Below are 57,671 nucleotides of genomic sequence, written 5' to 3'. Positions count from 1 at the left end.
GGTAATCATAGTTACCTACAAAAATACCGTCGCGCAGCTGGGGTGTGCCGAATATCGATTTCTTTTCGATACCGATGGCCAGCAGCGTACGGCCAACATCATGACTAAAGCCATCGGCCGAATTATAAAAGGGCACGCCTAAAGCAGGCGGGGTTTGGTCGTACTTCCAATGGGTGGTTTGGATAGACTGAAAAATGCCTGCGCCTATATACCAGCCTTTACGTTCCTTTACGGCTTGCAGTGCCTGTTCTTTAGTTTGGGCTATACCCAGCAGCGGGAGTGCAACCAATAGCAGAATAGATTTGATGCGTTTCATATTCGGATAGTTTTGAATGATTAATACCCAAAGCTACCCTGCACCGGGGAGGTGCCAAATAGAACAAAAGTTACATTTTACCGAAACCGGTTTACCAGCTTAACCCTGCTTACCGAATACTTTATTAACAGCTTCGGTGCGGTTTTGTACATGCAGTTTTTCGTAGATATGATGGATGTGCTGCCTTATGGTACCTGTGCTGATAAACAGTTGTGCCGCTATTTCTTTATATAAAAAACCTTTGGCCAACAGGCCCAATACCTCTACCTCACGTGCCGAAAGTTTATTTTGCTCCTCAGATGCCCTGAACGAGTTAACCACCTTACGGGCTATAGACGCGCTCATGGGCGAGCCGCCGTCATAAAGTTCTTTCAATGCTTCGGTTATCTTTTCGGGGGCCGCGTTTTTTAGCAAATAGCCGCTTGCACCTGCCGAAAGTGCTTCAAAAACCTGGTCGCTATCTTCATATATGGTAAATACCATAAACTGGATGGCGCTGCCTGCCGCCCGTAGTTTGCGGATACAATCCAACCCGGTACCGTCGGGCAGTGAAATATCCATAATGGCCAATTGCGGTGGTTCGGCAAGTAAGCCGCGGCAGGCATCGCCGGCATTATCATAAACGCTGAGGCAGCTGAAATTACGGGTTTGGTTAATGATAAACCTTACACCCTCCCGTATTTCGGGAATGTCTTCCACAATACTTACCGTAATTTTTTCCATACTGTAAAGTTCATAAGTTTTGTACAAACTTATTATATAACAAAAGTTATACAGGTAAAGGCACCACAAAACGGATACAGGTACCCTGCTCATGTGAAACCTCTATCCGGCCGCCCAATTGTTCCATTCGCTTGCGCATGTTTTTCATGCCGTTCCCTATACGTGGTTTTACTTCGTTACTTATGCCCTTACCATTATCGCGTACCATAATTTCGAGATCGCCATTGTTTGAAAGCGTTATTTGCACGCCCGACGCTTCCGCGTGTTTGATCACATTATGCAAAGCCTCCTTTACGGCGAGGTAAATATTGCGCCTGAACTCGCGGTTCAATGGTGTTGCGCCTTTTGTTTCATTTATGGTGATGTTGTATTCCAACCCGGCGTTTTCCAACATCTCGGCACTGGTAGATCTGATATAGGCGATCAGGCTGTCGAGCGTGTCCTCCTCGTCGTTCATGGTCCATATTACCTCGTTCATTTTTTTGATGAGGTCTTCGGCGGTTGCACCTATTTTGTCTGCCATATCGTTCTGTGTGCCCATGGCTCTGCTCAAAAAAAGCATACGGGTAAGTCCTGCACCCATGTCATCATGCATTTCCCGGCTTATGCGGCGGCGCTCTTGTTGCTCCCCTTCTATCACGGCTTTTAAGCGCTCACTTTCCTGCTCAGCTTTTAATACCTGTAATGCCTTTTGGTTCAGGTTTTGTTTTTGCCGGTAATACCGGTAGCCCAGCACAACCAGCATCACCAATAATGCGATCCCCGCAGTTGCCGCAATTAGCCATTGGCGCTGACGCTGGGCTTCGCGCTCTTTTTTTGCCAGCAACAGGTTCTTTTCCAGTACCTCCTTTTGCTTTTTTGCCAAGCCGTATTTTGTTTCAAGTTCCTGGATGTTTTTAAGCAGCGGGGCATTCAGCAATATATTACTTACGGAATCGTACTGACTGCGATAAGCCTGCGAATGATCTGCCTTACCCAGGGCGATCTGCACGTCGGACATGAGCAGCAGCATTTGGCTCAATACCTCCTTTTGATCATGCTGCTTTGCAAAGCGAATCCCACTTGTCAATCGCGTTTCAGCTTCGCGGTATTGCTTTTGCCAAAACAGGCCCATACAAATCCCGCTGAGGGAATAAGCCTGTCCCGACACATCGCCAATAGCCTCTGCCAGCGGCAGCGCCTGCCTGAAGAAACCTATATAACGCCCCGGCTGCTTCAGCTGAAGATAGGCATCGGCAATGCCGATGAGCGCTGTTTCCTGGTAGTTATTATCATTGATGCTAAGCGCTAACAGATGCGCCCGTTGCAGGTAATTTATTGATTCGGTGATTTTACCGCCATCTTTCAACGCGTTGCCTATATTAATGCAGGCGGCAGTGGTGGCATAAGGGTCATTGTTCTTTTCGGCATATTTTAAGGCGAGGCGCGCGTAAAAGAGGGCCTTATCCGTTTGCTTGATACTGCGGTACAAGCCGCAAAGGTTACCATAAGCGAACGACAGATTTTGTATACTGCCTCCGGCTTCAATTAACGGCAATGCCTGCAAGTAATAACTAATGGCCCGGGCATAATCCTCTTTATATTGATAAACAGCCCCGGTATTCATCAATGCTTTTACCAGTTCTTGTTTCAGGCCTTCCTTACGGGATATTTCAACCGCGCGCAGGTTTAGCTGTAAAGATTCATCAAACCGCCCCTGCACGTTTAACACCGCCGTGTAGTTACTGATATAGCGAAGGGTGCCGAAGGAGTAATGCAATTGCCTGCTCAACTGATCGCACAGTTTGTAATAATAAACTGCCGAATCGGGCCGGTTACTTTCATATTGCTGCCCAAGGGTAATGAGCATCCGGGCTTTCAGCGTATCATCGGGCATTTTGCTGAGCACACGCTTGAGGCTGTCCTTATTTAAGCCAACCTGCATCTGCGCGTTCGCCGCTAAGCTAACCGTAAGCAAAGCAGCCATAGAGATGGCTCCACGGAGAATCTTAATGATAGTGATAACGTTTCTTAATCCCATTAATTAGTTGGCAATCAATGTCAAAACAAAGCGTAGCTGAAATAATAACTAATATAAGGTTGTTTGCGGATTGTTAGGGTTATTGGGGTTGATTTTTTACGGGTCTTTGTGTTATGCCCCTCCGGGCTTGAGCCGGCACGCATAGTTCCTTCTTTTCAAGAGCCCAAAAGCAGGTATATTTTCATATCCCATGTTTTAAAAAATCTTCACAAAAATTTACACACTTCAACAGGAAACCTCTTTTAAACTATATTATTTTTAATTAATCTAAATAAGATTAGTGAATCTTTATTATTTTCACCAAGATTTTTAGCGCTGCGGATGCCCGTCGATAACTGACCACGAGAACCCTCCGGCACATCAGCAGCATATGTACACCTTATTATTAATTTTTATGAAAAAAGCCTTACTTCATTTACATGTTCTCAGTTGTTTCATCATTATTGTTTTAATAAATAGCGGCACTGCCTATGCCCAATCTGCCACGGGTAATATCAATGGTATTATTACCACTAACGATAATATGCCCGCTGCCGGGGTTACCGTTAAAGTAACCGGTACTTCAAAAAATGCGGTTGCCGACGAAAAGGGAATCTTCCAGATAAAAAATTTAAAAGCCGGTAATTACGAACTCAGTATTTCTTTGGTAGGTTACGAAACACAGGTTGAAAAAGTAACCGTTGAAGACGGTAAAACCATTAATGTTAGCATTGAGCTTAAGGTATCGCAAAAAAGCCTGCAAGAGGTTGAGGTATCTTACAAGCGTAACCGGGTTACCAACAAAAGCAGCGATTATATTGCCCGTATGCCCATCACCAACCTGCAAAATGCGCAGGCATATAACGTGGTTGATAAAGAGATCATCAAACAGCAGGTGATCGTTACCCTTACCGACGCTTTCCGTAACGCGCCGGGTGTAACGCCAGCCCTGTACCCGAGCGGTGGTATCGGTGTGCTATCAAGAGGCTTTGCTACCGGGATTGATGCCCGTAATGGCTTACAGTCAACCACCGGGCGTTCAAGTGCCGATGTGGCCAATATTGAACGTATAGAGTTTATAAAAGGTCCGTCGGGCACCTTGTTTGGTGGTGGCATATCATCATTTGGCGGGGTGGTTAACCTGGTGACCAAAAAGCCTTTCGAAAAATTCCAGGGAAGTGTTGATATGTCAATAGGCAGTTTTGGCCTTGGCCGCGTTACTGCCGATGTGAATACGCCGCTTAATGCCGATAAAACCCTGTTGTTCCGTATTAACACAGCTGTACAAAGGCAGGATAGCTATAACGAGCGTGGGTTTTATAACAGCTCGCTGGTAGCGCCAAGTTTATTGTACAAAGCTAACGACCGCCTTTCGGTATTGTTCGATGCCGAATTGTATTCGGTTAACTCTATCAGGCCTACTTATGTAACCATTGCGCCAGGCTCGGGCATCAAATCATTTGCCGACCTTCCGCTCGATTATAAGAAATCGTTACTGGATAACGATCTGGATGCCAAAACCAACGCTACCAAGTTTTTTGTAGATGTTAAATATAAGCTGAACGACAACTGGACATCGAGCAGCAACATCGCTTACGTAAACGAGCAAACCGAACGCAGTTACCAGGATTACCCTACATGGATCAGCCGTGATAGTGTAACTATTGATGTTTCAAAATACGGCCCGGTGAGTAACACCTATACCAATGTGCAGCAAAACTTTACCGGCAAGTTTAACACAGGCAGCCTAAAACACACCTTTTTAGCAGGTGCCAATTATACCCAATATACCGGCCGTGGCATGAGCGGCGGTACCGATGTGTTCCGTGCTATTGATATCCGCAATTTTACCGGGAAGGTGAACAGGATACAGGTGGATAGCGCGCTTAGCGCTGACAAGGTACTTAACTGGGGCCGTTCAAATACCAGCACTTACGGCGCTTATGCTTCAGATGTGATCAACCTGAGCGATCGTTTGTTTGCCATGCTGAGCTTAAGGTATGAGTATATTGACGATAAATCAACTGGGCCATGGGCCACGCCGTATACCCAAAGTTCGTTGTCGCCTAAGCTGGGTTTGGTATACCAGGTGGTTAAAGAGCAAGTATCGCTGTTTGCCAACTATATGAATGGTTATCAAAACAGCCCGCCAACTACGCAGCCCGATGGCTCGCAGCTTACCATAAAGCCTATTTATGCCAACCAGTATGAGGGCGGTATTAAAGCCGAACTGTTTGATAAAAAGATTAACACCACGTTAAGCTATTACCACATCGCTATTGATAATGCCGTGCGGTACGATCAGCGTTTCTTCGCGTTTCAGGATGGCGAACAGGTGAGCAAGGGTTTGGAGTGGGATTTCTCAGCCAATCCAACCGATGGTTTAACCGTGATTTTAGGCTATGGCTACAATAAAAATACTATTATCGATGCCGAAGGGTTGGCAGGTAACCAAGTATCAAACTCGCCTAAAAACATTGCCAACTACTGGGTTAATTACCAGTTTAAACATGGCGCCTTAAAAAACTTTGGTTTGGGCGCGGGCGGTAACTACATAGGCAAAGCTTATTTTGATGATGCCAATACGCTTTTATTGCCATCGTACCACTTAGTTAATGCCACTGCTTTTTATGAAAATACAAGCTGGCGCCTGGGCTTAAAGCTGAACAATATCGGCAACGAAAAAAGCTGGGGATACTGGGGCGCGCCAAACCCAACCCGTAATGTTGTAGTCAACTTTACTGTTAAATTTTAGTCAACCGCGCTGTGACGGCTAAAAAGATTTTTGGAAAAATACACCTCTGGTTCGGGCTCGGGTCCGGACTGGTGGTGTTTATTTTGGGTATCACCGGTTGTATACTGGCTTTTGAGTACGAGTTAAAAGACCTTATTTATAAAGACCGCTACTATACCGAAGCCGCTGCCCAAAAGCGCTTGCCGCTGCAAACGCTGCTCGATAACGCTCGCCGCGTTTTAGGCAAAGAGCAAATTATGTCGGGCATTACGGTATATGAGGCTGCTGACCGCACGGTGATGGTATCAAGCTACGAGGAAACCAAAGGCGGCTGGAATTATTTCAGCGCGGGCTCATTCTATACTGTATTCCTCGACCCGTATACAGGGCATGTAAAAAAGGTGGAAAACTCCAAAATGGAGTTCTTCAGGGTGGTGCTGATGCTGCATTATGATTTGCTGATGGAAGATATTGGCAAACAGATCATCGGCCTGGCAACGCTTATTTTTATTGTATTGCTGATAACCGGCCTGGTGCTTTGGTGGCCTAAGAATAAGGCGGCCGCCAAACAACGTTTTGCCTTTAAATGGAAGGCTACCACCCAATGGAAACGTAAAAACTACGATCTGCATAACATCCTCGGTTTTTATTCGCTCATTCTTGGGTTAATTATTGCTTTAACCGGTTTAGTTTGGGCCTATAACTGGTTTGATGAGGGTATGCAATGGGTAGTTAACGGAGGGTTCAGCACGCCGGCAGAAAAACAATACCTGTCAGATTCAACCGCTACAAAAAAAGCCGGGTTGTACGATGCTATTTTGAACGATATGCGCCGCAGTGCACCTAATGAGCAGTATTATCTGGGCATGCCCGAAAAAGCGTCGATGGCCATCTATGGCTACAGCCAGTCGGAATCGGGTACTAATGGCTACAAGTGGACCACCTTTAACTATGATCAGCAAACAGGCAAAAAACTGTCAATGGTGTTATACAACGAAAAGCCCTCGGGCGAACAGTTGCGCAACATGAACTATTATATCCACACCGGAGCCATAATAGGTTTAGCGGGCAAAATACTCGCCTTTATAGTAAGCTTTATATGCGCCGGCCTGCCCGTCAGCGGTTTCTACATTTGGTGGGGCCGTAATAAAAAAACGAAGAAGGCGGGTAAGATTTCGTTAAAGAAGGCTTAACTATTAGTATTTATGCGTGCGCCAGATTGGGCCGCTTACTGTTATATCGATGTTTTTCAAACTCACGATTGTTAAATCGAACTTTCTGTTTATATAGCTATATTTAAAAGCAAAAAGCAGATGCAACAACGCTTTACAGACGAAAATAAACTCATGTCTGACTTTTTTGGCGAAGTATGGGTTCATTGCAGCACCTGTAACAAAAAAGCCATAGCTACGGTAAGTTTTGAAACCCAAACGGCAAGCTTGCATTGTACCCAATGCGGCTTATATAAAAGAATATCGACAGAAATTACCTTATTAGGCAGTAAAGGGCACTGGCAATTACCGGCCAACAGGTATTTTGATGCCGAGCTTTGGTTGATGATGCCCTTTAAAGCCGAGGTGTTCTTCGCGTACAACGGGCAGCATCTGGCATACCTGGAAAAATACATTTCGGCCACACTACGCGAGCATAAAGACCGTACGCATTTTACCCTTTTAGAAAAACTGCCCAAGTTTTACCACGAGGCAAAAAACAGAAAGGGGCTTTTAAAAATTATAGAGAAGCTGAGCAAGAAATAATGATAAGCCATAGGCTCGATTTAAGATGATATGCAAGGTGGACAAGACAACCTGCTACCGCAAGAGTCCCGCTTGCGGTAGCGTTGGGGTAGCCTCATCATTATGAAAAGATTTATGGATATTTAAATAGTTAATATGAAAAAAGCTCTTCTGTTATTCTTCTTTTTATTAAATATCAACTTGTCATTTGGGCAAATTAATAGCCAAGAAGATCCGGCTGCGAAAATGCTAAAGGAGTTTTATACTGCCTACAACGTAACATGGTCAACTACTAAAAACGACAATGTTTTAATACAGGATATTGATTCTTTAAGAAAAAAATACTGCACTATTGAATTATATAATAAACTAAAAAAAGACTTTAGCATATATGGACTGGATCGCGATCTTTTAATTAAAGATGAGTATACCAATGTGCAATACATTAAAACCTTAAAAGTTACAAAAAGCACAGCCAATAATGCCATTTATATCGTTTCTTATATTGATTCAACACTCAGTCCGTCATATAAACCAATTAAAAAAAATGTTGTATTAAATGTTATGGTAGTTAAGGAAGGGCTCAAATATAGAATAGCATCAGTTAAGTAGAATCCAAAACATTACCACAAGCGGGACGCTTGCGGGAGCGTTGGGGATATATCTTATTTTGTGCAAATTCGATAACCATAGCTGTTATCATCCCTGCCACAGCCGCAAGCGTCGGGGCTTCATGAGAAGCCAGTATTACAACTTTGTTACAGTATTAATAATGCCAAAAGGAATATGAACAAGTGGAAGATTTAACTTTACATCTAAATGAGTCAGTTGATCATCTAAAAAAAGGTGAGGTTTTAAAACCGACAGAACTCTACTTTTCTCTATTCCACCCATAAGAAACATGTCGTCAACTGTAACATCCCATTTTTTTAATGTATTGATTGCCCTTTCATGAGATGGAGCATTACGGGCCGTAACAATAGATGTCCGTAAAATTTTCTTATATGTATTATCCTTATCAAATTTCTTACTTTCAAGCTTTTGAAAATATCCCAATTTTTTAAAAAAATCAGCCAATGGACCAGAATTATGTGGCTGAAGGATATTTTTTGTTTCGAATTCATGAAATTGTTCAAGATCATTTGTTTTTTGATAAACAGTCTCGGCTTGATCGTCTGCAATCACACCATCAAAGTCAAAGGCAACCCTCAATTCCAAATCTTCTTCATCATCTTCAATTTTCGTTTTAAGGATTATCCCTGCTGGATAACCAGCTTCAATTGATAGATTAGCATCATTTTTATTAGTAGTTAAAAATAACGAGATATTGTAAGCGGGTATATAATTATATGGAGATATACCTGATAAGAATGCTGCTCTACTAATATTAAGATTGTAGTGTTTAATTGAGTTAAAAATCCGAATACCAGTTTCAGGACTATTTTTAGAAAGCAACACCACTTCTACTGGTTGTTCAGAAGTGTAAACATTGTTAATATTAAGAAACCTTTTTATAAATGGGAAGGCAACTCCCTTTTTAAGCATTTTCGCTTTGTTGGCTATTTGGTACTCACGATACTTTTTGACACCCTGCTCTTCGAAGATTTTATCTTCTATTTCAAGGTCAAAAAGCGCATTAGATGAAACACCAACGACAAGTTTTTTTTCAATTGGGTAAGGCATTTTATTATGTTAAATAAGATTTAGTTATAGAATGGTCAATATAATGAATATCAGAATATTATTAGTTATTCTGTATTCAGACTGATACTAATAATTATCAATAATGGTATTATTCAGCCTTCGGTCGGCATTATCACCGCACCGCCTCCAAAAAGGCACAATCACAAAAATTTCCGAAACTACAAAAACGGTCTGCGACCGCCTCTTCACATTCCCTCCATAATTCTGTGTCTTTCACTTATCTTTGCGCAAATTCAATATTTCATACTGTGATTAATGTCAATAACATTTCCGTTTCATTTGGCGGAACCACCTTATTCAGTGACGTAACCTTCTCTATAAACGAGAACGACAAGATAGCCCTGATGGGCAAAAACGGCGCAGGCAAGTCGACCATCCTCAAGATTATTGCCGGTGCGGCCAAACCTACTACCGGTAACGTAACCGGTCCGAAGGAAGCTGTAATTGCCTATTTGCCACAGCATTTGCTCACGCATGATAACGTTACCGTTTTTGAGGAAACGATGAAAGCGTTTGACGAGGCCAACCAGATGAAAAAAGATTTGGATGAGGTTAATGAGCAACTAAATACCCGTACCGATTACGACAGCGATGATTACATGAAACTGATCGAAAGGGTATCTGAACTGAGCGAAAAGTTTTATTCGCAGGAAGAGGTTAATTATGATGCCGAGATAGAAAAGGTATTGAAAGGCTTAGGTTTCGATCGTAAAGACTTTACCCGCCAAACTTCAGAGTTTTCGGGCGGTTGGCGCATGCGGATCGAACTGGCCAAGATCCTTTTAAAAAAACCGGACCTGATCTTACTGGATGAGCCTACCAACCACATGGATATCGACAGTATACAATGGCTGGAAGACTTCCTGATCAACTCGGCAAAGGCGGTTATGGTGATCTCTCACGACCGTACTTTTGTAGACAATATTACCAACCGTACCATCGAGGTTACCATGGGCCGCATATATGATTATAAAGCCAAATACACCCACTATTTGCAATTACGCGCCGACCGCAGGGTACACCAGCTAAAGGCCTACGAGGAACAACAACGTTTTATTGCCGACAACCAGGAATTTATAGACCGGTTCAGAGGCACCTACTCCAAAACCTTGCAGGTGCAATCGCGCGTGAAGATGCTCGAAAAGCTTGAGGTGATTGAGATTGATGAAGTGGACACATCGGCCTTACGGTTGAAGTTCCCACCGTCGCCACGTTCAGGCCAGTACCCGGTAATGGTTGAGGAGCTAACGAAAACCTATGGCGATCATGTAGTGTTTGAGAAAGCGGCGATGGTGATTGAGCGTGGTGAAAAAGTGGCTTTTGTTGGGAAAAATGGTGAAGGCAAATCAACCATGATCAAAGCCATTATGGGGGAGATAGATTTTGAAGGAAGTTTAAAAGTAGGTCACAATGCCAAGATCGGGTACTTTGCCCAAAACCAGGCGGCCTTGTTGGATGAAAATTTAACGGTATTTGAAACCATTGACCAGATCCCCCTAAGTGATAACACCATAAAGATAAAAGACCTGTTGGGCGCATTCATGTTCAGCGGCGATGATACCACCAAAAAGGTTAAGGTGCTTTCCGGCGGTGAGAAAACACGCCTGGCCATGATCAAGCTCCTATTGGAACCCGTAAACGTATTGATACTGGATGAGCCAACAAACCATTTGGATATGAAAACCAAAGATATCATCAAAGATGCCCTGAAAGATTTTGACGGCACGCTGATCCTGGTATCGCACGACCGGGATTTCCTGGACGGACTGGTAAAAAAAGTATTCGAGTTTGGTAACAAACGCGTCCGCGAACATTTTGAGGATATTAAAGGATTTTTAGCCTACAAAAAGATGGACAGCTTAAAGCAGATTGAGCAGAGATAAATGAATAACTGAATAACAATCAAATCCTGCCTACGATCGGTGTTATCACTGCGTCGTTCTTAAATAAAAAGCCTTTAAATGTTCAATTAAAGGCTTTTTATTTTAATGCTAACCTTTACAATATCGAACTCCTTTAGGACTGATTTGTGTTGTTCGCAAGTATGCAGTATAATTGATCCGGTGCTTTGATTATCCAACTATTTTATCGGTACATAATATAATGCAGTGCCTGTTGACATACTGCTGTCATACCGCCTCATTTATATTTGTAATAACAATGTTTTTAACGATAAGATAATGAATTTGACATCACTAAGAATCATCACTGATGATATCAAGCAATTAGTTCAATTTTTTGAAAAAGTCACAGATTTGCCTGCTAATTGGTATACTGAAGACTTTGCGGAAATAGTTACACCGGGCGGAACTTTGGCGTTAGGGAGAACGCGAACAATGAGTTTATTTGGCCAGGATATTACACAAACAGCCAGTAATAAAAGCGTGATCATCGAATTCCGCGTTAAGAATGTTGACGATGATTATGAGCGGATAAAAGATCTGGCGGCCATCATCGTACAAAAACCAACAACAATGCCCTGGGGCAATCGTTCGCTATTATTTCGCGATCCGGACGGTAATTTAATCAACTTCTTCACACCAGTCACTCCTGAAGCCATTAGCAAATTCGATCGGTAATAGCCTGTTCAGAAGGGATAAAAATTCATCAGCCAAAAAAGCCTCCAGATTTTCATCCAAAGGCTTTTTGACTTTTTAATTTTGAATTTCAAGAGTGGTCCCGACGAGAATCGAACTCATATCTAGAGTTTAGGAAACTCCTATTCTATCCGTTGAACTACGGGACCATTTTGCTTTACGCAAATTTTTGATGTGCAAATGTGCAAATTATAGGCTGAATTATAAAATTGAATTTACATCTGCCCGTTCGCACACTTGCATGCTACCATATTAGCGCACTACTGATCCGTTGTGCATGTGATCTACAGGGGATACAAAGCTTAGTTTGCCTTCGCCATTCTCGGCCATCAATATCATGCCTTGCGACAGGATACCCTTTATTTCCCTTGGCTCCAGATTTACCAATATGCTCACCTGCTGGCCAATAATGGCTTCAGGCTCATAATATTCGGCAATTCCCGATACCACGGTACGCTGATCAATCCCGGTATCGATAGTCAGCTTTAGCAGTTTCTTTGTTTTGGCAACTTTTTCGGCGGCCAGTATGGTACCTGTGCGTATATCTAAGCCGGTAAATTGCTCAAAGGTGATGTTCTCCTTTGCCGGGGCAACGGTAGCTTCTTCAACAGCGGCAACGGCTTGCTTTTTGGCTTGCAGCTTTTGCAACTGTTTTTCAATTACATCGTCCTCAATTTTTTCAAACAGCAATGCCGCCGGATTAAGTTGATGTCCGTTTACAAATGCAACCTCTTCATCAAACGCTACAACATCGGCAGGCCAGTTCAGCATAGCTAATATCTTTTTGGCTGTAGTTGGCAAATACGGTTGCAAGCAGGCGGCTAAATGCCCAATCAGCACCAATGAATTATGCAATGCTTCTTTAGCCTCATCCGGATTGGTTTTGATGGTTTTCCACGGCTCTTTTTCGGTAAGGTAACGATTGCCCAAACGGGCAATATCCATTACAGCTGCCAGTCCCTGCCTAAACTTGTAGGTTTCAAGGCTACGCTCCAGCTCATCATAATACCCGCCAATTTCGTTATGCAACTTCTCGTCGGTAAGGGTAAGGTGTGGCTTATCCGTTTCAATAATACCGCCATAAAATTTATGCATCAGTATCATTACCCGGTTCACGTAGTTGCCTAAAATGGCCACCAGTTCATTGTTAACACGTGCCTGGTAATCTTTCCAGGTGAATTCACTGTCGCTGGTTTCGGGCAGTATAGAGGTAAGCACGTAGCGCAGTTCATCCTGCTTACCCGGAAACTCTTCAAGGTATTCGTGCAGCCAAACAGCATGGTTACGTGAGGTTGATAGTTTATCGCCCTCTAAATTTAAAAACTCGTTTGCCGGTACGTTCTGCGGCAGCACATATTCGCCATGGGCATGCAATACCGATGGAAAAATGATGCAATGGAAAACGATATTATCCTTACCGATGAAGTGCAGCAGGCAGGTATCATCTTCGGCATTGGCCTGTTTTTTCCAGTACAGTTGCCAGTCTTTACCCTTATCTATCGCCCATTGCTTAGTGGCAGATATATAACCGATAGGCGCATCGAGCCATACGTACAGCTTCTTGCCCTTAGCTTCGGCTAATGGCACATCTATACCCCAATCAAGGTCGCGTGTCATAGAGCGCGGCTGAAGGCCCGATTTCAGCCACGATTTACACTGGCCGAATACATTCACCTTCCAGCTTCCCTCCTTTTCGTCGATCCACTGCTCCAGCCACGGCTGATACTTATCTAATGGCAGGTACCAGTGTTTCGTTGGCTTCAATATGGGCGTTTTGCCGCTCAGGGTGGATACCGGATTGATCAGATCCGTAGGACTCAACGAAGTTCCACATTTTTCGCACTGATCGCCATAAGCATTTTCATTGTGGCAATTAGGACAGGTACCAATAATGTAGCGGTCGGCCAAAAACTGCTGGTAATCTTCGTCGAAATATTGTTCCGAGTATTTCTCTACAAATTCACCTTTCTCATACAGGTTCAAAAAGAATTCCTGCGAAAGGTCGTGGTGTATGGCTGATGAAGTACGGTGATATATATCGAACGATATGCCGAACTGCTCAAAGCTGTCTTTTATCTGGTTGTGGTATTTATCAATGATGGCCTGCGGGGTAGTGCCTTCCTTTTTCGCCTTTATGGTGATAGCGGCGCCGTGCTCGTCAGATCCGCAGATGTACACCACGTCTTTTTTCTTGAGGCGCAGGTAACGCACAAATATATCGGCCGGGATATATGCGCCCGCCAAATGGCCAATATGAAGCGGCCCGTTAGCATACGGCAAAGCCGATGTAATAGTATATCTTTTAAAATTGTTAAGTTGTGACATTAATTTGCGGCGTTATTAATAATTTGCAAAGATAATTCAATATGAGCATAACTCCTCCATATCTTAAAAAAGGTGACAAGATAGCGATCACCTGCCCTGCAAAAAAGTTACCCATCCCCATGACGGATGCCATCAACCTGCTGCAATCATGGGGCTTAAAGGTAGTTTTGGGCAATACTGTTGAGGCCTCTTTTCACCAGTTTGCCGGCGACGATAAACTGCGCGCGCAAGATTTGCAGCGCTTTGTTGATGACGACAGCGTTAAGGCCATCATAGCTGCCCGCGGAGGGTACGGCACCATCCGTATTATCGACGATATTAATTTTGACAATCTGGCTGATAACCCGAAATGGATAGTGGGCTTTAGCGATATTACCATTTTACACGCCCACCTGTATAGCAATTACCGGCTTAAAAGCATCCACGGGCAAATGCCTATCAATATCCCCGACGCCTCTTCTGCCTCCATTATAACGCTCCATAAGGTTTTATTTGGCGAAGAACTAAGCTATGAATTTACCTCGCATGGCATCAACCGCAGCGGCAATGCCTCCGGCGAACTGATCGGTGGCAATTTGAGTTTGCTGGTAGCCATATTAAATTCCCCTTCCGATTTTGATTATAGCGGTAAGATCCTCTTTATTGAAGATGTAGGCGAATACTTTTATTCGGTCGACCGCCTCATCCGCGCGCTTAAACGTGCCGGTAAGCTTAAAAACCTGGCCGGGCTGATCGTAGGTGGCTTTACCGATATTAAGGATAATGATATCCCCTTCGGTTTTACCGTGGCCGAAATTGTAATGGAGGTTGTATCAGCGTACAATTATCCTGTCTGTTTTGATTTCCCCGCAGGGCACATCGCCAACAATTACAGTATTATATTGGGTGCCGAATTAAGCCTTTCGGTAGCTGGCCAACAAGTTAGCGCCAAATACGTTAATAAGTAATTGCAGTTAACACACTGATTCATCCATCTTAAATAAAACAATTATGGCTTTATTAAGCGGCTTAGGCAATTACAAAAATTTCGGCTTATTGGTACTCCGTGCAGGCCTTGGCGCACTCATGATCTATCATGGCTACCCTAAACTAATTGGCGGCCCCGAAATGTGGGGGCAACTTGGTGCTTCAACCAAATATTTAGGGTTTAGCTTTTTGCCAACAGTATGGGGCTTATTGGCAGCTTTAACCGAAACAGTTGGCGGTTTACTTTTCCTGATCGGTTTCGCGTTCAGGCCCGTATCTATTTTGCTGCTCATTAACATGATATTCGCCTCGGCTATGCACCTTGGCAATGGCGATGGTATGCAAGGTGCGGCACACGCTATTGAGCTGGCATTTGTATTTGCCGGTATGATATTTATTGGCCCGGGTAAGTATAGTGTTGATAAGAGATAAGTTGAATAGTTTTATTGATGCGACATTCGCTATAAAATACGTTGATATAAAAAAAAGCCGTCCAAATTTGGACGGCTTTTTTTTATAGATCATTTTTTAACTTATTATCTCGGACCAGAATACACTAAAGTATCTGTTGCTGCCCTGTTGCCAGGACCGGTACCCCAGTAGAAAGACAAGTAAAACGTCTTAGTAGCCGGATCGTAACGGTTATCGTAGCTTGGAAGGTTAGTTAAAGCAGGGTTAACTGATGACATAGTAACTTTGTTAGTTGCTTTATTCACCGTAATAGTTAAACCGTCAATACCACCAACGTTACTACCGTCTGCCCAGTTTTGCGGGAAAGTAACAGAGTTAACGCCTGTAGTAGATAAGCTTCTCCTGATATCTTTAAAGTTACCGCTCAAAACATTATCACCGGCACGTAAAATGTAACCTTTAGCAAGGTAAATGCCATCATATTCGTTTTTGGCGTTTACACCAAAAATGATAGTGCCGTAGTTGGCACTAATATTACCCAGTGTAGTTGATTTTATTGCCAATGGAATAGCATATCCCTGGCTAAGGTCGAAGTTCTTGTCTACTTTAACAGTCATGTTTACAGTAGCTTTACGATCGCCCTTTTTTATAACTACAGAGCTCGGCATTGTATAAAGGTTTGTTGCCAATGGCGCAAGTTTACTATCGTGATCAACATTGTATGCATCAAGTGCTTTTGCATCAAGGCCTATTTCTACAGTAATATCACTTGGTGCCGGATCTCCACCTGTGTAATTTACATCAAACGACGTAGTGTGTGAAGCATCTTGTATATCGTATGCTCTTGCATATAATGTATAACCACCTCCTGTACCTGCCGGCACATCTAATATAGTTGACCATTGCAGGGTCGCCGGTGATTTATCCGCATCAAGATTTACATTTTTATCTTTTAAACATGATGTCAAACCTAACAGGCCTGCCGACATCACTAATAAATATATTTTCTTTTTCATGATATTTTTAATTTAATATTAATTGGCATCCCAAAAAATACGTGATGTAAACTGGCTCACACCGGTTGGCGCATTACCTGCGTTAACAGCATACTCGCTTTGCGGATACAATACCCTTACAGGTAATTTATCAGCACGCGGTGAGGTTGATTGAAGAGAAACAATTGAACTAACATCATTACCGTCAGCTGTAGGGTTTGATTTAGGGAAACCTGTTCTTCTAAATTCAGCCCAGGCCTCGTTTGATGTAATGAAGTTTAATGCTATCCATTTTTGAGTAATGATGGCTTCCAATCTTTCTTCATCAGAAGTTGCTGATGTAATATCAGCTAAATAACCGTTACCGTCAGTTCTTGATGCATTATCAGCAGCGTATGAATCAACATACCCACCAGCGCCAAAAATATCGCCATCTGTTTCTGTTGGTGTACCAGAAGCATTTTTGTAAAGGTATTTAATTGATTGCCCTATACCGTTATGAAACGCTAAATTAACAGCCGAGGTACCGCCTGAAAGCAAGCCAATAAGGTTCGCTTCTGCTTGTAAAAAATATCCTTCGGCAGCTAACATTAATGGGAAAGGAGCATTAGGGCCTTTTAATATACCTACAATGGTAGACTCATCTGTTTGTGGTATATACCAGTTTGAACCAGTTGGTGAAGTAGCAGCGTCAGACCCGGTGTAACCTAATTGGTTAAAATTTGTACCTGTTCTGTATGTTGCACCATACCTGTAGTTATCCTCTAACACATCGCCTGCATAAAATGCTCGTGCATACCAAGTTGGCACGTTTGAGCTTTGCGTTGCATTACCGGCAGCATCATATGCATAAGTTTGGAAAGCCGGATTTTGTTTACCATCTTGTTTAGCATAGCCTGGTTGTACCAATACATCATCAGTAAGAAAGTCAGCAGCGCCTAAAGAGGCTAAAGATGCTTTACCGGCATTATATGTAGATGCCAATGAACCTACTTTTTGAATGCGAATTAATAAACGCAGTTTTAAAGTATTTGCAAACTTTTTCCATCCGGTTAAAGTATAGCCATCGCCTGATAAACCTGTGATATCAATAGATCCATTAGTTCCTCTTGCTAAAGAAACTGTGGTTTTTTTATCGTTTGGTAAATTGATACTTACAATAGCGTCATCAATTTGTTTAATGAGGTCTTTGTAAATATCTTCAGCTTTGTCATACTTTGGTGTAAGGTTTTCTAACCCTTTAGCTGATTCAGTATACGGCACATCGCCATAAACATCAACTAAACGTTGAAAAGCAAATACACGCATAATTTTAGCTACCGCGTTAAAGTTTTTGTAAATACCTGTTGGTGCAGAGTTGTTAATAACATACTGAAAATCATTAATGTTATTATAGCTCTGTGACCATAAACCAGTATTATCACTTGTAGTGTAGTTATACGTTAATACCGCACCGAAACCACCGAAACCACCGGCATTGGCCTGGAAACCACCAGTCCAGGCACCGTATGAGTTAAAGGTAACCGAAGTAGAAGCCGTAGCGGCTAAAGCTTGCGGCAATACCAGGTCAACACCTACAGCTACCGGATTGTTCGGGTTTGTTTGGTTGACGTCCAAAAACTTATTACATGAGGTTGATGTTATAAGCAACCCGCATAATATACTATATAATATCTTTTTCATTATCTTTTCTTTATAAAGTTACTGATAGAGTTGCTCCGAAATAACGGGTTGGAGGAGTTTGACCCAAAGAAGTAATACCAATAGCATTACCATCTGTAAAGTTAAACTCAGGATCGGTATACAAGTTTGATTTTGGTAACCATAAAGCCAGGTTACGACCTTGCACACTGATAGTTGCACCTTTAATGTATTTTTGAGTACCCAATAATGATTTAGGAAGATCGTAAGCAATTGATACCTCACGCAGTTTCCATGATGCACCATTGTAAACATAGTTACTTGCTACGTTAAGGTTCCTGTTATTATCAGCAAAGAAACCGGCACCACCGTCAGCTACTAACACATTTGTGTTGGCAATGTATTTACCAGGGTTTGCAGGATCTTCGTAAGAAGAGTTTGGCATAACAAAGCGCTCACGGTTGAAAGTAGTAGTTCTTACAGATGCACCTGAGAAATCATATGTACCTGCACCGCTATTGTAAATTACGAAACCGCCACGGTATTCAGCTAAAGCTGCAACCCTAACAGATTTGTATTTAACTTCCATATTTAAACCTAAACGTTGTTTAGGGCTGGTATTACCCAGGTATACTTGAGCTTCAGTTGGGCTTGGGTAACCGGTAATACGGTCAACAATAACACGACCTTGATCATCACGTTTGTAATCTGAACCAAATAATACAGGATATTGCAGACCTTTAACAGCATAAGTTTGAGCATTAGCACCGGTGTTTAACTGTAACCTGTCAACATCGCTGCTTATTGATACAACTTTATTTTCGTTGAAAGTGAAGTTACCACCAAGGGTTACTTGCCAGCCTGTAGCTGTTTTCAACGGAATAACGCTTAATGTAGCTTCAACACCTCTGTTACTAACTTCACCTGTATTTCTTAAGTAAGAAGTATAACCAGATGCGTTAGATACGCCTGTAGGTACAGTTTGGTTAGTAGTGTTTGTTTTGTAGTAAGTTACAGTAGTGCTGATACGGTTGTCAAGCAGGTCGGCATCAAAACCAAACTCAATACCTTTTGTGATCTCCGGTTTCAAGCCTGGTGCTACTAAACGATCACCAACACTGTAACCCGGACCAGAAGAGTATGGATAACCAGCTGCCTGAGAAAAGATTGGTGCCAATGCATAAGCATCAATGTTAGCCAAACCAACTTTGTAAATGTTACCCCTTACCTTTAAGCTGTTTAAAATTTTGTTGTTCTTTAACGCTTCAATAGCTGATGTTGGGATGAACGCAACGTCAACAGATGGATAGAAGAAAGAACGGTTTTCAGGAGATAAAACAGACAACCAGTCGTTACGGCCGGTAGCGTGTAAGGTTAAATAATCTTTATAACCCAATGTTAACGCACCATATAAACCAACCTGACGCTTAGTTGTTGATGATTGGTTACCCCCAACGTTTGGAGTATAACGGGCATCTACGTTAAACAGGTCTCTTTGTATTAAACCGTTCGCAGTAGTAGTTTGACCATTATCAACGTTATTACGGATACTTGCACCGGCGGTGAAGTCAACTTTGTAATCACCAAATTGCTTTACGTAGTTACCCAACAGGTCTGATGTTAACTGAGTAGCAAAAGAGCTGCCATCTTGCACATCACCCGGGATATCATTCCTTTTTTGATCACTTGTACCAATTGATTTTGTATAGTTAGATAATACAAATTTGTTGGTATATGATTTATAAGATGTATTTGCAGCAGTGATACCAATACGGTAAGTAAAGTTTAAGAAATCAAGCGGGCTCCATTTTAATTCAGCTTTACCTATCAAATAATCATTTCTGGTATTTTGACGGTTATTGGCTAAAGTATAATATGGGTTAGCATAGTACTCATTGTAATATCCGTTAGGACTTGCAAACGGATTGTTTTGCCAGTCTTTATAATCAGTTACTCTAACGTTATCAGGGCTGTTCAGCAACTGATCGTACATGGCACCTGTTTCGGTAGTAACGTTATACCTATTTTGAACATAGTTGGTATTATACGTCAAGTTTACTTTGTTACCTAAGTCACGGGTACCGTTAGCACGGATAGACAAACGATCATATCTGTCTTGAGGTGTTGTACCTGCTTGCGTTACGTACTGACCGGCAAAGTAAGTAGTTGATTTATCATCACCAGAGTTAATAGAGAAATCTGTTTGATTGGTTAATCCATTTTCCCAGAAATCGTTTTTACCATTAGTTGAAGCATAAGGCAACATTTGTATTCTGCCATCTTCAATAGGCTTACCAACTTCTCTGATAGAGCCATCGAAAGCCGGACCGTACTGCTGATTTTCATAAGGAATGTAGGCCTGAATATCTGTATTAGAACCTGAACCAAATTGCTTTTGCAGTTTAGGGAAATAACTTACCTGCTCAATGCTGGTAGTATTTGAAATTCTGATAGAGGTTTGACCGCGTTTACCTTTTTTAGTAGTAATGATTAACGCACCGTTTGATGCATCAGAACCGTAAAGAGCCGCAGCACCCGCACCATTCAGTACTTGCACGTCTTCAACATCTTCAGGGTTAAGGTTACCCAAAATAGAGTTTGGCACAATAACGTTATCTAAAACAATTAAGGCCTGGTTGTTACCCAATAATGAGCGGTTACCACGCAATACCAAACGAACCTGTGGGTTAACACCGCTACTCACGGTATTTACCTGCAAACCTGCTACTTTACCGGAAAGCGACGACGCAACGTTTACTGCCTTACCTTGTGTAAGCACTTCCGGCTTAACTGTGGTTGCGGCATAACCTTGCTCACGTCTTTTTACGTTAATACCACCCGCAGATACAACCACTTCGTTCAATTGACGAGTGTCTGAAGACAGGGCTACGGTAACATCACTGCTCGAAGAGATATCACTCTCAACTGTGGCGAAACCGATAAAAGAAATTTGAAGAGTTTTTGCTGAAGCAGGCACGCTCAGCGTAAATTTTCCGTTTGCTCCGGTTTGAGTACCAATCGTAGTACCCTTTACCTTTACTGACACTCCCGGGATAGGCAACCCATCCTCTTTGGCCGTAACCGTACCTGTTACCGTACGGTTTTGTGCGAATGTCTGAGTTACGCATAACATCAGAAAACACAAACTTACTAGTAGAAGTTTTTTCATTTCGTTAATAAATAAGATCAGTTAATAGTTAATTAAACATAAAAGTAATGTTACGCTGGCAAAAAGTCAAATAAAATCTGCAAAAAGGTGCATTTATTTTAAAAAAACGCCCAAATAAAAAAAATATGATAATTCTTAGTACTATGTATTGCATAATACATTCTTAAACATATATCTTTGTATTATGATTGTAGAAAACACCCAAACCCAAATGCGGAAAGGTATACTGGAGTACTGTATACTTTCCATCATAGCTAAGGGCGAAACTTATGCATCTGATATTATTGCTGAGTTGAAAAAAGCCCAACTGCTTGTAGTTGAGGGTACTTTATACCCTTTACTTACCCGGTTAAAGAACAACGGACTGCTTACCTACAACTGGGTAGAGTCAACCTCGGGCCCGCCGCGAAAGTATTATGTGCTGGCTCCCGAAGGCAAAGCAGTGCTTGAACAACTGGATAAAACCTGGAAAGAATTGGAATATGCGGTACATACTGCCGTGGGCGACAGAAACAAATAACCACATCCCTCAAAATTATTATCATGAATAAAACAATTATCATCAACATAAACGGTACCGTCTTTCATATCGAAGAGGATGCCTACGAAATACTTAAAGCATACATGACGGATGTAAAGCGTCATTTTATGCACTCGGCCGATAGCCTGGAGATAACTACCGACATTGAAAACCGCATTGCCGAAATGTTCAGCGAGATACTGGCCCGCGAAAGCAAGCCCGTTATTGTTGAGCAGGACGTAAAACTGGTGGTTGAACAAATGGGCACCGTGCAGGATTTTGAAACCGCCGAAGAGGATGAGCAGGCAGCAACCGGCCAAAACTATGCCCCTAATAACTATACCGCACGCAAGCTCTTCCGCGACCCGGATGATCATTTAATTGCGGGCGTTTGCGCCGGAATCGCTAATTATTTCGATATACAATCAGTTTGGGTGCGCTTATTGTTCGCCATAGCTACTCTTTTTGGCGGCGCAGGCTTTATTATATATGTGATTTTATGGATTGTGGTGCCAAGGGCGATTTCACGTGCCGACAGAATGGCCATGAAAGGCGAAAAACTCAATTTGCAGGGTTTCAAAAAGAATTTCGAGGAAGAAATGGGCTCTGTAAAAGAAAACTTAAAGAATTTTCAGCACGAGGCTCGTCCGTTTGTATATAAAACACGGGATTTTTTCGGTGATTTTTTCCAGCACCTGCGTGCCTTTTTTAGTGGCAGCGGCATGCTTTTGGCCAAAATTTTTGGCATGATCATTATCCTGAGCGCCCTTGCCGGCCTGGTTGGTTTGATTGTTTCGGTGATCGCGTTCCTGGTTTATGGCAATAGCGGCATATACAACCTGTTTCCGTTTAACATCGTAAATCACGAAGCCAATACGGCTTTCCTGGTGTGTGGTTTCCTAATACTGGCAATGCCTTTATTAACCGTTACGCTCCTTACCATATCAGCAGTATTTAAAAGCGACTCGTTTAACCGCACTACAGGCTACAGCTTTTTAATTATATGGATAGTATCGCTTTGTACAGTAATATACTATACAGCTAAAGCAACTGCCGATTTCCGCGCATCTGCAAGCTTCCGCAAAAACATTAATATAGTACCATCAAAATCGGGCACTTATTATTTAAAGCTGAACGACATTAAATACCTGAGCGGCGAAGACAGTATCCGCTACAAAGTGAAAGAGCGCTTTAACGGCATGATCATTATTGACAGCGACGATAACGGCGACGACTTTGATTCACCGGGCAGCAATATCAGGATAGAAATAGAAAAAAGCGATGTTGACAGGCCTATACTGGTAGAATCGTTCAGCGCCCGCGGCCGCGATTATGAAGAGGCTTTGCTAAACGCACGCAATGTAACTTACCAGTTCACCCAGCAAGATTCGGTTTTGAAGTTTTCATCACGACTGGAAAAACCTACAGACAGGCTATGGCGCAACCAACGTGTGCGTTTAACGCTAAGGGTACCGATGAATACCAAACTGGTTATCGATACCGACCTCGGCCGTTACCTTGACGATGTAGGCATTTATGATTGCAATACGGTAAACAAACAGGACGACGCCCCTGCCGCAACCTTTATCATGACGGCCGATGGTATACAATGCAAAGTTGATACGCTGGTACTGCCTAAAAGGGAAGCCGTAGCCGACACTATTATAAAAAGGGATACCATTGTTATTAAACACGACACTGTTATAACTAAAAGACCATGAACGCATTAATAAAATATATAAGCCTGCTGCTATTCAGCGGGCTTATTATACCTTTTTACTATTATCACACACCGGGCAAAAACGCGCCTGTATCAAAAAAGATAAAAGCCGCTGTGCAACGAACTAAAAACACTGAAATAACGCCCGAAAAAAGCTTCTCCATAATAGAATTAGCAGCAGCTACCCTGATCCCCTCATTAAAAATTTCAAAATAAATGTAACCAAAGGCAGTGTTTGTGCATCTTATATACAGATAACAAAACGTTTGCCCTTGCCTATCATTCTACCTTGAATACGGTTTGTAGCCGGCAAGCTTAAATTTCATACACTGATTTAAAAAACATGAAAATGCTTTTACAGGATACCTATTGCCCTAAAAACACCTTGCCCATACGCCTTACTATCAGTAAAGTTTGCTTTGCACTGCTTGTGTTTTTTGCCGGCATCACCAATATATACGCGCAGCCTAACGCGGCAACCCAAGGTAAAATATCAGGAAAGGTGCTCAACGAAACCGGAAAGGTTGTTGATTACGCTACCGTTAGCTTGCTAAAAGCCCAGGATTCGGCCGTGGTTAAAGGCACGTTGAGCAACGAGGCCGGTTTATACACGTTTGATAATGTAAAACCCGGCGACTATATTATTGTAGCAACCGTGGTAGGTTACAGCAAAACAGCCAGCAAGGCGTTTAGCATAAGCGCCGCGTCGCCAAATGTTACTGTACCGGCATTAAACATGCAATCCACCAGTCGCACGCTAAAAGCGGTAAATGTAACGGCCAGCAAGCCTCTTGTGGAGCGCAAGCTCGACCGTACGGTAATGAATGTGGAAAACAGCGTACTTGCAGCAGGCAACAACGCGCTCGAAATTTTGGAACGTGCACCGGGTGTTTCTATAGATAAGGATGATAACATCAGTTTGCGTGGAAAACAGGGCGTAACCGTAATGATCAACGATAAGCTTACCTATCTCTCGGCAAACCAATTGGCGGCGCTACTTAAATCAACCGATGGCTCTACCATACAATCCATCGAGATCATTACCAATCCATCATCAAAATATGACGCGGCCGGAAATTCTGGCATCATCAACATAAAACTTAAAAAGAATAAGCTATCGGGTTCAAACGGCAGTCTTACAGCCGGCGCGGGCATGGGTAAACATTTCAGAGACAATACCAGCCTCTCGCTTAACTATAAAAACGGCGACTGGAACTTTTTTACCAATCTAAGCCGCGGCGATCAAACCCGCGAAAAACTGATGAATATAAAACGGGTGGTTACCAACTCGCAGGAACAAACCTTTTTCGACCAGGAAACCACCTTTTTAGAAAGCGTACACTATAATAACTATCGTTTTGGGGTCGACTATAATACATCGGCCAAAAACGTGTTGAGCTTTTTGGTAAACGGCGACTATACCAATGAGTACGGCGACAATATCAGCGCGGTAAAAATTGGCCATATTTTCGGCGGCAGCGATTCTACCCAAACTACCTTATCTAAGGTTGACCCTACTTACCGCAACATCGCACTAAACCTCAACGACAAATTTCAGATAGACACTTTAGGGCAGGAACTAACTTTTGATGTGGTATATTCAAAATTCAAGAACAATTCGTACGCGCTATATGACACCCGCTTTTTTGTACCCGGCAAACCCGATGGCTCGTTAGTTATCCGCAACCTATCGCCATCAACCATCACCATTAATACCCAAAAGGTTGATTATGTAAAGCCGCTTACCAAAACCCTGAAACTGGAAACCGGCGCCAAATTTAGCGCGGTAAAAACCACCAACGATCTACAGGCAGAGATAAAACAAGGCGATACCTTTATAAATGACACCACACGGTCAAACCTGTTTGTTTACGACGAAAAGATAAAGGCTGGTTATATTAACCTGAGCCAGGAATTTAAAAAGCTATCGATACAAGCCGGCTTACGCGCCGAACACACCTCATCAACCGGCGATTTGGTTACCACCCACAACGTGGTAAAGCGCAGCTACCTTAACTTCTTCCCTACTTTGTTCATCAACCAAAAGCTATCTGAAAAGAACGAACTGGGTTTTAGCTATAGTCGCCGTATAGATAGACCAAGCTATGATAACCTTAATCCTTTTGTTTATTATCTCGACCCATATACTTACTCACAAGGCAACCCTTTTCTGAAACCGCAATACACCAACTCGTTTGAATTAAACTATACCTATAATAAAACCATCAACGTAGGCATTGGCTACAGCCACACTACCGATGCTATCACCGAAATCATACTAACCGATACCATTAAAAAGGCGACGTTTCAAACCACATTGAACTTTAAAACGCAAGATTCATACTCTTTGAACATTAGTTCGCCATTCACTATTAATAAATGGTGGAGCGGTGATGTTAACTTCAATGGCTTTTACAACACCTTTAAAACCGACTCTGTTTTAGGCGGCAATGTAGATAAGGGACAAGCGGCCTTCCAGTTAAGGTTAACGCAAACTTTCCTGTTTCTGAAAGGGTTTAAGGGTGAGATTTTCGCGTTTTACCGCTCTAAGCAGGTATTTGGTATTTATGATATTAAACCGCAGTATGCTATTGATGCCGGGATAAGCCGTTCGTTCCTAGATAAAAAGCTTAACGTAAAAGCGGCGTTAACCGACATTTTCAACATCCGCCGTAACAATATAAACAGCAATTACCGCGCGGTAGACCTTGCCATAAGGCAGAACAATGATACCCGCGTAGGCCGTGTAACAGTAACCTATAACTTTGGCAACAGCAAAATAAAACAAAGAAACCGCAGCACCGGCGCCGACGAAGAAAGCAGCAGGGTGAAGTCGGGGAATTAATATGAGGCTCGAGGTTTCTGGTTTCAGGTTCGAGGGTTTGAAGGCGTAAAGGCTCTTTACTATTCCCCGAACCTGAAACCCCGAACCCGGCCACTGAACCTACTGCACCATAAACACCGCGTTACCGAACAACAGCTTCCCATTTTCCCAAAAACTGCGGAACAGGGGATCGTCGGCTAAGTAAACGATAGTGCCACGACCCGATGATTGCGTGCCGATCAGCATACCATCGACCAGTTTGGCTTTGCTTTTTTGGCCTACAAAGCCCGATACGTAGGCGTTCTTTTTAATAGTGCCTACATTCCAGCCTTCGTTATCGCCAAGGTAATCGTACACTTCATCATTTAACTTAATGGTATAATAATCGCTTGGTAAGCCGAAGCCCAGCGGGTGGGTATTATCCAGCGCCATTTTGTATATGGCACCCGGTACATTCGTTTTTATGGCTTCGCGATCGCGGTCAGCGTAGATACGGGCGCTGCCTTTATCGTCTTTCTTTTCTTCCTTCTTTTTAATGGCGAATGTTTTTTTATCCGCCAGTTGTGATACCGCGTTCTGTAAAGCGATCAGCTTGCCGCCACCCTGTACCCAGCTTTGCAGTCTCTCCGTCGGGAAATCATCATAATCACCATCGGGGAAGATGGCTACATCCACATCGGCCCAGCGTACACGGTTAAGGTTATCATAGTTCACCAATGTTACGGGGTAACCTATTTGCTGTTCAAAAAAGTGCCATATTTCGCCCATCGCTTCTGATGATACATCGCTGCCGCTCACCAATACAATTTTAGGTGCATGGATGTAGCGTATATAATCCGACCCGATATCGGCACCTTTATCTACAAAGCCGGAATTTAGCGCGACCAATGAACGCTGGTTTTTATCGGCAATGGTATGGATCACCTTGTCAAAGTCGGCACGGTCATTCCCGGCACGGGTAATAATGAGCGACCCTGCCGTAAACTTTTTGCCGCCTGCTTCAAAAGGTTTTTCGGAGTAGCGTACTTTTATCTTGTTTTTCAGCAGCTCTGCCAAAAATTTAACATCGTTTACCGATTGCCATTGCGAAACGTACGCATAAGCATGCTCCGCATTGGTGGCATTAACCACAGCTGTCGGCTTATAGGTAGCGTTCACTGGTTTTACACTTTCTTTTAAAGCATAAGCTTTTAGGCCATACGCGTAAGGCAACGACCAGCCCGTAATATCGTACGTATTTGAATCGGCGATGAAGGTTTTAGGCTCCAGCAGTACATTTAATAATACCGATTTTGGCTGATACGCGTTGATCACCAGGTCGCCGTCGCCGGGTTTGTATTGCTCTGTTTTAGCCGATGTATAGCTGTAACCGCTAACCGGCTTACCAACACCATAACCATATTCAATGCCGTTTCTGCTTAGCAATTGGGCAAGGGCGGTTATCTTGTCATTATTATCGTTTTTAATAACAAAGGTTTTGTATTCGCCCGGCGGATTGGTGCGGCTGTTATCATAATACTTTTTAAACTCGGTCAGTCCCTTTTGCGCGTTTGCCGAAGCGGCTTCCACGGTACTTAAACCATTGGAATGGTGATGCGCGATGCGATCTGCAAGGGTAAGCGTATCGCCCACGCGCGTTTGTACTGCCAGGCCAGCCCCTATTCCTCCCTGCTCATACGTCATGCCGATGGAACCGTTATATAGTGGGTAAGTATCGCCGTACGATGGATATAGCAGATCGAAGATCTCTTTAGTAAAATACGTCCAGCCGTTTTGGTCAAAGTACTTGGCATTGTTTTTACCTATGAGGGTTTGAAACTCGCGCTGCCATGGCGTAATGTCTTTATGAAAAGGCTCTGCTGCCGGTGCGAAGTAGTAGGGTGAATTATAGCCCTGTTCATGAAAATCGACGTGCACCTCGGGCAGCCATTTATTGAACAACGCCACACGGCCTTGGGTTTCTTTTTGCAGTTGCCAGGCCCAGTCGCGGTTAAGATCGAAAAAGTAATGGTTGGTTCTGCCGCCCGGCCATGGTTCGCTGTGTTCGCGGGCCGCGGGATCGGCATTTGGTGTTTCGCCCTTAACGGCATTATAGAAGTTTACGTAGCGGTCGCGTCCGTCAGGATTTAAACAAGGGTCGATAACCACCACCGTGTTTTTCAACCAGGCTTGTGTACGGGTATTGCTGCGGTCAACCATATCGTACAGCGTTTGCATAGCCGCTTCGCTTGAGCTTGGCTCGTTGCCGTGCACGTTATAACTTAACCATACTATTATAGGTGTATTTGCGCTAACTGTACCGCTGCCGCCAATACCGGCAAGATGAAGGTTATTGTTGCGGATTTCTTCCAACCGGCCAATATTCTCGTCGGACGCGATGAACATGGCCATCAGCGGCCGCCCTTCGTTGGTGGTACCATAAGGTACCAGCTTTACATTTTTAGCCGTTTTGGCTACATAATTAAAGTATTCGGCAATGCGGGCATGATAGGTAAACTGCGAACCAAGTTTATATCCTAAAAACGCGGAAGGGGATTGTATGCTTTGTGCAAAGGCCGAAACAACACAGCCAAGGCAAACCAGCAGAACGTAAAATTTTTTAGCCATATGATAAAGGCTAAGCTAAAAAATAATTACCTAATTAAATAGCAAGTATTTGCGCGGCAGTGTGGAATAAGTAAGGTGTATAAACAACAAGGGGCCGTAGATGATTTATCTATCGCCCCTTGTTAAGAGTGATCAGTCATTACAACTAATAAAAAACGCGTCTTTGCGAGGTACGAAGCAATCCCAAACTATACAGATCGGGGATTGCTTCGTCGTTCCTCCTCGCAATGACAGCTTTTTTATTTTTTAACAACTTCTTTGGTTATTTAACACCGGTGGTTCGGCGTTGGTGATTGTATTAGGCAACGTTTTCCTGCGGCAGATCATACAAAGCCATTTCATCGGCACTTGGACCATAACTGCCCGGGATAGGGATATCAAGCAGACGAAGGAATACACCCAATTGTGCGCGGTGGTGCACTATCTGGCAAAAGGCGGTACGGATCATTTCTAATTTGGTACACACCAGGTAGATCTGCTCGCCGTTACGCAATGTCCAGTCGGGCAGCAGGTCGTCTTCAGTGGCATTTTCCAGGCTGTTCTTAGCGCCGGCTAATGATTGCTCCAGTTTTTCGAGCAGGAGCGCGTTGTTATCTATCTGTTCTTCTTTAAAGTCGCCTGCGGCAAAATCAAGTTCGGCAGTATTAAGTGCCAGGCCTACCCAGTTAGGCAGATCAACAATGTGCGAAGCCAGGGCACGAATGCTCATGCTTTTTGGATGCGGTTTCCAATCATATTTATCAGCCGGAATTTGTGCCAGCATTTTGCGGGTAGTTACCGCTTCTTCACTCATTTCTTTTAACAGGATCGGGATAATTTTCATGACGTTTGGTTTTTGTTATTGTTTATGATTCAAAGTAACCATGCGCCGGTGACAGCCCTATGTCAGCAGGAAATTGAGGAGTGAAGTTTTTTTGAAAATAATGTTGAAGTATGGTTTTAAAAGATAGGACGACAGACAATAATGGGACTTTCAGACTTACGAAGTTTTCAAAACTTCGTAAGTCTCCCTATCAGCTTACCTAAGCATGTGACATTCAAATTTAATGGTTGATTCTCCCCAATTACTTCAACACCTCATTCAAAAAGTCGATCACCTTTTTTTGCATGGCGGGTGCAGAAAACTCACCGCCGGCATGGCCTACTCCGGGGAGCTTTACCAGTTCTGCTTTTACACCGGCCAGTTTAAGGCGGGCGTAAAACTGGCGGCTTTCCCAAAACGGAACAAGCTGGTCTTTATCGCCATGGAAGATGATGAACGGAGGGTCATCCTTATCAATATAAGTAACCGGACTGGCGTAGGCCGCAATATCGGGCCTGTCCAGCGTCATGGCGCCTAACAGGCGGGTTACTGCCGATTTTTCGTCATCGTAATCAAAAGACAGGGTGGCGGTGCCGTGCACCACGTTAAAATCTGCCGGACCGTAAAAATCGAGCACTCCCCTGATGCGGATCTTGCTGCTTTTATTAATATCGTTATAAAAACCCTTTACCTTATTATTATAGCTTAGCCCAATTAACGATGCCAAATGCCCGCCTGCCGATCCGCCGCCGATGACGAACCTGTTAACATCGAGGTTATATTTGGCGGCGTTCTTCCATATATAATATATAGCCTCGTTGCAGTCAATAGCCTGCGCGGGGAATATGGCATGCTGCGAAAAGCGGTAATCAATACTGGCAATGGCGTAACCCTGTCCCACCAGGTAAGCTACATCTATCCATTTTTTAAAGCCGCCTTCCCAGGCTCCGCCGTGAATCCATAAAATAACGGGCATTGGCTTTTTGGCATTGTTGGGGATATACAGGTCGAAGTTTTGCTGCGGGTGCCCGTTCGCCACATAGGGGATATTGCGGATGAGTTTGGTATTGGGCAAAGCGAGGGTATCTGCCTCCTGCGCGCTGGCACCGGCGCACACCAATAGCAATAGCATAATAAGGTAGCTGAACTTTTTCATTGGGTTTATAGGTTTATATAGTAAAAGTAATATTTAAAAACGCGGTAAATAAATCAAAACAAAAAATCGTTAGCGGCTGTATACCTCTTGTTTTATTTACCATTCATGAAAAATACTTTACCCTGCGTCCCGGTTTTATTCAGCTATAGTGCCTTTGTTCAGTCTATTCAAAGCATTTTGTAAATAACTATAATACACGCTTGTTATCGCATGTTTTATAACTTGCCCTTTCTTTTTTAGTAATATTGCCAAAATTCAGCTCTTGACCATCTACGCGAAAAAGATATTATCATGGTTAATTAAAGCCGCTATACTGGTTTTAACCTTCTATTTTATTTACCACCAGTTTGTTAAAAAGCACGATGCCCTTAACGATTTTACCAATCACCTTAAAACGGTAGGCCAAAACCAGGTGATCATCACCCTTGGCTTCGTAGTGTTGCTGATGCTGGTTAACTGGGTGCTCGAATCGTTTAAATGGTGCTACCTTACCCTCGAACTGGCCAACCTTACTATATGGCAGGCCATAGAAGGGGTTTTCCATGGTTTAACCTGGGCCATTATTACACCCAACCGCCTTGGCGAATACGGTGGCCGCATTATGTTTTTGCCGCCGCGCAAACGTATTCATGGTGTTTTCGCAATGGCCGTGGGGGCGTTCGCTCAAAATGTAATTACCAATGTGCTGGGCGCAAGCTCTGGCATCCTTTTCCTTTACTTATATGTATCGGTAAACTCTTTGCTTTTTGCAGGCCTATGTGTTGGCGCGTTCTTTTTGATAGCGGGTTTCCTCGTCTTTTACTTTAATATCAACTGGCTGGTAAGGTTTCTGAACAGCATCCGTTTCCTTAAAAAGTATCACCGCTTTTTTGATATAATGGGTCGCTACAAAAAAGCCGACCTGCTTAATATCATGTTCTTTTCGCTGGCGCGTTTCTTCGTGTTCTCGTTCCAGTATTATTTGGTGATCCATTTGCTGATCCCTCAAATTTCATTGGCTACCATGATGCTGGTCATCTTTGTGTTTCTGTTCATCCAATCGGCCATACCATCGCTCGATGTGATAGATATTGGCGTACGCAGCCTCACCGCTACCACTTTGTTCAGCTATGTAACGCAGCAACCGGTGGCCGTTATTGCCGCTGTTTCGTCAATATGGTTCATTAATTTAATAATTCCCGCTATTTTAGGCTCGGTATTCGTTTTAAAACTCAAATTCTTTGATCGCAATTCATAGCGCGGCCTCGTTGCTGCTTACTTCCTTATATTTAATTGTTGTACTTTACCTGATACGGGGCTGGAGCAATTTAAGGCGCCCTAAAACCACCACTACTGATTTTACCACTAAAGTAACCGTGCTGATTGCCGCCCGTAACGAAGAGGATGGCATACACCTTACTATTGAAGATATTTTAGCGCAGGATTACCCCAAACATTTAACAGAGATCATTATTGTTGACGATCACTCTACCGACCGCACTGCCGACATTATTCGCAGTTACGCGCCGCAGGGGGTACGCCTGCATCAGATGAACGAGGGCGAAGTGCTCAACTCCTATAAAAAGAAAGCCATTGCCGATGCTATCCGCATGTCGCAAGGGGAACTGATGGTGGCTACCGATGCCGATTGCCGCATGGGTAAGCGTTGGTTATCATCCATTGTGAGTTATTACCAAACCAGTGGCGTTTCCATGATCTCGTCGCCGGTAACCTATTTCCAGGAGCGGTCTGTTTTTGAGCGGATGCAAACATTGGAGTTCAGTTACCTGATAGGCATAGGGGCTTCATTTATTGGCAACAACCGGGCATCAACCTGCAACGGGGCCAACTTCGCTTACCGAAAAGATCTTTTTTACGAGGTGGGTGGCTTTAAAGGTATCGATGATCTTGCGTCGGGCGATGACGAACTGCTGCTGCAAAAGGTAGCTGCCATTTACCCCAACCATATCGGCTTTTTAAAAGAGCGCGAAGCCATCGTATATACCCATGCCAAGCCCGATCTGGCTGCTTTTATGCAGCAACGCCGCCGCTGGGCATCAAAATCAACCCGATATAAAGATAAAAAGGTAGTGGCTTTGGCTGTTGGCATGTGGCTGTTCAACCTCTCGTTACTGGTGAATGCCTTGCTGAGCTTTTATGATGTTTACTTTTTTTACCTGTTTTTAGTGCAGTTTGCCTTGAAAACGGTATTTGAGGCGATATTCCTGCTGCCTGTGCTGTCGTTTCTTAAACGGGTTAGCCTTATTGCTTTGCTTATTCCGCTCTCGCCATTACACACCTTATATTTGATATATATTGGTTTAATGGGCAATGCCCGCAAGTATGCCTGGAAAGGGCGCATAGTACGATAACACCATGACCACGAGTAAAAAAGAACCTACACGCTGCCGCTGGGCAGGCACCGATCCGCTTTACATTAAATACCACGATGAGGAATGGGGCAAGGAAACGCATGATGATAAGGTGCTGTTCGAGTTCCTGGTGCTCGAATCGGCACAGGCAGGTTTAAGCTGGATCACCATTTTGCGCCGCCGCGAAGGTTACCGTAAAGCATTCGTCAATTTTGATGTCCACAAGGTGGCCGCTTTTACCGATGAGGATGTGGAGCGACTGATGCAGGATACCGGCATTATTCGCAACCGCCTAAAAATACTGGCCGCTATTAATAATGCCAAACTGTTCATCGGCATACAAAATGAATTTGGCTCGTTCGATAAATACCTGTACAGCTTTATGCCTGATGGCAAACCAATTATTAATCACCCTGTAAGTTCGGTACCTGCAAGCACACCCGAAAGTGATGCCATCAGTAAGAATATGAAAAAACGCGGCTTCAAATTTTTCGGCACCACTATTTGTTACGCCTATATGCAAGCCACCGGCATGGTGAATGATCATTTGGCGAGTTGTGATTTCAGATGATCTCTTTGGATTACACCGATTGGGGGTTGATTTCACCGATTTTGACCTTGATTTATGGGATTAAGAGGATTGTATTGATTAGCTATTAAATCAGCCTTTCATATAATCCATAATTCTCATTGTCAAAGCAAACAAATATCACTTGCTCAATACTGTCATTCTCCGCTAAAAAATCTTTTACCGTGGCAATAGCAATCTCGGCGGCTTTATCCTTCGGGAAGTGGTATATCCCGGTGCTGATGTTGGGGAAGGCGATCATTTTAACATTGTTTTCCACCGCAAGCCGCAGGCTGTTTCGATAGGCATTGGCCAGCTGCTTTTCTGCTTTTGCGGCACTGCCGCTATTCCAAACCGGACCAACGGTGTGTATCACATATTTAGCAGGGAGATTACCACCTGTGGTAATTACCGCTTCGCCGGTTTTGCAGCCGCCTTGCCGGTCGCGTATTTTTATACAGTCATCTAAAACGGCTTTACCACCTGCGCGATGAATGGCACCATCCACGCCGCCCCCGCCAAGTAAAGAGGTATTTGCCGCGTTAACTGTAGCATCAACGGCCTGTTCGGTAATGTCGCCCTGTATTAGTTTTATTTTGCTGTTAGCCATGTTGATATAACCTTAAATAACCTAAGATGTTCAAAATATAAGCTGTGCCCCAATTTTTATGAAGAGATCAAAATCGCTTCAGATACTTTTTATCCACCAATTCTCCGTAAGGGATATTAGCCTGTTTATCAAGACTGAACCATGGCCCATGCTGATCTTGTAATACCTGTATGTTTTGCGCGGGCATAAAACTTTGCGCCAGCAGGAATACCTTTTTGTTCTGGCTGTTGGTAGCCACATTAAGAACGATGAAACAATGGCCCGGCGAACCGCCCTTTATAAACACATCGCCAATTTGCAACTGATCGGCATTGCCGACCGTTTTTAATTCTTTATCTAACGACAACGTTCCGGCGTAAGAGAATACCAGCGTGAGGTAGCGTAAAAAGTTATCGTGTCCGTAGTCTTTTTTGCCTTTTAGTACCCAACGTTCGTTTGCGTAACGGTAGCCATTGGCATAGTGTACCCAATCGCACTTAAAACCGCTGGTAAAGTTAAAGCTGATGCCTTTATGGTTTTGTTTACTGTACAGGTATTCGGCCCGCACGCGAATCACCGCGTCAGCGCATTGTTGCAAGTCCCGGCTGCCAATGCTCATGTCGATTATAGCGGCAGTGTAAACATCGGTACGGGCAATATCACCTTTGTAAGTTTTGGCCGGTGTGCCTGCCGGTTTCAGCGCCAGCGTTTGCAGCCAGTGCGCAAAAGAGCCGCTTTCTGTTTTCGCTACTGTATAGCCCGATGGTGCTTTAAACCTATCGGCAATGGTGTTGTTAGCAAGCGGTAAATAAAGTAGTGTGATTAAGGCAAGGATAGTTTTCATGATCGTTTACTGCTGATGAGTTGCTGATATGGGTTAAAAGGCTCGGGGAACTTATTATTAAGCCCGAACGCCGAGAAATGCAGATGTGTAGGCGAACGTTTTTTATAAGCGTTTAACCCGGTTCGACCAACTTCGGCTATCTTTTGACCTTGTTTAACTACATCGCCCGGCTTAACAAATATCGCGTTGTTGTGGGCATAATAGCTAATGATGTTTTGCTGCGGATGATATACCCAAATATACTTTCCGCCACGCAAAGTACTCTCCGGTGACCACACATTACTGCACGCGATCACGATGCCGTCATCAACCGCGAGTACATTAACGGGTTGGTGGGTATTGTCGTCGATGCCGTCCTGGTTTTTATCCTTAATAAAAATATCATGTGCCGGGTGTGCCGAATGTTTGTTACCGTCAAAATAGCTATACCCTTTGGCCGAATACCCATTGCCCTTATAGCCGCCAATCGCGCTGGCTCCATAACCTTGCAGCGGGAAAACCCAGGATGTATGTTTTACGGCAACTGTTGGCGCTGCCTTAAGTTTTAATATAAGCGGGGCGAATTGCGTTGCTGCTGCTTTCTTACTGATGATATTGTTCAACACGTCGGTATTCAGCTGGTCTATCTGCTTACAAATGGTAGTTGCATCCTGTGCTATGGCTTGCGCCGATATGCTTAGAAATGTAATAAGGATTATTAATTTGGTTTTCATATTGGTTTAACAAGATAAAGCTAAAAATATTGTTAGAAGAAGTAACAGTTAAGATTCGGGAGGTAGTACACCCCATTGTTACGGCGAGAAGATTCTGAAGAGTACAGGACGGGGTGACCAGTTTTAAACAGGTTTTTTTAATTCCCTCCTTGGGGACATAGCCGTCAATTTAAGGTTTTAAGCAAACCGCATAGTTAACTCACCCGGTCTACGCTTCGCTGGACCTGCCCTCTCTGCGCAAGCGCAAAGAGGGCTAAGAAAAACAAGAACCCCTCTTTCCGCTTGCGGAGAGAGGGGTGACGAGCGAAGCAAAGTCGGGGTGAGTCGATATGCCGCTATAATATTTACTCTCTCAAGTAAATATTTCATTGATCAATATTTAAATTGACGACTATGCTCCTTGGGGAGGGGTGCGTTGGGAATTGCGTAGGCAGGGAGGGGTTTGTACACTATTTCAAATGCGAAAACAAGGTGAAGAACCCCTCCCTACACCCTCCCAGGGGAGGGAATCGCACATTGCCACCCTTTTATTTTACGCTATTTCAATATCGCCCTCAAATACCAGTACGGCGGGGCCTTCTAAAAATATATTGGTAAACAGTTCGCCGTCGTAATTAAAGCGGATGTTGAGGTCGCCGCCTAAAACTTTGATGGGGGTGGTGATGTGCCCTGTCTGGTTTTGGTGTTTGGCCATGGCCAGCGCGACTGCGGTAACGCCTGTTCCGCAAGCAAAGGTTTCGTCTTCAACGCCGCGTTCAAAGGTGCGTACAAAGTAGCCCTCATCGTTAGGTTCAACAAAGTTGATGTTAATGCCTTCGGCGCGGTAAGTATCGTTATTGCGTATGGCAGAACCTTCGTGGTACACGTCTTTATCTTTCAACCCGTCGGTTAATTGCACGTAGTGCGGCGAGCCGGTATTTAGTACATAGGCATCGGCATCGCTGGTGATGCTGTTCACGTCAATCATTTGCAGGCTCACCCAATCGCCGCTTGCTGTAATTTTGGCATAATGCGGACCATCGACCGCCAAAAATTCCGTTTCGCTGTCTATCACCCCTAAAAACTTAGCGAAGGCTACAATGCACCTGCCGCCGTTGCCGCACATGCTGCTTGGCTGTCCGTCGGCATTATAGTATACCATTTCAAAATCAAAACCTTCCTTTTTTTGCAGGAACATGATACCATCGCCCCCAATACCGAAACGGCGGTCGCAAAGGCGCTCCAACAGCTGCGGATCGTTATGATTTACAATGTTTTTGCGGTTATCGATCAGTATAAAATCGTTACCGGCACCCTGGTATTTATAGAAATGTACTTTCACTATATTTTTTAAATAATATTCAGCGTTTAATATTACCAATAACTACAAATATATCTGTCATTTACCTGTTAATTAAGTTTAACATTTTTTAACAAAATAGGCAATAACATACGGGGTATCATATCGTCTATATGGTATTATATTTGAACTAAAGGTTTTAACCCTAAAAAAAGAAAGAATAATTGATATGAAAAAAGTTGGTTTAACATTATTAACCGCGTTTGTAGGCGGTGCAATGGCGTTAGGCACATACAAAGTGTTCGAGAAAAAGAGCGCTGATAATATGTCCTTTGAGGATCGCCAGAAAGTTTATTTTACAAACAACCCTGCAACGGTATCATCTGCCGGCGCGGTTGATTTTACACAAGCGGCGGGCGCGGTAACGCCCGCGGTGGTTTATATACGCACAAGTTATTCATCAAATCAGGGTGGTGGCCGTAATCCACTCGAAGAAATGTTTGGCGATATGCTGGGTCAGCGTCAGCGCCCGCAGGGTGTGCAGCAGGCTTCGGGCTCGGGTGTTATTATCTCTCCGGATGGTTACATCGTTACCAATAACCACGTAGTTGAAAAGGCCGATAAGATCACCGTTAACACGAATGATCACCGCCGCTTTGAAGCGAAGGTAGTAGGTACCGACCCTAATACCGACCTCGCCCTGATCAAAATTTCGGCAACAGACCTGCCTATCGTAAAGTTGGGTAACTCTGATGAGGTGAAAGTAGGCGAGTGGGTACTTGCAGTGGGTAACCCCTTTAACCTTACTTCAACCGTAACAGCGGGTATAGTAAGCGCTAAAGGCCGTAACATCGGTATCATCGGCAGCGAGAATAACGACGAGGATGAAAATCCGTTTGGCCGTACGCAAATGTCGCAAAAGCCAAGGCTGAATAAGGCTATCGAGTCGTTCATCCAAACAGACGCGGCTATTAACCCGGGCAATAGCGGCGGCGCGCTGGTAAATACCAAAGGCGAACTGATCGGTGTTAACTCGGCTATCGCTTCGCACACCGGCTCGTACGAAGGTTATGGCTTTGCCATCCCTATCAACCTGGCTAAAAAAGTATTGAACGATATTCAAAAATATGGTTCGGTAAAACGTGCCTATGTAGGTATCAGCTTTACAGATCTTGATCCGGATAAGGCGAAAGAATTGAACATCAGCAGGACTACCGGCTTATACGTTAGCGACATTGTTGACGGCGGTGGCGCTGCCGCGGCAGGTATTAAAAAAGGTGATATTATTACCAAGGTAGAAGGTGTACCGGTTTACGAATCGTCAGACTTGCAGGAACGTGTAGGCCGCCTGACTCCGGGCGATAAGCTGAAGATCACTGTACTGCGCGATGATGCGGAGAAAGATTTTAACGTTACTTTAAAAGGTGATATCCCTGCGCCGAAAACAGCAGCCGTATCAAAATCGGCCGAGGAATTGTTTAACCGTTTGGGCGCCAGCTTTCAGCCGCTTAGTAACGCGCAAAAAGCTAAATACCGTGTAAGCAGCGGCGTAATTGTAACACAGGTTCGCCCTGGTCGTTTATTTGACGATACCGAAATTCCTGAAGGATCTATTATCACCAATATCAACAGGCAGCCAATAAACAGCATTGCCGATATTGATAAGGCGATCACTAATCTGCGCAATGGTCACTTGGTAATAAAAGGTTATTATCCTGATGGTACCGCGTTTAACAATATGTTCCAGGTGCAATAAAGCCTTGAGTGTAATGAATAGTTTTCTGAAAAACCCGGCATTAGTTTGCCGGGTTTTTCTTTTTTATAGCTGCACGGTTTTGTAACTTAGCCACATGAACGCGCCTAATGATAATGCCTTTTTAAGCCTTCAGTTTGCGCGTAGCGTGGTTATGCCCCTGCCCGGTGTAACCGAAAAAATATGTTTTGATACCCCCGCGTTTTACGCCAATAAAAAAATATTCAGCAGGCTTAAAGAGGACGGGCTTTCGTGGGTAATGTATACCGAAGAGCGCGACAAATGGATGCAGGCCGACCCCGAAACATTTTTTATAACCGACCATTATGTTAATTACAACTATATGCTGGTTAACTTAGCCACCGTAAACCCGGCCGATCTGCAATTGTTGCTGATTACCGCGTGGAAGAACCGGGCTTTGAAAAAGCAGGTTGAAACCGCGCTGGCGCAAGGGCTTATCAACGAATAAAACAATACAAGGATACTTAACCGCTACTATGACCCCATTACAGGCCCTGCAAAAATATTTTGGATACAGTGAGTTTAGGCACGAGCAGGAGGCCATTATACAACAAGTACTAAACGGGCGCGATGTAATGGCGCTGATGCCAACGGGCGGAGGTAAATCATTATGTTACCAATTGCCCGCGGTGTTGCTTAATGGCTTAACCATTGTTATTTCGCCGCTTATCGCGCTGATGAAAGACCAGGTAGATAGCCTGAACGTGGCGGGCATTCCGGCCGCTTTTATCAATTCGGCACAAAGCCCCGATGAGCAGCGGGTGATAGTGCAAAAATTGAGAGATAACCAGATCAGGCTTTTATACCTTGCCCCGGAACGTTTGTTCGGCTCGGAAAACAAGCTGGTCGATTTTCTGAAATCGCTGCCCGTGGTGCAGATCGCTATTGATGAGGCGCACTGTATTTCACACTGGGGGCACGATTTTCGCCCCGAATACCTGATGCTCGCCGGGTTGAAGGTGCACTTCCCCAAAATACCGGTGATAGCCCTTACGGCCACGGCCGATAAGCTCACCCAAAAGGATATCCTCGAAAAACTGAACCTGCACCAGCCCGCGGTGTACGTGGCCTCGTTTAATCGGGCCAATATCACGTACCGGGTAATGCCCAAAAACAAAAGCTTTAACCAGCTGCTGGCTTTCTTGCAGGATAGAAAAGACGATTCGGGCATTATCTATTGCCTCTCGCGTAAATCTACCGAGGCATTGGCAGCCGATCTTCGCGATGAAGGTTTCTCCGCAAGCGCGTACCATGCCGGGTTGGATACTGCCCTTAAGGCCAAAAACCAGGAAGCCTTTTTGCGCGACGAAGTGAAAATAATGGTGGCCACTATCGCTTTTGGTATGGGCATCAACAAATCGAACGTGAGGTATGTGGTTCATATTGATCTGCCTAAAAATATAGAGGGCTACTACCAGGAAACCGGTAGGGCGGGCAGGGATGGGTTGCCGTCAGATGCGATGTTGTATTATTCGCCGGGCGATGCCGTTAAGCTGAAAAGCTTTGTAGCGCTGGAGAACAATGAAGAGCAAAGCCGCATCATGCTCGAAAAGCTGAACGACATGGTGAGCTACAGCGAGCTGCATACCTGTCGCCGTAAGTTTTTGCTTAATTACTTTGATGAGCCGGCCGGCGATCATTGCGGATCGTGCGATATATGTTTGAGCGAATTTAAAAAGTTCGATGGTACGCTTGTCGCCCAAAAAGCGCTTTCGGCGGTAACCCGTTTGGGGCAGCGTTTTGGCAGTACTTATGTGGTCGATTTTCTGCGCGGCTCAAAAAGCGAAAAGATTCGCGAGGAGCATAAGCAATTAAAAACCTACGGTATTGGTGCCGATGTAAGCAAGGTGCAATGGCAGCGTTACCTGCGCGAAATCATTGCCTTTGGCTATTTGCAGGTAACGGACGATGCCTACCCGGTAATAAAACTGACCGCCAAAAGTGAGGCCGTGCTTAAAGGCCTGCAAAAGGTAGAACTCACCGAAGCGCAAATTATAGAAGAGCAAGTTACCGAAACACCTTACTTTGAGGCCGATCTGCTCAATAAGTTAAAAGACGTACGCCGAGGCATTGCCGAACTGGAAAACGTGCCGCCTTATGTGGTGTTATCTGATGCCACCTTATTGGAGATAGCCACTTACCTGCCGCAAAGCATGGATGAACTAAGGTTGATCTCCGGCTTTGGCGATATTAAACTGGCAAGGTACGGACGTGAGTTTTTAAAGCCCGTAAAAGTCTATTGCGACGAAATGCAGCTATCGTCGCGCATCAGCCAAAAATCGGCCAAGCGTGAGCGTAAGGCCAAGCCCCGCAGCGAAAAGGTGAACGATACCAAAAAGGAAAGCCTGAACTTGTATCGTGCCGGTAAAACTATACCCGAGATAGCCAAAGACAGGGGCTTGTCACCTACAACGGTAGAAGGGCACCTGGCCTTTTTTGTGCAGACGGGCGAGATGAATGTATCCGAAATAGTGGTTGAGAGCAAAATTCCCGCTATAAAAGATGCCATTGAAAGTTACGGACAAGAACGCCTGGCCCCGTTAAAAGAAGTTTTGGGCGACGATTACAGCTACGGCGAAATAAAAGCTGTAATAAGCTGGCTGAACCGGGAACAATAAATTTTAACTTTGTTTATAATACAAAAGCGCGAACCCTTAAGCCGGGTAAACAAGCTTACGAAATACCATTACTTATGATCACCGAACAACTATACCAGCTATTTTTGCAACACCCTGTAATTAGTACCGATACCCGCAGAATAGCACCCGGCAGTATGTTTTTTGCCCTGAAAGGAGATAAGTTTGATGCCAATAAATTCGCGGAGCAGGCCATTGCATCCGGAGCGGCTTACGCGGTAATTGATAACGCGGCCTATAAAATAAGTGAACAATATATTTTAGTAGATGATGTACTGGAAGCCTTGCAGGATCTGGCACGATACCATCGCAAGCAATTAAATATCCCCGTGGTTGGTCTTACCGGCACCAATGGTAAAACCACCACCAAAGAACTCATTAATGCTGTATTATCCCAGCATTTTAACACACAGGCTACGCAAGGCAATTTAAACAACCATATTGGCGTACCGCTAACTATACTTACTATTAACAGCACCCACGAAGCCGCCGTAATAGAAATGGGTGCCAATCATCAGCTCGAAATTGAATTGCTGAGCAGTATAGCACAGCCAACGCTTGGCCTTATAACCAACGTAGGTAAGGCGCACCTTGAAGGCTTTGGCGGTATTGAAGGCGTTAAAAAAGCAAAAGGCGAATTATACGATTACCTGGCCATCCACCCCGGCGTAGAGCGTGAACTGCGTACCGTGTTTATTAATCATGATGATAATACGCTGCTAACAATGGCCGGCGCCCGTTCCTTTGAAAATGTGGTGTATTACGGCACACAAGGTGAAGGCAATATCATCACCGGTAAGCTTATCGAAAACTCGCCGCACCTTACTTTGGAGTGGACTAAAGGTGATGCTGCTGAAAGCTATACGGTGAAATCGCAGTTAACAGGTGTGTATAACCTCGATAATATTTTGGCGGCCATCAGTATTGGTACTTATCTGGGGCTTTCGGCAGATGAAATTAATAAGGGCATTGCCGAATATCAACCTAAAAACAACCGCTCGCAAATAGTACAAACCGGCACCAACACCCTTATCTGCGATTATTACAATGCCAACCCAAGCAGCATGTTTGTGGCTATTGATAACATTGGCAAAATTACTGCCGACCGCAAGGTATTAATACTCGGCGACATGTTTGAAATGGGCGATGAAGCCGCCGCCGAGCACAAGGCCGTTATTGATAAAGCGATGGATACCCCCGTAGATGAGCGCATATTTATCGGCCCTGATTTTTACAGCCAGGCACCGCAGGGGCACGAGGGTTTTTATAAAACTGTGGAAGATGTAATAGTGGCATTGCAGGCAAAACAGATAAAAAATTCAACCATTTTAATTAAAGGATCGCGCGGTATGGCACTCGAAAGATTGGTAGAACTGTTTGGTTAACAGTTTTTATTTAGAAGGCTTGCAAAGCTTGATTTTTTTTATGTAGTTTGCGGCAATCAATTGCCAACCAATGCGTAAACTTTTATCAATCCTCTGTATTGCTGCGTGCGGTTTAACCGCCCAAGCCCAGCAAAAGCTTTATTTAAGCAAGCCCAAATTCAGTACCGGAAACCAGACTGAATGGAGCGATCCGAAATTTAACGACGCTTCGTGGAAAACCATCGACCCAACCATTCTTTGGGAAAAACAAGGCTACGATTATACCGGCTTTGCCTGGTACCGTTTCCATGTGGTTATCCCTTCATCGTTAAAAGAAAAATCAGCTTTAAAAGATTCACTTACCGTATACCTTGCCCGTATCGACGACTCTGACGAGGCCTACTTTAACGGCGTTAAAATAGGTAAAACCGGCACCACAATTGAAGACGCGCAGGGCTATAACGGCATGTTTGGCGCCGAAAGAAAATACACCTTCGCCCTCAACAAAGTACCCGTAAACTGGGATAAAGAAAACGTTATTGCCGTAAAGGTATATGACGGCGGCGGCGATGGCGGTATGTACAGCGAAAAGCCATACCTTGCCATGCGCGATTATATTGACGGCGTAGTTGTAAATACAAGCAAAGGCTTCAGCTTTGCCGGCGCTTTCGCTACTAAAGACATTATTTTAGAGAACAACAATAGCGTAGCCTTAAGTGGTTCGTTAAGCGTTCAGCTAAAAGACGGTCCGGATAAAGTGTTAAAGCAAACCCCTTATACCTTTACCCTTGCCGCCCATGAAAAAAAGGTATTCAAGGTAAAAGAAGCCAACAAAGAGGGCGCGTACCTTAACTATGTTTTCACCGAAAAAACAACAGGTAAAAAGATAGAACAGCGCGAAGAAATTCCATACATACTTACTCCTAAAGCACCGCTTACACCTCGTATAAACGGTGCCGAAGTAACCGGGGTAAGGCCAAACTCGCCGTTCCTGTACAAAGTTGCGGCAACAGGTCAAAAACCAATTCAATACGCAGCCGCTCAGTTACCCGAAGGCTTAACTATTGATAAAGCAACCGGTATTATCACCGGCGCGGTAAGCAAAGCGGGCGACTACCCCGTAAAACTTACCGTTACCAATAAGTTAGGTAAAGCACAACGCACGCTTACCATTAAAGTGGGCAGCTTATTGGGCTTAACCCCGGCCATGGGCTGGAATAGCTGGAACTGCTGGGGCCTTTCTGTTACCACCGATAAAGTGAAGGCGTCGGCACAAGCCTTAATTGATAAAGGCCTTATCGATCACGGCTGGACGTACATCAACATTGATGACGGATGGGAATCGGCAAAACGTAATGATGACGGCACCATCGGCACTAACGAAAAATTCCCTGATCTTAAAGCGCTTGGCGACTGGCTGCACAGTCACGGTTTAAAGTTCGGGATCTACTCATCGCCGGGCGACCTTACCTGCGGCGGTTATTTAGGTTCATACAAACACGAGTTGCAGGATGCCGAAAGTTATGCCAAATGGGGTGTGGATTATTTAAAACACGACTGGTGTTCTTACTCATCAGTAGCGGGCAACGATACTTCGCTGGAAACCTTTGTGAAACCTTACCGTGTAATGGAGCAGGCCCTGCGTGCCCAGCCGCGTGATATTTACTATAGCTTGTGCCAGTACGGTATGAAAGATGTTTGGAAATGGGGCGACAAGGTTGATGCCAACAGCTGGCGCACTACCGGTGATATCACCGATACCTGGGAGAGTCTGCACGATATAGGCTTTAGCCAATATAAAATTGCCGACTACCCTAAACCCGGCCGCTGGAACGACCCTGATATGCTGATAGTAGGTAAAGTGGGCTGGAGCGGAAGCCTTCGTAATACCCGCCTTACACCTAACGAGCAATATACCCACATCAGCTTGTGGAGCCTGCAAGCTTCGCCCTTGCTGATTGGTTGCGACATTAGCCAGTTAGATGAATTTACGTTGAGCCTGCTGACCAATGATGAAGTGATCGCTGTTAACCAGGATGTGCTGGGCAAACAAGCGCACAGGGTATTAGCTAATGACGATTTCCAGGTATATGTAAAGGAACTGGCCGATGGCAGCAAAGCGATAGGTGTCTTCAATATGAAAACAACCTACACCAAAGCCTCAGTTAAATGGAGCGATATTAAACTGAGCCTTCCCAAAAAAGTGCGCGATCTTTGGCGCCAAAAAGACTTAACCGCCGTAACAAGCACGTTCAGCAACACCCTGCCACCGCACGGTGTAGTGATGGTGAAGGTAAAATAAGCGGGGTTTACCTGTTTAAAGGTTGAAATGTTCTGATAATCGTTTAAAGGTTGGAATGTTGCAAAGTTGAAATGTTGTGTTTCGCTTTGCAGTGTTCCAACTTTTTTATCTTTGAGCCAACGTTACAACATTCAAACCTTACAACATTAGAGCAACGTTACAACATTTCAACCTTTAAACTTTCCAACAACTCTCACATCATGACCTTCCCTGCCCAATACTCTACCTTATCATCATCTGCTTTAAATGTTCGTTTGCAGGAGAGGTATGGCTTAACCGGTAGCACCTGCCGCTTGTTGATGCGTAATGTGAGTGATACTTATTTGCTGGAGGACGCGAACGGGAGGTATATCTTCAAGATATATCGTGATGCCCACCGTAAGCACGATGAAATAAAGGCGGAAGTAGAGTTACTTAATGCTTTAACAGAAGGCGGCGCAAAGGTGGCGTATCCTTTAACAGATCTTTCGGGGCAGCAGATACAGGAATTTAACGCCATTGAGGGCACCCGCTACGGCGTAATGTTCGCGTATGCCGAGGGTAAAGTAGTGGCTGATCTTACCGATGAACACCTCGAAACTATAGGCCGTGAAATGGCCGCTGTACATAATATCACCTCAGCGGTAAAGCTGAAGTATCCCCGCAAACCCTACACGGTTGAAACCATGCTTCGTGAACCGATAGCGACCATTGCGCCCGCGTTTAAGGAGCTTCCGGATGAATACGCGTACTTGTCGTCGGCTTCGGCAAAAGTAGCGGCGCATATCGAAGCGTTTGATCTTAGCCAATTCAGAACCGGCTATTGCCACTACGATTTTCTGCCAAAAAACTTTCACTTTACCGATGCCGCCAATGTCATCTTTTTCGATTTCGACTTTGCCGGGTACGGACTATTGGCCAATGATATCGCCTCGTTCTATATCCATTTGTTTTTGGAGGTAATGAATGGCAAGCTAACGCAGGAAAAAGCCGATGAACAGTTCGCCGTATTTGTGGCGGCCTACCGTACAGTAAGGCCATTATCAAATGAAGAATTGGCTGCGGTGCCTTATCTCGGCTTCGCGTTTTGGGTGTTTTATTTCGGTTTTCATTATGAAAATTTCGACGATTGGTCGAGCATATTTTTCACCACCGGCTTCATCAAAGGTCGAGTAGCGCTGATAAAGAAATGGGCGGATAGGCATTTTAAAGGTTAAAGCTTCTGAAAAGGTAAAAGCTGAAAGCTGAAAGGAGAAAGCTTTCAAAAACCGCTTTTAAAGTAGAGTTGGGGGATGTGTTAACTGCTTGTTGATCTGTCTGTTATTTGCCGGGGTTTGAATAATTGTTTTTTCTTGCTTTCTTTGTGTGGAATTATTCTAAATAACAAATGAAAAAACTATACATCGTACTGCTGCTGGTTTGTGTTGCCGCGGTTGGTGCTTCGGCTCAATCAAAACTGGAACAGGACAGGCAGACTATAAAAGCTCTTGCGGGCTTTTACAAGGTGACCTTCAATTATGCCGAAACTTTCGCGCCTGATACTGCTTATAAGTTCCACCCACGTTACAACTCCTGGGGCTACGAGTGGGCGGTAATTGAAGAAGACTCGCCGAAAAGAATAGTGATACAGCACCTTTTGGTAGTTGCCGATAGTATGGTTATTAAGCACTGGCGCGAGGATTGGGAGTACGAACAACCAACCATGCTGGCCTTTGATAAAGAAAACCGCTGGACCAAAGTAACCCTTAAACCAGCCGAAGTAAAAGGCCGCTGGGTACAAAAGGTATTCCAGGTAGATGATAGTCCGCGTTATGAGAGCATAGGCACCTGGGTGCACGTGGATGGCCGCCACCAATGGCAAAGCGAAACTGACTCACCGCTACCGCGCCGCGAGTTTACCAAACGCAGCGATTATAATGTACTGCGCCGTGGTAACCGTGTTTACCTAACGCCGGAAGGCTGGATGTTTGAGCAGGATAACAAGAAGATCATCCGCTCGGAAAACGGTGATAAACTGCTGGCACAGGAAAAAGGCTACGAAGAATTTACCAAGGCCGACGAAGCCAAATTTGCTTTCGCCAAAGGCTGGTGGGCCGAACAAAAAGGCTATTGGGCCGATGTACGTAAAGTATGGGCCGATACCTTCGCTAAGAATGCCTCGATAAAACTTACCTCAAAGGTGAATAAAAAGCTGCTGTTCGAACAGTTGTTTGAACTCGGCGATCAATCAGTAAAAGAAAAATGGTCGTCAGCAAAAAACAAAGAAGAAGCAGAAAAGGCCATTAAGCCGTATTTAGGATCGTAACGATCAGATTGCAATTGTGATAATATAAGAAAAGCCGCTTGTGAGAATTTCACAAGCGGCTTTTCTTTTTGAGATTGCTGAAGGTATATAGACTTACGAAGTTTTCAAAACTTCGTAAGTCTGAAAAGCAAAGGGCTTAAGTCGTCAACTCCCTGATCACATTCCTACACCCATTTTCTATTAAATCGTAAACCGGGGCGAACTGATTATCGTCGTAATAAGGATCGGGTACTTCTTTGTCGGTTAATAGTAACCGTACCTTTTCAATATCATTGGCGTTGCGGGCTTTGGCTACCACGTCGCTCAGGTTGTTGCGGTCCATCACCAGTATCAGGTCGAAATTATCAAAATCACCGGTTTTAAACTGGCGGCAAACCTGTTTGCTGATATCCACCCCACGGTTAAGCGCCGCGCGGGTAGAACGCCTGTCGGGCCCTTCGCCTACATGCCAGCTGCCTGTCCCGGCCGAATCAATGGTCCAGTTTAAACCTTCTTCCTTTACCAGGTGCTGCATAATCCCCTCCGCCAGCGGCGAACGGCAAATATTACCAAGGCAAACCATTAGTATCTTCATGTGGGATGTTTAAATGTTGGAGTTATAAGGTTGGAATGTTATAAGGTTGGAATGTTTGGTAACCTTACAACATTAAAACATTCCAACCTTACAACCAAAGTATTACCCAAATATCTCATTAAGCAAACCGGCCAGGCGTACGCCGCCTTTAAGCAGTTGCTGGTTTACAATATCTATATTATTATAGTTGTATTTATAACCCAGGTCATCATCGGCTTTAACTTCGCTGTATAGCTTTTCTGCCAGGTGATGCGACTCATAGATCCACTGGCTTAACGGTGATTTTTGCCATACGGCACGTTGTGCGGCGGTGGTATGGTTAATCATGGCAGTATATTCGGTATAGCTCAATTGCTGAAAATCTATCAGTTTTGTATCCCAAACAGAGTGCAGGTTAGTTGGCGCTTTAAACCAGGTAAGTTTAACATCGTTACCACCTTTATCGGTAGCATGCCCTGCATGAAAAGGTTGGTGAATATCTTCGGTAATGTGGATGAGCATGCGCAGGTAAAGCAGTTTTTTAGGAGCGGCGAGATTTTTCTTTTTAAGCTCGGCGGTTAAAAACTGCAATTTGGTGTACGCGTTTGTTGTGGTGTCTGTTTTTAAAAAGGCCTGCATTTCAACAGGAGTATAATCCTTATCAAAATCTACAAAGTGCCAGTTGTAAAGATAATCGTAAGCCGGGTTTGATTTTATAAAATCGGCCCAGTTGCTGGTAATAGCAATAGTTTCGGTACCTAATATGGCCTGTATGGCTTTGCGGGCTTTAGGGTTAAGGTAGCTATCGGCTATCTGGCCGCTGATGCGGTGACCCAATGCACCCCAGGCCATGCTTTGCACGGGAATATAAAGTACGGCAATAGCCAGTACCATCTTTTTTAAGAAATTGATTTTCATACGAAAGGGAATTAATATGCGGTAAAGATAAAGCTTAGGTTACGCAATTAATTGTTAATATTTTGTTACGAAGCCTTTAACTACAGCGGCTTAGGGTTGCAGGCGATGCGTTTAATCAGGTGCAGGTCAACCGGGATCATATCGGCCGAGCCGGATAGTTGTATAACAGAATCCGTCTTTTTGGTTACCCTCAAAAAATCTTCATACACACCCACGCGCAAGCAAGTGCCCGGCGATTTGATGCTGTAATCGGCATTGCAAAACAGGCCTTTGAGGTGCAGGGTATCATTCTTTTGTTCGTAATGGCCTTTAGCGTATTCGGTCCATTGGCCTTTGCCCATGCAGCTGTCGGCAACGTATTTTACTTTGGTGGTGGTATTTATACGTACGTAAAAGGAGTCGCAGGTAAAGGTAAAATCTGCCGAAGCGTAGGTGAGTAGTTTTTCCCGTCCGGCTAAGCTGTCCTGCTGCCATTGGCCCTGCAAATAAGCTTCGCCGCTTCCCTGTACAGCAGGGTTTATATGGCAGCCGCTAAGTGCCAACCCTAATGCCAAAAACAAAAGCGGAAAGCCGGTTAACAAAAAACGAAAAGTATCGCGGGGTTTAAACATATAAAGTAAAAAGCCCCTCTCCGTATACCGGAAAGGGGCGAAGGTGTTTTCTTATTTCAGACTGCCGATCATATCTTCCGGGCGCACCCATTGGTCGAACTGTTCGTTGGTCAGCAATTCAAGGGCAAGCGCCGCTTCGCGCAGCGACAGGTTTTCTTTCAATGCTTTCTTGGCAATTTTGGCCGCGTTCTCATAACCGATGTGCGGGTTAAGCGCGGTAACCAGCATCAGCGAGTTTTCAAGGTGTTTTTTAATACCCTCGTAATTTGGCTCAATACCAACCGCGCAATGATCGTTGAACGATACGCAGGCATCACCAATCAGGCGTGCCGATTGCAGGAAGTTAGCTGCCATTACCGGTTTAAATACGTTCAGCTCGTAATGCCCGTTTGAACCGCCGATGGAAATAGCCACATCGTTACCCATTACCTGTGCGGCCACCATGGTAACAGCCTCGTTTTGGGTAGGGTTTACCTTGCCCGGCATAATAGATGAACCCGGCTCATTATCAGGAATGTGGATCTCTCCAATACCCGAACGCGGACCAGAAGCCAGCATACGGATATCGTTAGCTATCTTCATTAAGGATACCGCAATTTGCTTAAGCGCGCCATGGCTCTCTACGATAGCATCGTGTGCGGCAAGGGCCTCAAATTTATTTTCGGCAGTAATAAACGGCAAGCCGGTAAACTGCGCGATGTATTCGGCTACCTTAACATCATAACCTTTAGGGGTGTTAATGCCTGTACCAACAGCGGTACCACCCAAAGCGAGTTCGCTCAGGTGATCGAACGTGTTGCGCAAGGCTTTTAAGCCATGGTTTAACTGTGATACATAGCCTGAAAATTCCTGGCCTAATGTTAGCGGTGTAGCATCCATCAGGTGGGTACGGCCAATTTTAACCACGCTTTTAAATGCTTCGGCTTTAGCTTGCAGCGTATCGCGTAGTTTTTCAATCCCCGGAATAGTTACGTCGATCAATATTTTGTATGCCGCGATGTGCATGGCGGTAGGGTAGGTATCATTTGATGATTGTGATTTGTTCACGTCATCATTCGGGTGGATGAAGGTTTTGCCTTCGCCCAGTTTGTTACCCTGTAATACGTGCGAGCGGTTGGCAACTACCTCGTTCACGTTCATGTTTGATTGCGTACCCGAGCCTGTTTGCCATATTACCAGCGGAAACTCACTTACCAGCGCGCCGGTTAAAATCTCGTCGCAAACCTGTGCTATCAAGTCGCGTTTTTCGGCAGTTAATACGCCCAGATCGGTATTGGTATAGGCGGCAGCCTTTTTTAAGTATGCAAAGGCATCAATTATTTCCTTCGGCATTGATGCTTCGGGCCCAATTTTAAAGTTGTTGCGTGAGCGCTCTGTTTGTGCTCCCCAGTATTTGTCGGCAGGTACCTGTACCTCGCCCATGGTATCATGTTCAATTCTGAAACTCATAAGGATGTGTTTTTGCAGCCCCAAAGTTAGGGTTTTATCCTATGTGAGTAACCCCTGTACAGGTAAACTTTTTATAACAATTTATCGGGCAGAAAGCCCAATACCTAAAACTGGCGCGGATTGGTATTAAACCAGGTTTGAAAAGCAGGCAAGGCATCCTTATGGTCATCAAACCATTTCAGGTTTTCATCTTTATAGGCCGAAAAACTAACGTAGCGTGTAAACGCAGGCATATTGGTGGTTTTGGCCAGGGCCGCGAAATAGTCGATATACCCGCTTTTAAAAAATCCCCCATCTCTCGGATCTGTTTGCTTTTCGCTCGCAAGCTCAAATGCCGATTTTAAAAGTTCCTGCAGTTGCTCAACAGGTGCCAGGTTTTTACCAATAACATTCGCTGCCGAAAGTTGCAGCGCCATGTTCGAGAGGGAGTTTTCATCTTTGGCATCTAAGCTTGATGCCGATAAAGTGATATTGAAGTTTTTTTCGTCCTTTTTGGTAACCCCGGAGGTCAGCAGGTCTTGTAAACGTATAAATGCTGCCTCTGCACGATCGCCCGATGGTTCGAGCAGCAGGAAGCTACTAAAGCCTAATATGGCTTTCATTTTTTTATTTTGCTCGGCATTTATCGTGGCATATAACCATTGGCTGCCTGGATGTTTCGCATCCAAAGTAACACCTCTAATGGCACAATCTTCGGCCTCTCTGTATTTTTTTAAACGTAAGTATAAAATACCCAGGTTATAACGCAAGCGCGCGTGATCGGGTTTTTCGGCTATACCCAGGTTATAGGCCTTAATGGCTTCATCCGGTTTGCCCTGTAAATCGTAAATATTACCCAGCATCTCATACGCTTCATATTTGGATGCACCGGGCGATTTAATTATAATTTCTATATAGGGAATAGCCTCGGCCATTCTATCTGATGAATACAAGGTATAAGCCAGTTCATAATCTGCCTGCAAGTTGTCGGGCTCTACTTTTAGGGCTTCTTTGTATTTGGCTATCGCTTCGTCGTATTTCTGCTCGTCGTGCAATTTTATGCCTTCCTGTACCAGTTCTTTAGCTGTTTGGGCGGTAGTTTGCGCTATTGCGAATGTAGTGCCGAAAAGCACAATAAGGATTGTAGCTTGAATAATGCGATAGAGGTTTCTCATGCCTTAAATGTAAATACAGGTTTTTAAATAAACAATGGTGCAACGTGTATTTGAGAAAATATTTGTGAAATAGTGTGCTGTTATTTTTATGGTGATTATCAGCAATATTCAACATCAACTCAATGTTAATAATATTTAAAAACAATTGTTATTTACCTGATGTATAATTTCTATTTTTCGCCCTCGTTTTATCGAGGGATATATTTTATATGAGATTAGTGTTTAAAAACGTTTCCGCATTTACCGCCGCCCTGCTTTTATTAGCATCCTGTTCATCAAACAAAAACAAAACCGACCAGCAAAAAAAGGCCGAAATAGCCTTTGATACCACCGCGCTTTTAAAATACGACCCTAAAAACGAGGATAAAAATATTGATGCCGTTATGAACGATCTGCATAAGCATCGTGGTTTTAACGGCAACGTGCTGGTAGCTAAAAAGGGAAAGATAGTTTACGAGAAATCTTTCGGGTGGGCTAATTACCTCATCCGCGATAGCCTGGAGTTAAGCTCGAAGTTTGAACTGGCCTCGGTAACCAAAACCATGACGGGTACCGCCATTTTGATGTTGCTGGAAGAAGGTAAGCTAAAGCTCGATCAGGATGTAAAAGAGTTTTTCCCGAACTTTCCTTATACCGGTGTTACCATCCGCTTGCTGCTTACGCACCGCTCGGGTATGATGAACTATGTTTATTTTGTTGATGATTTGTACCGCAAGCAACACCTCGATCAGCGGAAGGGCCTTACCAATGCCCAGGCAATGGAGCTGATTGCAGAATACAAGCCCAATCCTTTCAATAAACCTAACGCCCGCTTTTTGTACAACAACTCCAACTATATGGTATTAGGCGCTATTATTGAAAAGGTAAGCGGTAAGCCTTATGCCGAGTTTATGAAAGAGAACGTTTTTAAACCGGCGGGCATGTCGCACACGGCAGTGTATTCAAAAGCGGTGTACGAAAAAATTCCGGTGGATGTGGTTGGGCATGACAGGGGCCAGTGGCGTTATTCGGTAGCGCAAAACTTTTTAGATGGCCCTGTGGGCGATAAAGGTATTTACAGCACCGTTGCCGACCTGTTCCTATTCGACCGTGCTTTACGCGCGGGCAAGCTACTTCAACAAAAAACGCTCGACTCGGCCTACGTACCCCGCAACCCGATGCTGCATGGCCACTTTAGTTATGGCTACGGCTGGCGTACTTTTGATGCCCCGGGGCAAAAGGTAGTATACCATACCGGTTGGTGGCATGGTTTCAGGCACATATATTTGCGCGATCTTAAAAACGATGTAACCATTGTGTTGTTATCAAACTTAGCCAATGGCAGCTTGCTTAAACTGGACGACCTGTTTAAAGCGGCGGGCATGCCGATAGTGCGTAAAAGCGCGTATAACGGTAACGGCGATAACACAGAGGATTAATTAAAAACACAAGCACCATGTTTGATAAATTATTTGAAGCCCAGCAAAAAGCCGGCGAAGTAAAGAAAAGATTAGACGGTATCACCGTAACCGGCACAGCCGAAGGCGGCAAGATCACCGTTACCGCTAACGGTAATAAGGTGATACAATCCATCACCATTGCGGATGAATTTTATAAAGAAGCCGATAAAGAGGAACTGGAAGAGTTGCTGCAGTTAGCAGTTAACAAAGCCCTTGAGCAAGCCGAAAACGTAAGCCAAAGCGAAATGGCCGCCATGACCAAAGAAATGCTTGGCGGCATGGGCGGTTTGTTTGGCCAATAAGCGATTATAAAGATTCTTTAACAACAGAAAAGCCCGGACAATGTCCGGGCTTTTCTGTTGTTTGGCGGCATTACATTTTTGAAGTAGTATCCTTCATTTTCATGTCGGTACTATCTTTCATGTGATGCTTTTTCATCTTTTTCTTGTCTTTCTTCACTTTCTTGGTGGTATCCTGTTGCATAGTAGTTGTTGGTACGCCCGCCGCGTAAATGCTGCCGAAAGAGAAAGCCCCGAGAGCTAACATACAAAGTGTCTTTTTCATGGTGGTTGGTTTTTAGTAGTTTAGTTACTATATCTACAGATTAACCCATCCGATAGTTTTTTAATTTTTGAAAAATCCGGGTTTTATAAAATTTGTCATTGCGAGGAGGAATGATGAAGCAATCTCGTCGTATACAGAGCAGACTTGAATAGCTACGTGATTGCTTCGTACCTCGCAATGACAAATTGAAGAATTGAGTAAAACAAAAAACGGCGAAGTATTAAATACTTCACCGTTCCAATCAGTTAAGAAAGAGTCTTATATCACAGTACCATTAGGTATAATAGCGTTCTTTTTAACTACTACAATACCATCTTGCACGGTATAGGTGCCAAAGTCGCCGTCGGGTAGTATGCCGGCGCAGTTAATGGTTACATTGTTGCCTATGTAAGCATTTTTATCGATGATGGAGTTTTTGATGCAGCATCCGTCGCCGATACCCATAATAGGTGAATCGGCTATACGCGAAGCCTCAATTTGTTCCAGTGTTTGGTAGTTATCGCTACCCATAACATAACAATTCTCAACTTCGGTATCGAAACCTATGCGGGTACGGATACCGATGATAGAGCGCTTAATATGCTTGGCGTTAATAATGCAACCATCGGCCACAATGGCTTTCTCCATCAGTGTACCTGATATTTTCGACGGCGGCAACATGCGCGCACGGGTAAATATGCTGTTCTTATCAAACAGGTTAAACTGCGGAATATCGTCGGTTAAGCCCAGGTTGGCATCAAAGAAAGATGGGATGGTACCGATATCTGTCCAATAGCCTTCGTACTGGTAGCTAACCACCTTATGATCCGTAATTGATTGCGGGATGATCTCTTTACCAAAATCTGGGTGATCGGTATTTTGCAGGATATCAAACAACAGCTTGCGGCTGAAGATGTAGATACCCATCGATGCCAGGTAATAACGGCCTTGCGCGGCCATTTCATCGCTTACCTCTGATGCCCAGCTTTCAAAATCCTTCTTCGGTTTTTCGATAAAGGAAGTGATGAGGTTGTCTTCATTGGTTTTCAGGATACCGAAGCCCGGTACATCATTAGCATGTACAGGAATTGTAGCGATAGAAATATCAGCCTCTTTTTCAATGTGCTGATCTATCATCGCCTGAAAATCCATCTGGTACAGCTGATCGCCGGAGAGGATGAGCACATAATCAAACTCATGCACGGCCAAATGGTGCAGGCTCTGCCTCACCGCATCAGCAGTTCCCTGGAACCACGATACGCTGGACGGGGTTTGCTCGGCCGCTAAAATGTCAACAAAGGCCTCATCAAAGCTACTGAAGTGGTAGGTGTTTTTGATGTGCTTGTTGAGCGATGCCGAGTTAAACTGCGTAAGCACGTAGATACGGTTAATACCCGAGTGCAGGCAGTTTGAAATAGGGATGTCAACCAACCGGTATTTACCAGCAATAGGTACAGCCGGTTTTGAACGCGTAGCGGTTAGTGGTGATAATCGGCTGCCCTGGCCGCCGCCAAGTACAATGGAAATTACTCTTGATGTCATACAGAAGCTGTTAATTGGTCATACAGGTTTTTATATTCTTTAGCTGATCGGTCCCACGAAAAATCGAGTGACATCATCCTTTTACGCAATTGTAATAAGTGAGGGGTATTTTGGTACAGTTCGAGCGCACGGCCTATCGAATAGCAAATATCATCAACGCTGGCATTATTAAAACGGATACCATAGCCGCCTTCGTCACCAAAATCTATCACGGTATCTTTTAAACCGCCTGTGCTGCGCACCATTGGCAGCGTGCCGTACCGTAACGAGTACATTTGATTAAGACCGCAAGGTTCCACGCGCGATGGCATCAGCAGGAAATCGGCCCCGGCGTATATTAAATGCGCCAATGCTTCATCGTAACCAATAAACACCGCGTAATTATCCGGGAATTTATCTTTAAGCGCGGCTAAGGCAAGTTCCATATCCTTATCGCCCGCTCCAAGCATTAAAAAATTAACCTTGCCGGGGTGTTCGTACAAGCTACGCTCAAAAGCGGCAGCCAGCAGGTCGGCACCTTTTTCGCCTACCAGCCTGCCAATAAAGGTGATCAGCGGTAACTCGGGCGACAGGCCGAAACGTGTGCAAAGCGCTTCTTTGTTTTTCTTTTTACCGGCGGCAGCGCGTGTTGTGTTATACTTTCCGGCTATCATTGCGTCGGCAGCGGGGTTCCATACTTCGGTATCAATACCGTTGAGTATGCCCTGGCCTTTGTGCCCTTCTATATAAAACAGGTATTCGAGCCCGTTCGATTGTATGGTAAGTTCGTTCAAATAACTCGGCGACACCGTGGTGTAGCGTGCGCAGCATTTAACAGCTGCGGCTAAAGGGTTAAGTCCGCCGGCCCAATCAAGCAAGCCGGTTTTGGTTAGGTCGAGCTCCGGGAGGTAATTCAATTTTTCCCAGCTGAACGAACCGTGGTATTGCCCGTTATGAATGGTAAATACGGTAGGTATATTGGCCAATCGTTTATACGAATTGGAGTTTTGCATTAAAAACGGCACTAAACCCGAGTGATGATCATGGCAATGGATGATGTCGGGCGTTTGGCCGCTCCAGTTTATCCAATCGAGAAAAGCGATTTGGTAGGCGATGAACTGATCGGTTTCATCGGGATAGCAGTACACCTCCTGCCTGTCGAGCAGGCCGGGTATACGCACCAAAAATAGCTCAAAACCCAGTACGTTGGTTTTCTCTTTCAGTATCTCAAAATACAAGCGGCGATCGCCCAATAAGGTAAGGCCCTGAAAAACAATATCAAATTCGTGCTGCTGTGTAAACTTACGATCGTAATACGGTAAAACAACAGCAGCCTGTAAGCCGGCCAGTACCTGGTATTTAGGTAAGGCGCCTACAACATCGGCAAGGCCGCCAACCTTGGCGACAGGATAACACTCGGCACTTAAATGGAATATTCTCATTTCAGGTTATAATTCGGCATAAGTTAGTAACATTTAGCCTTAATTAACAACCACCCGAATAATAAAATGTGTTGATTTTTGTAAAATAATTTAGGGTGCGATTTGGTAACCGGGGTTTAAAATAAAGTAAATATTGGAATGGTAAAAGAAGGGCAGCATCGTAAATAAAAGCTCAAGATAACGCGAGTATAATTGCGAAATATTTATTTGCAGGGGAGATGCAAAGATGATAGGAATTTTTAAAAACAGGCGCTCAAAAGGCACGTCATTGCTGTAAGGGTTATGTAATTCGGTAACAGAATTAGCTTTTATTTTTTGTTGTTTAGGGAGGCCATATCGATAGGTTTTTTACCATTAATACCTTGATGAGGTCTTTCCCAATTATAATAAAC

47 protein-coding genes and 1 tRNA gene (1 of these 48 running past the window's edge) are annotated in these 57,671 nt (G+C 44.2%); 24 read left to right on the top strand and 24 right to left on the bottom strand.

The window, feature by feature from the left end:
* From ABD894_RS13220 to ABD894_RS13210, 3 genes are all read right to left on the bottom strand, one after another.
* Positions 1–316, bottom strand: the beginning of a protein-coding gene (locus tag ABD894_RS13220) for a hypothetical protein (RefSeq protein WP_345211518.1). The gene continues 524 nt to the left of window position 1, outside the view; the window shows 316 of its 840 coding nt (coding positions 1–316); it begins with the start codon at positions 314–316; the stop codon falls past the left edge of the window.
* A 99-nt stretch (positions 317–415) separates the two neighbouring features.
* Positions 416–1,039: a response regulator gene (locus ABD894_RS13215; RefSeq protein ID WP_345211517.1), complete on the bottom strand. Its 624-nt coding sequence runs from the start codon at positions 1,037–1,039 to the stop codon at positions 416–418.
* Between the two features lie 46 nt (positions 1,040–1,085).
* A complete protein-coding gene (locus ABD894_RS13210; protein ID WP_345211516.1) occupies positions 1,086–3,059 on the bottom strand; it encodes a tetratricopeptide repeat-containing sensor histidine kinase in 1,974 nt (657 codons plus the stop codon).
* Positions 3,060–3,453: 394 nt separating this feature from the next.
* On the opposite strand from ABD894_RS13210, the gene ABD894_RS13205 reads away from it, so the two are divergent.
* The 4 genes from ABD894_RS13205 to ABD894_RS13190 all read left to right on the top strand — a co-directional run bounded on the left by ABD894_RS13205 (position 3,454) and on the right by ABD894_RS13190 (position 8,120).
* A complete protein-coding gene (locus ABD894_RS13205) occupies positions 3,454–5,793 on the top strand; it encodes a TonB-dependent siderophore receptor (protein ID WP_345211515.1) in 2,340 nt (779 codons plus the stop codon).
* Positions 5,794–5,804: 11 nt separating this feature from the next.
* Positions 5,805–6,965, top strand: coding sequence for a PepSY-associated TM helix domain-containing protein (locus ABD894_RS13200; RefSeq protein ID WP_345211514.1), 1,161 nt, complete (start codon positions 5,805–5,807; stop codon positions 6,963–6,965).
* A gap of 120 nt (positions 6,966–7,085) precedes the next feature.
* Positions 7,086–7,529, top strand: coding sequence for a hypothetical protein (locus tag ABD894_RS13195; protein ID WP_345211513.1), 444 nt, complete (start codon positions 7,086–7,088; stop codon positions 7,527–7,529).
* Positions 7,530–7,664: 135 nt separating this feature from the next.
* Entirely contained in the window at positions 7,665–8,120 is a 456-nt protein-coding gene (locus tag ABD894_RS13190; RefSeq protein WP_345211512.1) for a hypothetical protein, read from the top strand.
* Positions 8,121–8,255: 135 nt separating this feature from the next.
* On the opposite strand, the gene ABD894_RS13185 is transcribed toward ABD894_RS13190, so the two are convergent.
* Positions 8,256–9,191 carry a 5'-nucleotidase gene (locus ABD894_RS13185; protein ID WP_345211511.1) on the bottom strand — a complete coding sequence of 312 codons (936 nt, stop codon included), beginning with the start codon at positions 9,189–9,191 and terminating at the stop codon, positions 8,256–8,258.
* Between the two features lie 269 nt (positions 9,192–9,460).
* Between ABD894_RS13185 and ABD894_RS13180 the strand changes: the two genes are divergently transcribed.
* Together ABD894_RS13180 and ABD894_RS13175 are read left to right on the top strand one after the other, a co-directional pair.
* Complete coding sequence (locus ABD894_RS13180; protein ID WP_345211510.1) at positions 9,461–11,095, top strand: ABC-F family ATP-binding cassette domain-containing protein; 1,635 nt, start codon at positions 9,461–9,463, stop codon at positions 11,093–11,095.
* Between the two features lie 297 nt (positions 11,096–11,392).
* Positions 11,393–11,791, top strand: a complete 399-nt coding sequence (locus ABD894_RS13175) for a VOC family protein (RefSeq protein ID WP_345211509.1) — start codon at positions 11,393–11,395, stop codon at positions 11,789–11,791.
* A 95-nt stretch (positions 11,792–11,886) separates the two neighbouring features.
* On the opposite strand, the gene ABD894_RS13170 is transcribed toward ABD894_RS13175, so the two are convergent.
* Positions 11,887–11,958 (bottom strand) — tRNA-Arg (locus tag ABD894_RS13170).
* A gap of 103 nt (positions 11,959–12,061) precedes the next feature.
* Positions 12,062–14,134 (bottom strand): methionine--tRNA ligase, encoded by a 2,073-nt coding sequence (gene metG, locus ABD894_RS13165; RefSeq protein WP_345211508.1) that lies wholly within the window; start codon positions 14,132–14,134, stop codon positions 12,062–12,064.
* A 41-nt stretch (positions 14,135–14,175) separates the two neighbouring features.
* On the opposite strand from metG, the gene ABD894_RS13160 reads away from it, so the two are divergent.
* Positions 14,176–15,081 (top strand): S66 peptidase family protein, encoded by a 906-nt coding sequence (locus ABD894_RS13160; protein WP_345211507.1) that lies wholly within the window; start codon positions 14,176–14,178, stop codon positions 15,079–15,081.
* A 43-nt stretch (positions 15,082–15,124) separates the two neighbouring features.
* On the top strand, positions 15,125–15,532 hold the full coding sequence (locus tag ABD894_RS13155) for a DoxX family protein (RefSeq protein ID WP_345211506.1): 408 nt from the start codon (positions 15,125–15,127) through the stop codon (positions 15,530–15,532).
* Positions 15,533–15,636: 104 nt separating this feature from the next.
* On the opposite strand, the gene ABD894_RS13150 is transcribed toward ABD894_RS13155, so the two are convergent.
* Genes ABD894_RS13150 through ABD894_RS13140 form a run of 3 tightly spaced genes read right to left on the bottom strand, consistent with a single transcriptional unit; the run spans position 15,637 to position 21,316 of the window.
* The gene (locus ABD894_RS13150) at positions 15,637–16,527 is read right to left on the bottom strand and encodes a BT_3987 domain-containing protein (RefSeq protein ID WP_345211505.1); all 891 of its coding nucleotides are present in this window, start codon (positions 16,525–16,527) and stop codon (positions 15,637–15,639) included.
* 18 nt (positions 16,528–16,545) lie between these two features.
* A complete protein-coding gene (locus ABD894_RS13145) occupies positions 16,546–18,189 on the bottom strand; it encodes a SusD/RagB family nutrient-binding outer membrane lipoprotein (RefSeq protein WP_345211504.1) in 1,644 nt (547 codons plus the stop codon).
* A gap of 10 nt (positions 18,190–18,199) precedes the next feature.
* The gene (locus ABD894_RS13140) at positions 18,200–21,316 is read right to left on the bottom strand and encodes a SusC/RagA family TonB-linked outer membrane protein (RefSeq protein ID WP_345211503.1); all 3,117 of its coding nucleotides are present in this window, start codon (positions 21,314–21,316) and stop codon (positions 18,200–18,202) included.
* A 184-nt stretch (positions 21,317–21,500) separates the two neighbouring features.
* Between ABD894_RS13140 and ABD894_RS13135 the strand changes: the two genes are divergently transcribed.
* The 4 genes from ABD894_RS13135 (at position 21,501) to ABD894_RS13120 (ending at position 26,401) form a co-directional block, all read left to right on the top strand.
* Positions 21,501–21,836, top strand: a complete 336-nt coding sequence (locus ABD894_RS13135; protein ID WP_345211502.1) for a PadR family transcriptional regulator — start codon at positions 21,501–21,503, stop codon at positions 21,834–21,836.
* A gap of 23 nt (positions 21,837–21,859) precedes the next feature.
* Complete coding sequence (locus ABD894_RS13130; RefSeq protein ID WP_345211501.1) at positions 21,860–23,557, top strand: PspC domain-containing protein; 1,698 nt, start codon at positions 21,860–21,862, stop codon at positions 23,555–23,557.
* Positions 23,554–23,772, top strand: a complete 219-nt coding sequence (locus tag ABD894_RS13125; RefSeq protein WP_345211500.1) for a hypothetical protein — start codon at positions 23,554–23,556, stop codon at positions 23,770–23,772. Before ABD894_RS13130 ends, ABD894_RS13125 begins: the two co-directional genes overlap by 4 nt.
* Before the next feature lie 127 nt (positions 23,773–23,899).
* Positions 23,900–26,401 carry an outer membrane beta-barrel protein gene (locus ABD894_RS13120; RefSeq protein ID WP_345211499.1) on the top strand — a complete coding sequence of 834 codons (2,502 nt, stop codon included), beginning with the start codon at positions 23,900–23,902 and terminating at the stop codon, positions 26,399–26,401.
* 99 nt (positions 26,402–26,500) lie between these two features.
* Here the strand turns inward: ABD894_RS13120 and ABD894_RS13115 are convergent, their stop codons facing one another.
* The 3 genes from ABD894_RS13115 to ABD894_RS13105 all read right to left on the bottom strand — a co-directional run bounded on the left by ABD894_RS13115 (position 26,501) and on the right by ABD894_RS13105 (position 30,945).
* A complete protein-coding gene (locus ABD894_RS13115; protein WP_345211498.1) occupies positions 26,501–28,987 on the bottom strand; it encodes a M14 family metallopeptidase in 2,487 nt (828 codons plus the stop codon).
* 298 nt (positions 28,988–29,285) lie between these two features.
* Positions 29,286–29,810, bottom strand: coding sequence for a DinB family protein (locus tag ABD894_RS13110; RefSeq protein ID WP_345211497.1), 525 nt, complete (start codon positions 29,808–29,810; stop codon positions 29,286–29,288).
* Positions 29,811–30,051: 241 nt separating this feature from the next.
* Positions 30,052–30,945 (bottom strand): alpha/beta hydrolase fold domain-containing protein, encoded by an 894-nt coding sequence (locus tag ABD894_RS13105; protein WP_345211496.1) that lies wholly within the window; start codon positions 30,943–30,945, stop codon positions 30,052–30,054.
* Between the two features lie 262 nt (positions 30,946–31,207).
* Here ABD894_RS13105 and ABD894_RS13100 point away from each other — a divergent pair, with 262 nt between their 5' ends.
* From ABD894_RS13100 to ABD894_RS13090, 3 genes are read left to right on the top strand one after another with little or no spacing between them, the layout of a single operon-like run.
* The gene (locus ABD894_RS13100; protein ID WP_345211495.1) at positions 31,208–32,182 is read left to right on the top strand and encodes a hypothetical protein; all 975 of its coding nucleotides are present in this window, start codon (positions 31,208–31,210) and stop codon (positions 32,180–32,182) included.
* Positions 32,166–33,296 carry a glycosyltransferase gene (locus ABD894_RS13095; RefSeq protein WP_345211494.1) on the top strand — a complete coding sequence of 377 codons (1,131 nt, stop codon included), beginning with the start codon at positions 32,166–32,168 and terminating at the stop codon, positions 33,294–33,296. The genes ABD894_RS13100 and ABD894_RS13095 overlap by 17 nt, the downstream gene beginning before the upstream one ends.
* Before the next feature lie 4 nt (positions 33,297–33,300).
* Positions 33,301–33,867: a DNA-3-methyladenine glycosylase I gene (locus tag ABD894_RS13090; protein ID WP_345211493.1), complete on the top strand. Its 567-nt coding sequence runs from the start codon at positions 33,301–33,303 to the stop codon at positions 33,865–33,867.
* Positions 33,868–33,952: 85 nt separating this feature from the next.
* Here ABD894_RS13090 and ABD894_RS13085 read toward each other — a convergent pair whose 3' ends face one another.
* The 4 genes from ABD894_RS13085 to dapF all read right to left on the bottom strand — a co-directional run bounded on the left by ABD894_RS13085 (position 33,953) and on the right by dapF (position 37,331).
* Positions 33,953–34,474, bottom strand: a complete 522-nt coding sequence (locus ABD894_RS13085) for an O-acetyl-ADP-ribose deacetylase (protein WP_345211492.1) — start codon at positions 34,472–34,474, stop codon at positions 33,953–33,955.
* Positions 34,475–34,541: 67 nt separating this feature from the next.
* Positions 34,542–35,297, bottom strand: a complete 756-nt coding sequence (locus tag ABD894_RS13080; protein WP_345211491.1) for a DUF4846 domain-containing protein — start codon at positions 35,295–35,297, stop codon at positions 34,542–34,544.
* The gene (locus ABD894_RS13075; protein WP_345211490.1) at positions 35,294–36,010 is read right to left on the bottom strand and encodes a M23 family metallopeptidase; all 717 of its coding nucleotides are present in this window, start codon (positions 36,008–36,010) and stop codon (positions 35,294–35,296) included. The genes ABD894_RS13080 and ABD894_RS13075 overlap by 4 nt, the downstream gene beginning before the upstream one ends.
* Positions 36,011–36,542: 532 nt before the next feature.
* A complete protein-coding gene (gene dapF / locus ABD894_RS13070) occupies positions 36,543–37,331 on the bottom strand; it encodes a diaminopimelate epimerase (protein WP_345211489.1) in 789 nt (262 codons plus the stop codon).
* A 187-nt stretch (positions 37,332–37,518) separates the two neighbouring features.
* Between dapF and ABD894_RS13065 the strand changes: the two genes are divergently transcribed.
* The 7 genes from ABD894_RS13065 (at position 37,519) to ABD894_RS13035 (ending at position 47,649) form a co-directional block, all read left to right on the top strand.
* On the top strand, positions 37,519–39,045 hold the full coding sequence (locus ABD894_RS13065; protein WP_345211488.1) for a Do family serine endopeptidase: 1,527 nt from the start codon (positions 37,519–37,521) through the stop codon (positions 39,043–39,045).
* 94 nt (positions 39,046–39,139) lie between these two features.
* The gene (locus ABD894_RS13060; protein WP_345211487.1) at positions 39,140–39,511 is read left to right on the top strand and encodes an MmcQ/YjbR family DNA-binding protein; all 372 of its coding nucleotides are present in this window, start codon (positions 39,140–39,142) and stop codon (positions 39,509–39,511) included.
* Between the two features lie 28 nt (positions 39,512–39,539).
* Positions 39,540–41,681, top strand: a complete 2,142-nt coding sequence (gene recQ / locus ABD894_RS13055; RefSeq protein WP_345211486.1) for a DNA helicase RecQ — start codon at positions 39,540–39,542, stop codon at positions 41,679–41,681.
* 74 nt (positions 41,682–41,755) lie between these two features.
* The gene (locus ABD894_RS13050) at positions 41,756–43,084 is read left to right on the top strand and encodes a UDP-N-acetylmuramoyl-tripeptide--D-alanyl-D-alanine ligase (RefSeq protein ID WP_345211485.1); all 1,329 of its coding nucleotides are present in this window, start codon (positions 41,756–41,758) and stop codon (positions 43,082–43,084) included.
* Positions 43,085–43,154: 70 nt separating this feature from the next.
* The gene (locus ABD894_RS13045) at positions 43,155–45,365 is read left to right on the top strand and encodes a putative Ig domain-containing protein (protein WP_345211484.1); all 2,211 of its coding nucleotides are present in this window, start codon (positions 43,155–43,157) and stop codon (positions 45,363–45,365) included.
* A gap of 200 nt (positions 45,366–45,565) precedes the next feature.
* Positions 45,566–46,561, top strand: coding sequence for a phosphotransferase enzyme family protein (locus ABD894_RS13040; RefSeq protein WP_345211483.1), 996 nt, complete (start codon positions 45,566–45,568; stop codon positions 46,559–46,561).
* A 170-nt stretch (positions 46,562–46,731) separates the two neighbouring features.
* Entirely contained in the window at positions 46,732–47,649 is a 918-nt protein-coding gene (locus ABD894_RS13035) for a DUF6607 family protein (RefSeq protein ID WP_345211482.1), read from the top strand.
* Positions 47,650–47,785: 136 nt separating this feature from the next.
* On the opposite strand, the gene ABD894_RS13030 is transcribed toward ABD894_RS13035, so the two are convergent.
* From ABD894_RS13030 to ABD894_RS13010, 5 genes are all read right to left on the bottom strand, one after another.
* Entirely contained in the window at positions 47,786–48,223 is a 438-nt protein-coding gene (locus ABD894_RS13030; protein WP_345211481.1) for a low molecular weight protein-tyrosine-phosphatase, read from the bottom strand.
* A 102-nt stretch (positions 48,224–48,325) separates the two neighbouring features.
* Positions 48,326–49,120, bottom strand: coding sequence for a S1/P1 nuclease (locus ABD894_RS13025; protein WP_345211480.1), 795 nt, complete (start codon positions 49,118–49,120; stop codon positions 48,326–48,328).
* An 80-nt stretch (positions 49,121–49,200) separates the two neighbouring features.
* A complete protein-coding gene (locus ABD894_RS13020; RefSeq protein ID WP_345211479.1) occupies positions 49,201–49,731 on the bottom strand; it encodes a fumarate hydratase in 531 nt (176 codons plus the stop codon).
* A 51-nt stretch (positions 49,732–49,782) separates the two neighbouring features.
* Complete coding sequence (fumC, locus tag ABD894_RS13015) at positions 49,783–51,180, bottom strand: class II fumarate hydratase (protein WP_345211478.1); 1,398 nt, start codon at positions 51,178–51,180, stop codon at positions 49,783–49,785.
* Between the two features lie 104 nt (positions 51,181–51,284).
* Positions 51,285–52,334 carry a tetratricopeptide repeat protein gene (locus ABD894_RS13010; protein WP_345211477.1) on the bottom strand — a complete coding sequence of 350 codons (1,050 nt, stop codon included), beginning with the start codon at positions 52,332–52,334 and terminating at the stop codon, positions 51,285–51,287.
* 209 nt (positions 52,335–52,543) lie between these two features.
* On the opposite strand from ABD894_RS13010, the gene ABD894_RS13005 reads away from it, so the two are divergent.
* Together ABD894_RS13005 and ABD894_RS13000 are read left to right on the top strand one after the other, a co-directional pair.
* A complete protein-coding gene (locus ABD894_RS13005) occupies positions 52,544–53,752 on the top strand; it encodes a serine hydrolase domain-containing protein (protein WP_345211476.1) in 1,209 nt (402 codons plus the stop codon).
* Between the two features lie 17 nt (positions 53,753–53,769).
* The gene (locus ABD894_RS13000) at positions 53,770–54,075 is read left to right on the top strand and encodes a YbaB/EbfC family nucleoid-associated protein (RefSeq protein WP_345211475.1); all 306 of its coding nucleotides are present in this window, start codon (positions 53,770–53,772) and stop codon (positions 54,073–54,075) included.
* Positions 54,076–54,145: 70 nt separating this feature from the next.
* On the opposite strand, the gene ABD894_RS12995 is transcribed toward ABD894_RS13000, so the two are convergent.
* The 3 genes from ABD894_RS12995 to ABD894_RS12985 form a co-directional block, all read right to left on the bottom strand.
* Entirely contained in the window at positions 54,146–54,337 is a 192-nt protein-coding gene (locus tag ABD894_RS12995; protein WP_345211474.1) for a hypothetical protein, read from the bottom strand.
* 258 nt (positions 54,338–54,595) lie between these two features.
* The gene (locus ABD894_RS12990) at positions 54,596–55,858 is read right to left on the bottom strand and encodes a glucose-1-phosphate adenylyltransferase (protein ID WP_345211473.1); all 1,263 of its coding nucleotides are present in this window, start codon (positions 55,856–55,858) and stop codon (positions 54,596–54,598) included.
* Positions 55,855–57,279: a glycogen synthase gene (locus ABD894_RS12985; protein ID WP_345211472.1), complete on the bottom strand. Its 1,425-nt coding sequence runs from the start codon at positions 57,277–57,279 to the stop codon at positions 55,855–55,857. Before ABD894_RS12985 ends, ABD894_RS12990 begins: the two co-directional genes overlap by 4 nt.
* Positions 57,280–57,671 lie beyond the last annotated feature (392 nt).

The sequence above is a fragment of the Mucilaginibacter gynuensis genome (assembly GCF_039541195.1).
Lineage (GTDB): Bacteria > Bacteroidota > Bacteroidia > Sphingobacteriales > Sphingobacteriaceae > Mucilaginibacter > Mucilaginibacter gynuensis.
Note: the sequence above shows the minus strand (reverse complement) of the source record. Positions and strands in the feature narration are given on the sequence as shown.

Bases quoted from the DNA above. Each gene is read 5' to 3' on its own strand.
- ABD894_RS13215 (WP_345211517.1), bottom strand. From the start codon at position 1,039: ATGGAAAAAATTACGGTAAGTATTGTGGAAGACATTCCCGAAATACGG.
- ABD894_RS13210 (WP_345211516.1), bottom strand. From the start codon at position 3,059: ATGGGATTAAGAAACGTTATCACTATCATTAAGATTCTCCGTGGAGCC.
- ABD894_RS13205 (WP_345211515.1), top strand. From the start codon at position 3,454: ATGAAAAAAGCCTTACTTCATTTACATGTTCTCAGTTGTTTCATCATT.
- ABD894_RS13195 (WP_345211513.1), top strand. From the start codon at position 7,086: ATGCAACAACGCTTTACAGACGAAAATAAACTCATGTCTGACTTTTTT.
- ABD894_RS13190 (WP_345211512.1), top strand. From the start codon at position 7,665: ATGAAAAAAGCTCTTCTGTTATTCTTCTTTTTATTAAATATCAACTTG.
- ABD894_RS13185 (WP_345211511.1), bottom strand. From the start codon at position 9,191: ATGCCTTACCCAATTGAAAAAAAACTTGTCGTTGGTGTTTCATCTAAT.
- ABD894_RS13175 (WP_345211509.1), top strand. From the start codon at position 11,393: ATGAATTTGACATCACTAAGAATCATCACTGATGATATCAAGCAATTA.
- metG (WP_345211508.1), bottom strand. From the start codon at position 14,134: ATGTCACAACTTAACAATTTTAAAAGATATACTATTACATCGGCTTTG.
- ABD894_RS13160 (WP_345211507.1), top strand. From the start codon at position 14,176: ATGAGCATAACTCCTCCATATCTTAAAAAAGGTGACAAGATAGCGATC.
- ABD894_RS13155 (WP_345211506.1), top strand. From the start codon at position 15,125: ATGGCTTTATTAAGCGGCTTAGGCAATTACAAAAATTTCGGCTTATTG.
- ABD894_RS13150 (WP_345211505.1), bottom strand. From the start codon at position 16,527: ATGAAAAAGAAAATATATTTATTAGTGATGTCGGCAGGCCTGTTAGGT.
- ABD894_RS13145 (WP_345211504.1), bottom strand. From the start codon at position 18,189: ATGAAAAAGATATTATATAGTATATTATGCGGGTTGCTTATAACATCA.
- ABD894_RS13140 (WP_345211503.1), bottom strand. From the start codon at position 21,316: ATGAAAAAACTTCTACTAGTAAGTTTGTGTTTTCTGATGTTATGCGTA.
- ABD894_RS13135 (WP_345211502.1), top strand. From the start codon at position 21,501: ATGATTGTAGAAAACACCCAAACCCAAATGCGGAAAGGTATACTGGAG.
- ABD894_RS13130 (WP_345211501.1), top strand. From the start codon at position 21,860: ATGAATAAAACAATTATCATCAACATAAACGGTACCGTCTTTCATATC.
- ABD894_RS13125 (WP_345211500.1), top strand. From the start codon at position 23,554: ATGAACGCATTAATAAAATATATAAGCCTGCTGCTATTCAGCGGGCTT.
- ABD894_RS13120 (WP_345211499.1), top strand. From the start codon at position 23,900: ATGAAAATGCTTTTACAGGATACCTATTGCCCTAAAAACACCTTGCCC.
- ABD894_RS13115 (WP_345211498.1), bottom strand. From the start codon at position 28,987: ATGGCTAAAAAATTTTACGTTCTGCTGGTTTGCCTTGGCTGTGTTGTT.
- ABD894_RS13110 (WP_345211497.1), bottom strand. From the start codon at position 29,810: ATGAAAATTATCCCGATCCTGTTAAAAGAAATGAGTGAAGAAGCGGTA.
- ABD894_RS13105 (WP_345211496.1), bottom strand. From the start codon at position 30,945: ATGAAAAAGTTCAGCTACCTTATTATGCTATTGCTATTGGTGTGCGCC.
- ABD894_RS13090 (WP_345211493.1), top strand. From the start codon at position 33,301: ATGACCACGAGTAAAAAAGAACCTACACGCTGCCGCTGGGCAGGCACC.
- ABD894_RS13085 (WP_345211492.1), bottom strand. From the start codon at position 34,474: ATGGCTAACAGCAAAATAAAACTAATACAGGGCGACATTACCGAACAG.
- ABD894_RS13080 (WP_345211491.1), bottom strand. From the start codon at position 35,297: ATGAAAACTATCCTTGCCTTAATCACACTACTTTATTTACCGCTTGCT.
- ABD894_RS13075 (WP_345211490.1), bottom strand. From the start codon at position 36,010: ATGAAAACCAAATTAATAATCCTTATTACATTTCTAAGCATATCGGCG.
- ABD894_RS13065 (WP_345211488.1), top strand. From the start codon at position 37,519: ATGAAAAAAGTTGGTTTAACATTATTAACCGCGTTTGTAGGCGGTGCA.
- ABD894_RS13060 (WP_345211487.1), top strand. From the start codon at position 39,140: ATGAACGCGCCTAATGATAATGCCTTTTTAAGCCTTCAGTTTGCGCGT.
- recQ (WP_345211486.1), top strand. From the start codon at position 39,540: ATGACCCCATTACAGGCCCTGCAAAAATATTTTGGATACAGTGAGTTT.
- ABD894_RS13050 (WP_345211485.1), top strand. From the start codon at position 41,756: ATGATCACCGAACAACTATACCAGCTATTTTTGCAACACCCTGTAATT.
- ABD894_RS13045 (WP_345211484.1), top strand. From the start codon at position 43,155: ATGCGTAAACTTTTATCAATCCTCTGTATTGCTGCGTGCGGTTTAACC.
- ABD894_RS13040 (WP_345211483.1), top strand. From the start codon at position 45,566: ATGACCTTCCCTGCCCAATACTCTACCTTATCATCATCTGCTTTAAAT.
- ABD894_RS13035 (WP_345211482.1), top strand. From the start codon at position 46,732: ATGAAAAAACTATACATCGTACTGCTGCTGGTTTGTGTTGCCGCGGTT.
- ABD894_RS13030 (WP_345211481.1), bottom strand. From the start codon at position 48,223: ATGAAGATACTAATGGTTTGCCTTGGTAATATTTGCCGTTCGCCGCTG.
- ABD894_RS13025 (WP_345211480.1), bottom strand. From the start codon at position 49,120: ATGAAAATCAATTTCTTAAAAAAGATGGTACTGGCTATTGCCGTACTT.
- ABD894_RS13020 (WP_345211479.1), bottom strand. From the start codon at position 49,731: ATGTTTAAACCCCGCGATACTTTTCGTTTTTTGTTAACCGGCTTTCCG.
- fumC (WP_345211478.1), bottom strand. From the start codon at position 51,180: ATGAGTTTCAGAATTGAACATGATACCATGGGCGAGGTACAGGTACCT.
- ABD894_RS13010 (WP_345211477.1), bottom strand. From the start codon at position 52,334: ATGAGAAACCTCTATCGCATTATTCAAGCTACAATCCTTATTGTGCTT.
- ABD894_RS13005 (WP_345211476.1), top strand. From the start codon at position 52,544: ATGAGATTAGTGTTTAAAAACGTTTCCGCATTTACCGCCGCCCTGCTT.
- ABD894_RS13000 (WP_345211475.1), top strand. From the start codon at position 53,770: ATGTTTGATAAATTATTTGAAGCCCAGCAAAAAGCCGGCGAAGTAAAG.
- ABD894_RS12995 (WP_345211474.1), bottom strand. From the start codon at position 54,337: ATGAAAAAGACACTTTGTATGTTAGCTCTCGGGGCTTTCTCTTTCGGC.
- ABD894_RS12990 (WP_345211473.1), bottom strand. From the start codon at position 55,858: ATGACATCAAGAGTAATTTCCATTGTACTTGGCGGCGGCCAGGGCAGC.
- ABD894_RS12985 (WP_345211472.1), bottom strand. From the start codon at position 57,279: ATGAGAATATTCCATTTAAGTGCCGAGTGTTATCCTGTCGCCAAGGTT.